Raw genomic sequence first — 57,671 nt, 5'->3', positions numbered from 1 at the left:
CCATGGAGCGCACGGCTGCGAAACTTGCTCTTCATGATCCGCAAGGCGCGTGCGATCTAATCTGCCAGAATACCCGGCCGCCTCTCGTCAACGACGACCGTGCGCTCGGCTGGTACTTGCAGCTTGCCGCCAGCTACCAGTTCTCAGCAAACGAAGCGAAGGCTCTGAAGTTGCAGGCTGGAGCTCACGCCAAGAACCACCGTGTGTTCGCACCGCCGAGAGGGACGGCCGTGCGCCCGGCCGATCCTGGCCGCGTCGAGGTGCCAGCCGCGATCCTCCGGTGGTACGCGGGTTTCGAGAATCCGAACGGGGCCGTTGCTGCGGTGCAGGCCCTACGGGCGCGGCTCTCCTTCGGAGCGTCGTACGTGACGTTTGAGCGAGCCGTCGCGGAACTTGCGGAGGTCGTGGGTGCCGCAGGGAGTCAGCCCGAGAGCGACTTCGGGGAAGGCCCTGACGATCTCTGGCTGTGGCCCGACGTCAGCCTCGTGATCGAGTGCAAGAACGAGGAGGCGGGCACGACCCTGCCGAAGAAGCATTCGGGTCAGCTCCACGACAGCCTCAAGTGGTTCAAGGACTCCTACCCAACACGAACGCCGACTCCGGTGATCGTCGCCCGAGCTTCGACGGGTCACGAGAAGGCCCACTTCCCGCACGGGACACGAGTGATCACGCCGAAGAAGCTCGAAGAGTTCGTCGACGCCGTGGAGAAATTCGTCGCGGCGCTCGCGAAGAGGCCCCCCGCGCAGTGGAAGCCGAACGAGGTGGCGCAACTCGCTGCCCAAACGGGCGTCGCATCCGAGAACTTCGTGGGCAAGTACACCGTCGCGCTGGAGTAGAGGCTGGGCAAGCTCAGAGCGTGTTCCGTCGTCGCGGGGCTGAGCGGGTACCGTCTGCCGGATGCGAATGCGAACCGCGCAAACGCCGGACGGTCATGTCTCACTTGGGCTGCCGGACATGCAGCGCACCTGGTCCTATTTCCTGCCGGCTTTCTTCGAGCGCGCTCCTCGTCCATCGTCGACGTGGCACGAGCGGCCGAGCCGCTCGTACGGGAGGCACGCCGACTCGACATGGCGGTGGTGGCGGGCGTCGATGCCTGCGGGCCGAGCTGGGAGCGAAAGACCGAGCTTGGCGTCGTCATCCGTCGCGGAGCCTTGCCTTTCTTCATCGTGGCCTGGTCGCCGGAGCAGAGAGCCCCGATCGTCTGGCAGCAACGTTCGACGACAAGCCGGAACTGGAGCCTCGCTCCATCCGACGCAAACGCTGAAGCTCGCGAGCTTCGCCTGCGTAGGCACCGCATCGGCCTTGCTCTCTGCGGCGAAGCCTTCAGCGATGCCGTGAGGGACGGTCTCGTGACCTCAAGGCCGGACCTCGCCGTTCTTCCAGCCCACACGGCTGCCGGTCTCCGCCACTGGCGAGCACTCACGTATCTGCGCGACGCTGGCGTGCCCGCCCTGAGGGCAGCACACGCCAAAAACGGCGCGCAGAACGTGCTCTGGTCGGGCCGGGGGACGGTGGCCCCTAGGGCCGTGCAGACCGTGCAATGCGATGACCTCTGGTTGGAGGCCCGCATCTTCGATGTGTAGACGCTGCTTGTTACGCCGCGCTGCCCGCGCCCTCATGTTCGGGCTGCTCGCGCTTAGCCCGATCGCCTGAGCGAGGCGGACAGCTCGCGGGGGTCGATATTGTCGCCGCCGGCATCGTGTCTCGGTAGGCTCGAGGCCGGCGATGGGGCGCAAGTTCTACTTCTGGACGATCGTAGTACCGCTCATCGTTCTCGGGTGGATCGGCTGGGGCGCGTACCGCGACATCACCGAGGAGAGCAACAAGGAGGCTCGTACACGCCAGCATCGCGACCGCGCTGTACTGGACGAACTGGCGAGACTCGACGCCGCGGTTAAGGCCCACCCTCCCAAGACGCTCGCCGAGGCCACCCAGATTGTCGGCAGCAACGGCTGGTGCGGTCGGTTCAAAGCGTTCAATGAGCTCCCCACGGCCACCTGGAGCTTCCGCTCCGACATCCCGGAGGGCGACACGCGCGTGTGGCCAAGGGGGAGCGAGCAAGTGTGGGGCGAGGCTGTCCGGGCAAGCGTCGAATCGTGCGACAGCACCGCGAAGATCCGATCGTTGAGCGTAGCGCCGCCGGAGAGCGTCCGACTCCCAGGGGCTCCGTGAGAGCGGCTTGCATGGCGCGCGGTTAGCAGCAGGGGCACGCCCGTCTGGACTGCATGCGTGACACGTCGGAGGGCGGCCACGAGGTCATGCGGGCTGTGGACGGCGGAGAACACGTTCGTCGTACAAGCCCCTGAGCGGTCCGTTATGCTGCTAGTGCGGCCCAAAGTCGGCCGCGGAGGGGAGCCCGTGGAGATTCTTCTCGTTGTCCTCCTGCTCGGCGCGCTCGCGGCCGTAGCGTTCTTCGCGTCGAAGGCGAAGAAGGCTGACGACGCTCTTCGACAAGCGAACCAGGCGAAGGCCGGTCTCGACAAGCAGATCGCAAGCCTGCAGAAGCACGTGAAGCGCCTGAGCCGCTACGAGACGGTAATCGAAGCGGAAGAAGCGGCGGCTTCCATTCGCGCGAAGGCAGAGACGTGGGCAGTGGAGGCACGAGCGCAAGCCGAAGTGGCGGCGACGCAGATGAAGACCGAAGCTCGGCGCGAGGCGGATCGTCTCGTCGCAGAAGCAAAGACGACCAACGCGCAGGCACGTGCGTCAGCCCAAGCAGCCGCGTCTCAGGCGTCGGCCGATGCTGCCCGTACCATCGCTGAGGCGAACCGGCGCGCAGAGGAGATCGCTGCTGGCGCCCTCGAAGCCATGCGCGACTCGAAGCGCCTCGAGCAGACCGTGCAGGCGATGAAGAACGTCATCGAGGGGTACGGCGACCGCTACGTGATGCCCACTGCTGGACTACTCGATGATCTCGCCGAGGAGTTCGGGTTCGCGGAGGCCGGGCAGCGTCTCAAGGCGGCCCGCGAGAAGGTCCGCAACATGATCAAGCAGGGCACGGCCGCGACCTGCGACTACGTGGAGGCGAACCGGCGCACGACCGCCATCGAGTTCGTGCTCGACGCCTTCAACGGCAAGACCGACGCGATCCTCGCCGACGTGAGGCACGACAACCACGGCACCCTGCAGCAGAAAATCCGCGACGTGTTCACGCTCGTGAACCACAACGGCCGCGCGTTCCGCGACGCCCGGATCCTGCCCGAGTACTTGGAGGCGCGGCTCGAGGAGCTGCGCTGGGCCGTCGTCGCGCAGGAGCTGAAGCTCAAGGAGCGTGAAGAGCAGAGGCTCATCAAGGAGCGAATCCGCGAGGAGGAGCGAGCGCAGCGCGAGTTCGAGAAGGCGTTGAAGGAGGCCGAGAAGGAGCAAGAGACGATCCGGAAGGCGATGGATAAGGCGCGGCGTGACGTCGACAAGGCGAGCGCGGAAGAACGCGCGAAGTACGAGGAGAAGCTGCGCGAGCTGTCCGAGAAACTTCGCCTCGCCGAGGAGAAGAACAAGCGGGCGCTGTCGATGGCGCAGCAGACGAAGAGCGGGTACGTCTACGTGATCTCGAACATCGGCTCGTTCGGGGAAAACGTCTACAAGATCGGCATGACCCGACGTCTCGAGCCGCTCGATCGTGTCCGTGAGCTCGGCGATGCGAGCGTGCCGTTCGAGTTCGACGTGCATGCGTTGATCCCGAGCGAGGATGCACCTGCCCTCGAGCACGCGCTCCACGAGCGGTTTGTCCGGAGCCAGGTGAACAAGGTGAACCCGCGGAAGGAGTTCTTCCGCGTGGCGTTACACGACATCCGCCAGGAGCTCGAGCAGATGAAGGTGGACGGGACGTGGACGATCGCGGCGGAGGCGCGGGAGTTCCGCGAGACGCAGGCGATCGAGCGGGCGATGGCGGAGAAGCGGTTCGATGAGAAGGCGTGGCTCGAGATGCAGGCGAAGGCGGAAGCAGCCTCGGTAGGCGAACGGGAGCTCGTCGAGGCCACGGCGTAGCTGCTGCCGCCCCGACCGCGTGGACATAGGGGAGTTCGCCGAAGGCGTCGCGCTCCGCCCGCCGCGAGGAGGAGCCGGGCTCGGGGCGTTGCGAGGCCGCGCCCGAAGGCCGAAGCGCGGGAGAGATTCGTGCGTGGACGCACCACGAAGAGCCACGCGCCTTCAGGCTTTGACCATTTCCTGCGCCCACCCGGCTGCTTTCTGCCGCTTCGCCGCACCGGATAGCTCCATCTCCTGCCCGAGCAGCTCCGCCTTGTGCACGATTCTCACGAGCGCTACGAGCTGCGGTGACAACACCGCCTCCAGCCCCTTTTCTAGTACCGCCAGGGTGCGGTTCCCCCAGCGCTTGCCGAACTTCCCGTTTAGTGCATCGACCACTCTATCGAGCTGCACCTCGAGCGGGTCGGGGATGAGGGCAGCGTTCTTTTCCGAGCCTGCTCCGCTCTTGAGGTAGTAGTAGGCCCCAGCCGCGAGCCCGGTGGCCACCAGACCCAGTCCCACCTTCGCCTCGGTGCTCAGATCCTTCTTTCGAGCCATATCCACCTCTTGAGAATGCGTGCTGCTATTCGATCGCTTGGGACGCTGCGTTGATGCCTGTCGTCCCGTTGTCCCACGAGCTTTCGTTTGCTGGCCTTTGCTCATATTTGTTTTCCTCTTCAACAACTTGGCAATAATTACGGACCTGCATTGGCTCGGCGGTAGCAAGGACGGTCAGTGATACCGCGGGGTACCTTCTCCCGCCGAGCGGCCGTCCCGAACTCCCGGTTCAGCCCCATGCGCAGCTCGTGCTAAGATGCCGCGCGGCGTCGTACGCCGGGATGCGCCTGTTCGCCACCGCGCCTCCCCGTCTGAAGTGGCTGAGCGCACACGCACGGTCTGACGCTTCCAACAGGCATGCACAAGATGGCATGACGCTCGAATTCTGAACCTCGTGGGGCTTGAGCTACATGCGTACAACGCTACGCAGGCGTATGCGAATAGGACATTGTTTGACACAACCCTCCATGGCCCCAGGCAGAAAGTTTTACCAGCAGGAGCGTGAGGTGGTACGACCGAGCTGAGAGCGAGGAGGCGTATGCTGAAAACCGAATGGATGATGTACCAGCCGCTCGCCGACTTCTTCGGCAACCGCGGCATGGTCGTTCTCCGAGAGGTGACTACCCACGAAGGCAGGGTCGACCTCGTGGCCGCCCATGTCGACTGGGTGGCTGCTCGCCGCCGACAAAAGATGGGACTTGTCCGCGGATTGACGAGCATGACACTCCTTCGCGCCTGGGAGGTCTTACCGCTGGGCGAACCAATAACGATTGACGACTGGGCGGACAAACTGGCGATCTCGACGCGGACGGTTCGCGAACTCGCCCGCGAACTCGACGCGCTCGGCTTTGTCGTCAAGGACTCGAATACATACATACGAAGCGCCGTCCTCCAATCGCTCATAACAGAATTGGCCTGTTGCGAAGCAAAACTTCAAGACTGGAAACGCGGCCTTCGTCAAGCGTACGGCCACAGATTCTACGCAGACCGGACCTACCTAGCGCTGGCTAATCGCATACCCCAGACCGTAGATCGAGTGCTTCTTGAGAGCCGGCAGATTGGTCTCATCTCTGTCGTGGACGACGACGTGAGGATCGAACTGGCTGCGCAGCCGCGCCAACCCAACACGACCCTCACGCGCCGCTTCCTTGAGGAGCGCTTCTGGGAACACGGCATAGAACCTTTACTTCGAGCGCGTGGCGCATGCGCTAACCCTCAAGCCCTTCGCGCCACAGCGTAGGTGTTGGATTACCCAAGACGCGGATCTCCTTTTCCTCCGCGCTACTAAGCAGTGCCTCGGTCTGATCCGCCCACTGCGTTAGCAAAGCAATCCTATCCTTTGCAGCGGCAAGCTCGCGACACTCCTGCGAACGCACGTGGATGTAGTGCTCTCGAATCTCGTTCACGTTCTCCGGAACGCCACCGTGGCAGGCAGGACATCTGCAGGGGTCAAAAAGACCGGATCGGATCGCTTCCTGCGCCTGCGCGTGAGTCATACGGCAGAACCTTTTCGGGATGTAGTAATTGTGCGGGATGCCCCCGATGTCCTTCTCGCGTTCGAGGTATTCCTTCTTCAGTGTGGACAAGTAGTTCGCGCCTGAAACAAAGTCTGTCACCCCGTAAGGTTCCAGGAAGTACACCCACGATGGTGCGTGGCTATATATGATGCGACGCACGCCGTTGCTTCGCAGGAACCGCAAGAATCGAAATACAGCTTTGTCGAGCTCTGGGTTCGCGCCCAGCTCGAAGTCAAAGAGCATCAGGTAGATCGCTGCAGGGCGCCGTTCCCTCACGGACGCTTCAATCGCCTGTAATGCCCGCGGAGTGCGGAGACACTCGACGGCGAGACAGAGCGACTGCACTACCGGGCGATCGAGCTTGAGCTCGAAGAACTCTGACAACCAATACTCTCCAACCGAGAACGACGTGACCGTTTCCTCGTCGCCGACATCGCCTTCGCCAACGAAGAGCGACGGCGTCAGAAAGGAAGTCACGTTGAACTGGCGCTGGAGCGCTGCGACCAAGTCAACAATTGTTTTCCCGTTTGCGAGTAACTGCTTATACGGAACACGATTTGTACCAAGCTCCCTGGTCAAGAAGTGCGGCACGCGCTGGTACGATTTAGACATTTCGCGAAAGTTTTTTCGCTCTATCTTGTGGGTCATCGGATCAAGGAACACCTCACAGTCGTGAGGCACAGTACGACGCAGCTCCTCATAGCTTTTTCGAGCCAATGGCCACACGTGAGCGTCAACCATGATCCCATCCAGTCGGGCTCCATGTCGGAGTGCTGACGAGACTAAGGTACAGTCGGCGTTGTAGGGCCTGATGAGCATCCGCATTGTACGCACCTTACGACGAGCATTAGTGAACTCGTTACGCGCATCCGCAGATTAGCGGACGCGTAAGCCAAAAAAAAGCTGTCACCAGAGTGTAAGCTGACGTTTGGCCTTCAAGTCTCCCAGAATTCCCAAGTGACTAAGGCGCCATCGTGCGGCCTCAGTGGACACGTTGAAGAACTGCGCGACATGCGCGATGACGCTGCTTATCTCGGGGACGTTGTCGCCAGACGCACGTTGAGCCTCTATAAGCACATAACTTCTAGGCATTAGAATGGAGCAACTCGCGTAACCCGCCTGGAATTCAGTCCAGTTGTCCTCGGGCGCACCGATAATGGTGTCTTCGTGGCACGATCCGCCACTTTCCTCCTGCCCAGTCCGTACACGGGCGCGAGCCCAGCGAAGTTCCCATGCATAACGGTGGTAGACGGCGTGGAACCACTCGTGAGCAATGGTCGTTCTCATGCGATTGCGTCTCTGCTCGTTGGAACTAAGCGACTCACTTATCTTTACCAGTGGGCGCTGGCCAGGGCGGAACTCCGTTTCGCCTTCTACCGAGCGTGGCAACGTAGCGTAGAGGTCGACGTCTGCATATTCTTCGACCAGAACTTGCAGTGAGTCATCGTCGAGCGGCGGCGTGAACTCCTTACCGAATTTACGGTAGTAAACGTCGGCGAGAAGCCGCTCGCACTCTCGGTCCAGCTCAGAGAGATTCTCGAAGTACAACCGCTTCGGAAACGCCCCTGTGTGGCACGAGATCCACCTCATCGCGTACGCCTCTCGATCTCGAGCAGAAGTGAATCCCAATCTTTGAAGCCGCTCTCCCGCGCTTTACGAAAAAGTTTCCCTATCGTTTGACCCTGCTCAGGCATCTCGACCAGGTATTCTGTTACCTCCGGCGGTTCTCTTCCTGCCATGGCCAGGAGCACCTGCACATCCAAGCCCAATACCTCTGCCATCTGTTTGAGGATGCAGTCATCCGGCGGATTCCTACGTCCGTGCTCAATGTCGTTGAGATATTGTGGGGATAGCGACGACCCATCCTCTTTCTGTAAGCGTTCGCCGAACTGCCGCAGGCTCATGCCCCGCTTCTGCCGGGACTCGCGGAGAAGGGCGCCGAGCTTGGGGGTTGCGTCTGTCTTACTCACTGTCCGCAGATTAGCAGACGCGCTCGACGGTCGTCAAGGTCGAACTTGTTGTGCTCTGCCGTACACGTCACGCTCGCGCACGGTACCTTCTAGCAGTGTTCGTCCAGAGCCACCGCCAGAGTGGGACTGGCTTTCGTGCTCCCAGGTCGTGGTGCTGCTGGGACGCGCGAGGAGGGCAAACGCTTGGCAGGGGTAAGGCTAGACCGCGCCCCGTTGAACGAACGGTGCCCTCGACAATGGCTACGCTCTCGGCGAACCTGACACCATGGGGCGTCGCAGAACCGGCAACTGGTCTGGGGCCAGGAACGGCAAAGGACGCAACGCGAGCGGGGCCGGGGCCCTCGGATGCCTGCTCGTCGCTGCTCTCGGGTTCGGGGGCTGTTTGCGTTGTCTCGGGCTCGGCAAGAGCGATGAGCGGGCTCGGCAGGAGTCATTCGCTACCGCCGAGAACACGCGGCGTGAGGCCGAGCGCCGCCGCGAAGGAGATCGGGCCGAGCGCGAACGGAACGCGAAAGCGGCCGAGGAGAAGGGCCTCGCCGAGCAACGGGCCTCCTACGCTGCCATGACGCCGGTCCTGCGCGAAAAGACGCTGCGCGATGCGTGCGCAGGGACCGCGTGTGACGCGCAGACCACGAAGCTCGTCGTGGAGGCCGCGGCGAACCCGCAGGAGCGCACGAAGCTCGAGCACGAGCTCAAGACCCTCGAGGCTGCCGCGGTAGCACGAGAACGCGCCAGGGAGGCGCAGGCACGGGCGAAGGCGGCACAACAACAGGCTCAGAAGCGGGCAAAGGCGGTGCAGGTGCCCAGGGAGGAACCCCCGGGCCGGGTTTGCTGCTGCGATGGCACCGTCTCGCCGACCTGTACCACCGTGCATCGTGGGTGCTGCTCCCATCACGGCGGCGTTTGCGCCTGCAACTGACGAGCGGCTGGTGGACTCTACCGGTCTGGCTCGGGCTCGGCCTCCATGGAGACGAGCTTCGGCAGGTGATGGATGAAGAGCCGGAGCAGCTCCCGCCGGAGGACGACTCGCACTGGGAGGCCGAGCTCCTTCTGGAGCTCCGTGCGCGCTGTCTCGAAGCCCGGCGTGACGCGCTCCGACGTCGAAAGGATCACCCCTGACGTGATCCCCTCGTACGACTGGCACGCCTTCTTGATCTGCTGGAGCGGTCGCGTCCAGTCGGTGTCCCACGACCACATCTTGATTTGCACAGCGACCCGGTGGGGCACCCCGAGAGGATCGCGATACGTGCAGATCGCGTCGGCGCCGTTCTCGTTCTTGCCCCCCGTGTGCTCGACGTTTCCCTCGCCGTAGAGCGTTTCGAGGAGCCGCACGCAGGGGGCCTCGAACTCAGCCCCCTGGAAGTGGAACTTGAACCGCTCCCAGCCGGCGACCTCGAGCTCCCCAAGGAGCGCTACAAGCCGGTCCCCTTCATCGTCGCCACCCCGACCGGTGGGCTCCTCAAGACCTTTCAGGATCTGCTCGACGTGCTCCCCGAGGTGGTCGATGTTCCAGAGGCGCGACAAGTTGCGCATCGTCTGCCGCAGCCCGGCCGCGACCCCCTTCGCCTGGAAGCCGACGGGGCGCTCCTCCGAGAGCAGCTCGACGGGCAGGATGTGCCCGTAGTCCTTCGGCGCCTTGGGGATCTGGAAGCGGTACGGACCCACCACGCGCACGATTGACCAGTGCCGGTCATTGGGGAGGTGCGCGACGAGGATAACGTCGCCCTTCTGGATGCTGTCGGGCTCGGCTCCGAGCATCCGGCGGTTCCCACGCCAAGCGGCCTGCTGCTCGTCGGTGATGCCCGCGTCCTTCCTCTTGCGGGCGGCGATCGTTTCGAGGTTCTGGTCCTCGCGGTAGCCCCAGCCCTGGCGGAGGCGGCCCGCCTTCAGCTCGTTCCAGAGGAAGTCCTTTGCTCCCCGGTGATCGACCCGCATGACCCAGTAGCGCGGCATCTCGCCAACGTACTGCGCCTGCCGCCCTGCCAGGAAGGGCCGCGCGCCAGAGCTTCCGCCTCTGCCGCCTGTGATTCATGTGCCCGCTGTTCTGCCGGAGCGTCGGGTTGTAACCTGCGGTCTTCCGCACTTTTTGGGTCGCGACATCGTGGCTGGGTGGGGGGATCCTCATGACTGCGCTCGTCATCCTTCTCGTCGTTGTTCTCGCAGCACTCGCTGTTCTCCTGCAGCGCTTCGGCAAGCTTCAGGCCGATCACAAGGGCCTGTCTCGCGAGCACGAAGCCATCAAGGCGCGCTTCCAAGGCGTCGTCGACGCTGACGCCGAGCGGCAGCGCGTCCTCAACGAGGGCGGGCACATCCGCGCCCAGCACGAGCAGGCACTACAGCAAACCCAGCGCCAGCACGCCACGGCCGCCACGGACTTGCAGGGCCTCCAGATGCAGGTCAACCGGGTGCGTGCCGAGCTCTCCGCGCTCGACGAAGAGGCGCACCTCCAGTCCTTCGGCTTCTACAAGCCGCGGTACAACTTCTCCTCCTCCGAGCGCTACCAGACGAAGCTCGAGGAGATCCGCGAGCGCCAGAAGCAGATGATCAAGGACAAGAAGGCTGCCACCTGCGCGATCGAGTGGACCGTCAACGGCAGCGTCGCCGAGGGGAAGAAGCAGATCAACCAGACGCTGAAGCTCATGCTCCGCGCCTTCAACGGCGAGTGCGACGCGGCCATCGCGAAGGTCAAGTACAACAACATCCATGTGATGGAGGCGCGCATTCAGAAGGCTCGCGAAGCGATCAACGGCCTCGCCGAGATCCAGCAGTGCACCATCTCGGCCTCGTACCTGAAGCTGAAGCTCGACGAGCTCTACCTCGCGCACGAGTACGAGGAGAAGGTGCAGGAGGAGAAGGAAGAGCAGCGCCGGATTCGCGAGCAGATGCGCGAGGAGGAGCAGGCGCTGCGGGAGATCGAGAAGGCCCGCCTGGACGCCGAGAAGGAGGAGAAGCGCTACGCGGATGCGCTTCGCAAGGCCCAGGAAGATGCGCAACGAGCCGATGGCAGCAAGCAGCAGAAGCTGCTGACCCAGATCGCGGAGCTCGAGAAGAAGCTCGCGGAGGCGCACGCGAACAAGGAGCGTGCGCTCTCAAGGGCGCAGCAGACGCGCTCGGGGCACGTGTACATCATCTCGAACATCGGGTCGTTCGGCGAGCAGGTGTACAAGATCGGCATGACCCGCCGGCTCGACCCCATTGACCGGGTGAAGGAGCTCGGCGACGCATCGGTGCCGTTCGAGTTCGACGTGCACGCGATCATCTACACGGAGGACGCGCCAGCGCTCGAGAACACCCTGCACCGGGCGTTCAACCACCGGCGCGTGAACCGCGTGAACGAGAAGAAGGAGTTCTTTAAGGTGAAAATCGAGGAAATCGTCGAGGTGGTGAAGAAGCACCATCGGGTCGACGTCGAGCTCGTCATCGCCGCGGAAGCGGAGGAGTACAGGAAGACAATCGCGATAGTGGAACAAGAGCGAACGGCGTACGCCGTGGCGTGACCTAAGACGCTTGATCGGAGCGAACGTCGCTCACCCCAGGGCCCCGCGCTCGCGTTGGCCAGGACGTTCCCCCCGCCCCCCACATGCCTGCGGGTCCGTCCCCGGCATCACCTATCATGGGTACGCAACTCGTCATCAACCCCCATCAGCCTGTCTTTTTCCATTGCATCAATCATATCTAGACAGCGGGATTGGATCGCCGCATCCGTGGCTTGCGCGTAGAGACGCACAACAATCTTCGGAAGATGTGACGCTACGCGCCGGCCAACCCTGGAACCATCCTCTGCCATCGCATCCAATTGGCTTAGGCACGTTTCGGCAATCTGACATACGAGATCCGGAAGCTTCACAGGCGAGTCCTCAAGCGCCCACATGACCGCCTCCATCATTTCCACACCCGGCTTAGCATGCACGAATTCAGTAAGAAGTTTGGCTTGATCGGCGGTATCGAGCGAACTCAGCTGGCTGAGCGCCTTGGCAGCCGCCGACCTAACAGGCGCGGATAGATCTGAGAAGAATGGCACGAGGAGGTCGCGACAGACAGGACCCACATCACTGTGAGCCACGTTCGTCGCGTAGACGTTGGCCGCCGCCTTGCGCATCGTCTCGTTCCCCCCGCGCACGCGCTCGACATCCTCTGCGGGGAGACCACGACTCAGATCCAAAACGCAAATTTGCGTGGCTGCAACCTCCACGACCTCAGGATCGGTCGCATCTAGCATCCCAAGGATAACGTCCCGCAGCCCAGGATAGTCGTGGTAACCACCATAGTGAATAAACTTCTGAACGGGCGGGGTGGCAAGAATAGCGGGATCGGTCTCGATGACCTGTCCAAACCACTTGATAGCATCTGGGACGCTCGCGCGAAGCACCGCAAGCAGAACATCAACTGCGCACGTGCGGACCGCTGCCGATCGATCATGGACGAGACTCTCGATTGCTGGACGGAGCATCTCCAGGCGCTCAGGCTGCTGAAAGAGCACATGCGCGATGGCTCCTGCAGCTGCTCCGCGCGTCGAGTTTATACCAGCAGTGTATGGATCGCTGCGATAGTAGCCCTCGGGACCTTTCCAGAGTTCCCGTTCCGGATCCGGATCGTGCATCGCGTACCAGGACATGGCTTCAAGTACGCCATCCGGCCAATCGACAGCGATCACCTTTTTAATCAACCAACTGATCCAGCGTCCGCACCGCCGTCCGGGCAGACTGTGCACCCGGAAAATCAGGCGTGCTGCATCCTCTTCGCGAAGCAGTTCAGAAGCATCCTTTGAGTCAGTCCTGCAATCAGCTGCGCCTCTGAGAATGGCATCGAAATAGCTCGCTGGAAAATCATCCGGCATCTGCTCGGCCAGCATGATGAACCGCAATGGCATCCGCTTCGCCTGCAGTTCGATCGCGGTCGCCAGTTCTCGTTCTCCCCCCGAAAGATCGGAAGTATTTCGATAGTCGATCCCACTGTATTTTCGCATGGCCTTGAGCCAATGCTCATCCGTCATCTTTTCGCGGGCGTCATCTTTCAAGGGCGAACCTATCGTCACGACACGCATGGGCTGCGGTTCCGCATGTCGGTAGTCCGGAAATTTGGCCAACAGCATGCCGTGCGCCGCCTGCCCATCCGGTGTAAGCCGCTTCGGATCCATGCATAAAAGCAGCTCGAGTTGTGTCCAGCCCCGTGCTTGCGGCCGCTTCGATTCCCATACTGTTTTCACGCCCAGTATCGCCTTCTCCAAGGCAGCGAAGCGTGCAACAGAGCAACGGGGTGACGCTGCCTCCACTGCGCGGCACGAAATGTGATTGCGCCCGGATCCTCCAGATGATCCACAAATCGAATACCCCACGTGAAGCCGTCGTTGATCCGCCGCAAGATAATCCGCGAGATCGTCTGCATACACATCGGGAGCCGCTGTCCACGCACGGAGCACCAGATAAGCGATTGTATCGTGCGGCTGTCCGAGATAAGGCGCCACATACCGGCGCAAGATATCCGGAGTATTTCTGGCCATGTGCTCCATGGCTTGAGCGAGACCAACGAGAACCGCGCCAGCAGCATCGTGTGGATCATCGCCGTATGCCCGAAAGGACCAGATAGAGTCCACGTTTAGAATTTCTTCGTGTGGCTCGGCAAGCTCCTCAACAAGCGCCGCAACCCGTGGCAGCATCAGTTCGACGAAGCGTCCGCATGCGCTTCCTGCGATCTCCAGGATATCCGCTGCACTAATGGTTCTCTCCTCAAACGGACGATCAGACGAGACGCCCTTACCACCAACGTGTCGCCATAGTGCAACGGATCGATCGAACCAATGGGCAATTACCTCGCACGCGTACTCCGGCCTCTTCCTCGGGAGTTCATGCAGCATGCTCGACCAGTTGACACTTGATGTGGGCGACGGATCCAGCACCCCTTCGTCGATCATGTCCAGAAACAGTTCAAACAAGGCACGATCATGATAGAAACGTCCGAACCTGCACACCTCGCGAAGGTAGTCGTTCCAGCGGTCAGTCCGCTTCCTGCAATGCCGAAGAATTTGGGCAACGCGTGGCGAGCGTGCGATCAAAATCGCCTCGATGCCCAGCAACTGAACAGCCTCGCACTCCCGTTCCTCATCCCCGCTGCTCAGGGCTGCCGAGAACCAGCCCTGTTCGTTACGCAAATCGAACCAGGCCACATTTCCAGCGCCCATCCAGACAATATCGAGCCGAAGCTCTGGCCTGGATTGTGCAATCTTCTGAAGAATTAGCCACTCCGCAACGGTAGGATCTGGCAGCGAGGCGAGCCATGGTAGCGCAACGCGCTTGACATGGAACCGAACTTCGTTGGCAAGTAGGAGCGCCTCCAGTTCCGACAGGTAGCGCGGATTCCCCTTCATGCGGAGGTACGTCAGTATCTGTCGTACTTGCGCACGGCGAAACAGGTGCTGCTCCGTCCGAACGAGAAGGGCGAAGAGGCTCTTACCGCGCCTGACGAAGCTACGGGCGAACGCATAGTCGAAGAATGACTCGTGGAAGAATCGGTACCGCCCTCCTGACTGCGTCAGGACGTGCTCTGATATCATTACCTCGGCATCGGTAGCATGGTCGTCCAGCACTTCGGGCGGGGCAGAGAGTTGCTGATTGTTGCTCAACCATTCCGACAACGTATCAATGACCGCGGTCCACTCAACCTTACGTCCCACCCTTTGCGTGACCCTGCGTTCCTTCTCCTTCCAAAAACGATCAAACAGCTCATCCTTGCCGCTAATCAAGGTGCGTGATTCCGGAGACAATGTCAGGTACATCCACAAGTGCAGCGGGAGCGCCAGGAGCTCCTTCATCTTCGTAGCCAGCCGGGCAGTCTCCATGCCCGCTGCGTGCAGCGCATCGTCGATCTGCGTCGAGGTCAGGAGCTTCAGGCTAACTTTCTTGAAGCCGCCTCTCTCGCTCAGGAGGCTGCGAATGCGATGATCATGCTCCAGGTCGAAGGCTCTGCAGGCGACAAGTATCGACATGCGCGGAAATCGCTCTGCCTCTCGCCTAAGCGCGTCGAAGACGGACCAGAGCTCCGTCCTTCGTCCAGATGCCATGCTTATCGCGTCAAGTTGATCCACAACCAACCAGCATGAGCCTCCGTGCGCCACCCCTGCGAGTACGACGGCTGGGGACTCTGGGAACCCCAGCCTCCGACCCAGTTCCGTCGTTGAGAGGATTCCATCGGGAAGCTGGTCGAAGCGGACAGCCAGAACAGGAATGTTCTTGCGACGAAGCTGCTGGACCGCGGCAGCCAATGCGCAGCTCTTGCCGCCGCCTGCGTCCGCGACAACCAGCACCTTACGAGCAAGAGCCGAGCTTGAGTCAGATAAAATGGCGTCGTTTTGCAGGTCGAGAAACACCCCATTGATGAATCCTGCCTGCACTTGCCCAGTGTAACTATCACAGGAATCGGCGATCCGGCCGGTAACAGCATTATCGACGGCCCATTCGCGTCTGCGTATCTCGTGCTGCTCCAGCTCCGAGAGGAGTTGTGGTTGTTCAATCCATTGGTGGATCCTACTGCGTAGGAATTTCCCAAGGTGACCGCGAATCGCAACAGGGCTCGTAGGCTGGCCACCAACGTGATAGAATAGCGTTCTGACGGCAAAGTCCACCCGGTCTTCGAGTGTACTTTCATCGATCGTGCGTATGCGGATGCTCCGTAAAAATTGCAGGGCTCGCCCCTCGTCGCCGTTGCATAGCGTTCCAAGAACGTAACGCCTGAAGTCCCCGTCGAGCTCCGCGGACTGCCTCAGGCGTGCTTTGAACACAGTCTCGTCATGCGAAAATGAGCACAGCTCGCTTAATTTCGGTGCCGCGAGTGCAGACACAAACACGCCACGGTTTTCGGGTGCTCTCTCGATGTGTTGCTGCAAATCGCCGAGGATGCTCCTGCCATTCGTCTCCAGCTTGGTGAGCTTATCGAGGGTCCAACCTGCGGCATCCGCCCGTTGCCGCTTGCTTGACCAGTGCTCCACGGTTCCATCATGCCGCTTAACCTGGAACTCGATGCCCTGGGATTCCCATCGGTCCAGTGGCTCTACCCGGAGAGCAGACGCCTCACCCGTCACGAGCAGGAGCAGTTGATCAATGGTCCAGAGGTTTTCATATTCATTGCCCAGCTTATCAGCCCCTCCGCCTACCGTTGCCATGACTGTTCCTCCGTCAGTATGCTTGCGGGCCACCTGCGCGATTGCTGGGAGGATGAGAGGACTCATCGTTCCCGCAACCCATCCGGAGCAAGCAGGTCGAATTGCCGCTCGGCAGTGTCGTCCGTCGGCGGGTCATCGGTGGTGATGTAAGCGCAGGGTAGCAGGGCGTTGTGAGACACGGAAGAGGACTCAGCACCCGGAACCGGCAGGCACGCAGATCATCTTCCGTGCTTCGCCGTCTCCGCTGCTTCGGTCACGCCGGGCTGCGTCCTCGCGAGCTTCCGCTGCACGCGGGGCTTCGCCTTCGCCACACCCGGGAGCGGCAGAGTCGCCTCAGGAGCCTTCTCAGGCGCACGACGCGTTACCGGCGGGGCCTCGAACCCTCGCAACGGCAGCGTCTCGCCTCTCGGGCGTGCCGCGGGCGGGGCTCGCTTGATCGTGACGTTGCTCGACAGCGGCGCCGGATAGTCGATGCCCCGTCCCGCGAGTAGCTGTTCGACCGTCAGAATCTGAATCCGCGGATGTCGCCCCATGGCGAGTCGTAGAATCCAGCGGTCGCAGCTTCCTTCTCCATCTCGCGCGTTGGCGGATACATCGTGAGCAGCGCGCCGATCTCTACCTGCTCACGCTCCAGCACTCCGCGCAGCTCGTGCACGTGCACGGGCATGACCTTACCGGCTTTCACCGAGATGACGATCTGCTTCGTCCGGCCTCCGCGCCCCGGTTCGTCATGAAAGAAGAGCCGTCCGTCGATCCCGTTATCGGGCCCGAGCTTCTTCTCGGCCGGGCGCGCGCCGACACGCCCGAGGATCCACCACTCGAACTGGTGCGGGTTGTCGCCCACGAGCTGCCGCGCGTCTTCGACCGTATTAGGCTCGCCGACCACGTCGAACTCCGCACCGGCTCCGAACGCCGCCAGCAGCCGGTGCTTCACGAGGCCGATCGCGAGGTGCGTGATGTCGATCCCGATCCAGCGGCGGCCAAGCCTGTGGGCGACAGCCGCGGCCGTACCGCATCCGCAGAACGGGTCGAGCACGACGTCCCCCTCGTCGCTGCTCGCGCGGATTACACGCTCGAGGAGCGCCTCGGGCTTTTGGGTCGGGTAACCAAGCCGCTCCTTGCCGATCGGCGCGATGACGCCGACCTCCCAGACGTCCGACAGCAGCGGCCCTACCGTTTCCTCCTCGACGACACTCGGCGTGCGGTGCCCCGAGGAGAAGTCCGCCCGTTGCTTCTTCGTGCCGAACGTCTTCAGGGTCGAAGCGGCCAGAAGCTCGTAGCCGTACAGCGTGTTGAACTTCTGCTCGCCCTCGGCGCCCTTGCTGTAGAAGAGGAGCACATCGTGCATCTTCTGGAACTGGCGGGCGACGGTCGGCCATCGCCGGTATCGCCAGATGACCTCGTTCCGGAAGCACGCGGGGCCGAAGAGCGCGTCGAGCAGCACCTTGAGGTAGTGGCTCGCCGTCGGGTCGCAGTGGAGGTGCAGGGATCCGGTCGGCTTGAGCACCCGGCGCAGCTCGACGAGCCGGAGCGCCATCATGCACAATTAGGCCTTGATGTCGCTCTCGCCGAGAAATTGCCGGAGTGACCGCATGGTGAGAGCGACCTGGCCGCCCCGCTCGACGATCTCGCGGTATGCGGTCTCGGACCCAGCCCCCACTTCCACGTGTCCTCGAAGGCTTGGATCTGGGCTGCCGCCTTCGCGCCCTCCCTCGACTCGACGATGATGTTGTAGTTCTTGCCGCTCTGGAACGGGGGGTCGAGGTAGACGAGGTCGACGGACTCGTCGGGTACGTACTGCCGGAGGACGTCGAGGTTGTCCCCGTAGTAGAGAGTCCCGTGCCGCGCCCGGTCCTGCCCCCCAGGGACGCGCTTGCTTGCCATGGCGCGAACGTTGATCGAGGTGGACGCACTGGCCCAACAAGTTGCGGGCGGGTCGCCGCTCCCGCGGGTATCCTCCCCCGAATCATGCCGGCCAAGCAGACCCTGCCCATCCACTTTGAAGACTATAGCGCTGCCGCTTTCGAGCGACTCGTGCTTGCCTTTCATCTACGCACGGAGCGCTATCGCTCAATCGAATGGTACGGGCAAGTGGGCAGCGACCTCGGTCGCGATATCCTTGTGGTGCTCGATGATGACTCGGTCGAGAACGGCGTGAGTATGTGTATCCAGTGTGCCAATCACCGCTCCTTGCCCGCAAGGAAGGCGATCCGCGACATGGACAAGGTTCAGGCATCGCCGACACGACCGGCACGAATGCGCTTCGTATGCGGAGGCAGCGTGAGCGCAACAACACGGGACAAGATTCGTGCGCACGCCACGAAGACGCACCTCGCTTGCGAAGTATGGTCGGGGGCGGAGTTTGAGGAACGGCTTAGACGCGGAGCGGAATCGCTCCTCCGGCGCTTTGCAGAAGGCGTAGACTTCCCAGATGTGCCATCGGCCCTAGCAGGTGTGGTCGCAGGACTCGACGCCTCGAGTGACGAAGAAGTTGTCCGCCTCCTAGCCAGTCTTTTCGATCGACCGGCATTTTATACTCCGTTTCGCAACGAAAGCAGCATTCCTGCATTCCGTCAGGCGCTTGACGACACGATCAGGGGCCTCGCGACCGGCATACGCCAGACCCGGGAAGGCAAAGATCTCCCTCGCATCCCATCTCGCCACGAGCTGAGGAACCAGAGCGCGCGCCTCGCCTTTGCAGAGATCGAGCGCGGTGTAGCCGGCTTGCGTGCGCGCTTTGAGCGTCTCGTCCATTCGGGCGACATCCGGCCATGCCGTGACCATTGCGGCAACTCTGATTGTCCGGTGTACATGCTATCGGCTCAAGCGATCGACCACATGGACGAGATTCGATCTCGCATCCTCGACGAAGTGCGGCGCGTTTACCCAACCTTCGGCGTGCGCGTGGCCTGGTAGGCAGACCCTCCGAACGATGGCAGGAGATAACCGATGCACGCATGGCTCGCGAGCAGTTCAACCCCGATCAAGGTCCTCGCCTGCTCTCGCGGGCACGGTAGGGGTAAAGTCGCGAGCCCATCGTTCGACACTGCAGTTCGCACTTCGGGGTCGACGGACGCAAAGACGGTTGGCGGATCTATCCACGCGGAGCATGCCGGGTAGGAACTCCGCCGAGCGCTGGTTGCATCGTCGCATCGTCTCATCGCCGCCCTCGTGCGTAGCTGCGGCGATGGTCAAGATGACGAAACGGAGGGGGATAGCGGCATCTTCGATTCGGAATGTGAGGCGCGGCTCGGCTGCACAGACGGGTGTTGACCGAGGTGGGGGGCTCGGGATGCACGCCAGTGTTCACGGAGGGCTCTCAACGAAGATGTGTCGGCGATGGTAATCTAACGAGCGACGAGATGGGCGCATTTCCCCAGATCGAAATGCCTCAAGCTGGTAGCCATTCAAGAAGTCGTAGTGGGCTCCCTTTAGGCGCTTGCTGACAAGAACGGTCCAAGTGCTCGTGTCTACGGCAAATAGTCCAAGATCGAAGAGTGTGTGTAAATCTGCACGCAGCAGGAGACCGTTCTCTTCTGAGTCTGACTCATCGTTGCGATATGGGATAATGTGGGCTGCCTCCAAAGCATCCTCGACATCGCACCCGCTGAATATGCAGCGACCACGATACCTGCGTACTACACGCGCACGAAATTCGGGCTGCCCCCGACGAATGGCTACCAGCCGCTCCTTCCGCTCACGCTCGTCCATCAGTGCAACGGGCGAATTGTCCGTGTGTTCTCCGACAATCGCAACGGCCCAGGGAGGCCATGGGGACGACGAGTGGTCATATACGTCTGCCAGCGCTGGCAGAGAAAAGCTACATATATATCGCTGTTTGACGTAGCCAAGCGAATCGAAGGGGCCATCCCCAGGCAATGTGGGCTTCAGCCTGCGGTTGACATCGCGGGACAGTGATATCGGGGGGCTGAATATCCAAGGCTCGCAAACAAGTGTATCTGGTGGAATGTCGCCGTAAACACGGCTTGGATCATGTCCGATGACCTGGCATAGTGCGACGATCTCCCGAGGTCCGGATCGGTGCACCTGCTCGTTAGCAAAGTGGTATGCGTGCTGCTCAGCGCTGAGTCCCCGATCCATGTAATACAGCAGGAGGTCCCCAGGCTTGACTTGGCCCAGCAGTTCTCGGTCGTTCTTTCCTAGAGCCAAGTGGCGTTGTAGGAATGTCAGACCGCGAAATTCGTAGAGAACGCAAAAGCTTATGTTGCACCACCAGATGTTCAGCATTTACAAAACCCCAGGATCTGGCCTTGCAGCGCCCGCAATCGTGGTCGATCGGTACGCTCTCCACCCCTTGCACACACATGCACCCCGGCTACCGCAGCGTGCCCGCAATCGCATGGACAACCCGCAGCCTGCGTGCCCACCGGCTTTCGGGACGCGCGTCGTTGCCCCGACTTGCCCACCGTGGATCTCCCAGTCGATGCGCGGTAACCACGCTCCCCGTCGGCGGATTGCCGGTATCGTCGGACTCCAGGACTTCCGCGCTCTGCATGTCCCGGTCTTGTCCACTGCTACCTGCGCCTATCCGGCGGGGGGACGGCCAGGTCAACAAAGTCGCGACGTCGCGACTTTCTCCCTCGCCTACGCGGTCCTCGCCTGCTCGGGCGCGGCCGCCTCTTCTTCAGCCTCGTCCTCCTGGGCCTGCTCCCCGTCGGCCTGGGCCCCCTCGTGAGCCTCTGCGTCCTCGCTGGCCCCCCCCTCGTCGTCGTCCTCCTCCTCCTCGAACTCGTCCTCGTCGACCTGCTCGTCCTCGAGCGTCGGTCGCTCCGCCGAGGCGGGCGGTGCGCCGAGCCAGGAGTCGAGCCTCTCGTTGACGTTCCGGAGCCGCTTCACGAGCTCACGTTGCTGCTCGAGCATCTCCTCGAACTTCGCACGGACATCCGGCGAAGGCGGGGCCTCGTCCAGCGCGGGGAGGAGGCGCGCCTCCCAGTCGCGAACGCGCCCGAGCCAGTTCTTGGACGCGGAGCGCATGCCACTCAGGGTCTTCGCCGTGTTGAGCTCCGGCTCTTCGCCGTCCGGCGCGAACTCAGCCGCGATGCGGCTCTTGAGCTCTCGCACCGACAGCCCCTCCTTGAGCACCTGGTTGATGTACTTCTTGCTCTTCCGTTTGTCTTCGAGGAGTGCGATCTCGAGCAGGTGCGAGAAGCTGATCGGCATGTCCGTCACCGAGGACCGCTTCAGCAGTTCGTTGAGCTCGTCGAGGGACCAAGCCTTGGCGACCTGTGCGTATCGGTACAGCGTCTTCTCATCGTAGCCGAGGGAGGCCGCGATCTGGGCCACAGCCTTCTTGCCGTACTTCCCTGCGTCCGCCTTCGCGTCCTTGACCAGCTCCCCGAGCTTGTAGCGGGCGCGGGTGTCGCGCGGACCTAACTCGGCAAGGGCCTTCCGGACCTTGTCGCATCGCTCGCGCAGCTCGGGGACCATCTCCTCGGCGTGTGCTTGTTCGTCGACGGTGCTCTTCACCTCGGCGGCAGCGGTGTTCCTCGGCATCACCTTCTCCTCTTGGCTTGATCGTCGGCAGCTTAGCCACGCGCCTTCTCGTGCCAAGTGGTACTCCCTACGTGCTTGTACCGGTTCTTCTGACGGTCGACTGAACACGCGCTCGGGGCCGCGCGAAGGAGATCCGTGTTCTTAGTTCTTCAGGCCCGGCGAACCTCGGCTCCCCGGGCACGAGCAGCATCTCTGCCTTCGAGCGCGAGAAACGCCGTGAGCCTTTCGTCCCGTGTCCTGACGCATCCGTTCTGGGAAAACTCTTAAACATTCGGAGATAAGAGCCACGGCATCGGAAAGGAGGCCCTGCATCCGTGACAGGCTCGCCTGACGCTCCTCTCACCGCTTCCATCATCAACATCGAGCAGTCCACCGCCGAGAACCTGATCGACCTCGTGCTCGGACGCCCCGGTGTCGCAGCACATCTCCTCGAATCCCTCGGCAACCTCGCCTCTCTCGCCCGCCTCTCCCCCGAAGCGCTGATCGAACGCTTCGCCCTCACCCCCGACGAAGCCACCCGCATCCTCGCCGCCTTCGAGCTCGGCCATCGCCGGCTCATCGAAGGCACAGACGCACCCCGCATTCTCTCCTGTCAGGAGGTCGTCGCTTGGGCCCACCCGCGGCTTGGCCACCTCGTGCACGAGGAGATGCACCTCCTCGCGATTAGCGGTCAGGGCGCCCTTCGCGGAGCTCGCCTCATCGCACGAGGCGGCCTCCACGCGCTCGCCGTTCGGCCTTCTGACATCCTCCGGGCCGGCCTCGAGCTCGCCGCGTCCGGGTTCGTGCTGATCCACAACCATCCGAGCGGAAATCCGGACCCCTCACCCGAGGACATCGCTCTCACCCGGCGCGTGCAGGAGTCCGCAGACCAGCTCGGGATGCCGCTCGTCGATCACGTCATCGTAGTCGCGTCAGGCCGCTTCAGCTCGTTCGTTGCGAACCAGTGGGCGAGCCAGCCGGCCTCGCAATAATCACGCGATTGCAGAGATAAGAATCATGAGGAACCCCTCAACCCTGGAGGTCACCGTGATGTCTCGTCTCTCCCGCTTCCTTCGCGACCCCAAGGCGGTCAGCAAGGCGCTTCGCATCGCAGCGGCCGTCATCACCCTGGTCGCGCAGATCATCACCATCTGCCTGGGCTGAGGAGCCACCTCGTCCCAATTCAATCCGAAAGATATACAGGAGAACCCATGCCCATCACGCCCAACGCCGCCCCGACGAACCCCGAGAACCCCGGCGCCTCGTTCATCAAGCGCGTGCTCGACAACGACAGCACGAAGAAGGGCGCCGCCGCCCTCGTGGCCGGCGTCGTGCTCGCCGTCGTCACCGAGGCCATCTGGCCCTCCAACTCGTAGCCGACATCCTCGGCGAGGCGCTGTTCGACGAGTTGCGGCGCCGCCTCAAGGACATCGCCCCCGTCGCCGATGAGACGCTCGAATGGCTCCGGGAGGCGGCACGTCCGCCTCCCGGCGTCGAGCTCGTCAGCGAGGACGGGGCCATGTTCACCGGTGTCGTGTTCGTCGAGCGAAACCGGCCCGTGGCCATGCTGGCGTTCCGGCATGCGCCGACGCGGCCGGCGACTCGATACGGTCCGCCCCAATACCCCAACCAGTACCCGCCTCCGCATCAGCGGCACCTCTTCGACGAAGACGAGGAGGAACCGCCGCCGGCCTGGAGGCCCAGCAGGTTGTGGGATCGCTGAAAGCGTTCATCGTCCGTCGACCAGGGCGTCCCGCTGGCACGCAGTGATGTGCTCCGGGGCGCCCTTCTGTTTCCGGAAAGGAGATTCCCATGCGCGTCAATGGCCGCACGCTTCGCTACTCCACCCTCGCCGAGCGGCGCATGTTCCTCTCGCTCGGTATCACGGAGCTGCGTGTGCCGCGTTCCATGAACCCCTACACCGTCGCCCGGCGAATCGCTCGGGCGGCCAAAAACAACTCGTCCGACATGGAGCTCTTCAAGACCCTCGCGACGCAGTCGAAGCGTGCCCCCGACCAGGCGCCGGGGCCGTCGCCGGATTTCGATCGGCCCGGGCCCGTGCTGCCGGAGCCGCACGAGCCGCTCCATGCCGCGGCGTAGCAGCCTCGAAGAGCTGCGGTGCGCGCTTCGGATCGCGGAGCCCAATACGAAGAGCCTCAGCCGATACCTCGAGGAGACGTCCGAGCACGTGGCCGTTCTCGTCGGGGTCGAGCGCGAAGCTCTCGAGCAGCTCGTCGGCAAACCCGACCGTGAAGTGGGGCCGAAGCTCGAGGCCCTGCTTCACCGGCGAGCAGAAGCGCAGGAAGCCAGGCGCGCGGAGCGGGCGGCCCAGATCGCCGGCTCCGCCGCCGAGCATCTCGCTCGCACCGCCGTGTGGCACGAGGGGCGGGCGCACCTCGACCCGAGCATTCTATTTGGTGCCATCCTCGCGGATGTCGGGCACAGGTTCATCGCGTTCCACGGCGGACGTGCCTTCGAGGTCCGCATGCTGCGCCATACGCTTTGGAGCGCGGGCGAGGCGCTTTCCGGGCACGATGACCTTGCCGCCTGGGTCGATGCCGAGGGGCTCCACTTCCGCTGGAAGAACGGGCGAGGCGGCCTGAACTTCCTTTCGCAGCACGTCCCCACACGCGACATCTCGTACGGGCTGCACGTGTATCTCACACCGCCCGTGCATCGGCCGAGCGCGCACCGGGCGCAGCGGCCACCGCGGCGTCCGATCTCGCTGGGCGATGAAGTCGTGAACATGACGCTCTTCGCGTAGCGCCTGGCGACAACGTATCACCGCGACGAACTACGTCTGCGGTGCCCTCTCTTCGGACGGCATGCTTGCAATGCATTGCGTCCTCTCTCCGGACAACCCCATGACCAGCAGCGCTGCTTCGACCCTCTCCCGGTCCCAGCGCCGTGTCGCCGCCGCCGGAGGTCGCCATATCGGCGACATCGTCGGATGGAACACGGAGCGCATCAATGTTTCCCGCGAGGACGCTCGCAAGCTCCTCGAGCCCGAGAAGTTCGAGCATCTCATCGTGGACATGGATCCCGCCACGGCGCTTTCCCGCGCCGCCGGCGAGGTCAAGCGGCCGGCGAACATCCTCGTCCGGCCGTTCTCCCGACCGAACGTCGACACGCCCGCGTCGTTCGGGGTCTATCTCCAGAACAAGAACGACGGCGAGAAGGGCGACAGCGTCGTCTGTGGCGCGCGGTGCCGCGTCGATTCGGGTGGCAATCGGGTCGTCTCCCTGCCGCCCGAGGGAGGCGCCGGGCTCGAGGCCGCCCTCGCGCACGCCGAGAACATCGCTGCGCACGCGAACCACCTCATCACGCATTGCGAGACGCGGGACATCTCGAATGTCCTCGTCGCCATCGTGAAGGCCCTCTCGGGGGTGCCCATCCGCAACCGCGGCGGCCTCTACCTGTTTCCGCCGCCGTCCTGCGGCACGTGGAAGCGCCTCAAACCCGCGCTCGAAGAACTGCGCGTCGAGCCGCTCACCATTGAGATGCACGACGCGCCGGATAACCTCGCCGTCGCGAAGTCTGCGGCGCAGAGCGCGCTCGAGTCCGACATCGCCGAGCTCCTCACGGACCTCGAGAAGGCCAAGACCGACGGCATGCGGCAGGACGCGCTCTCGCGGCGAGTCCAGTTCTGCAACGAGCTCGTCGCGAAAGCCGAGCTATACCGCGGCGTGCTCGCGGGGGTCTCCGACAAGATCACCACCAAGGTGAAGGAGCTCCAGGACAGCTTCCAGCGCCAGCTCTCGGGCGGCGGAAGCAGCGGGCCGTCGTTCTCCGTCGCCGTGAACGACTGATTGCACGACAAACTGGCCCCGTCTCGGATGGCACCGGGACGGGGCGCTGCCGCGGCTCCAACCAGTCGCGGGATTCCAAACATGAAAAAGAACGGTTCCATCGACATGAGCTCCGTCCGCGCACGGTTTCGCGCCGTGCGTGATGGGCTCAATGCGGTCTTTCGGGAGCGTGAGGATGCGATCGAGTGCATCATCCTCGCCGCGCTCGCGCAGAGCCACGCGCTGCTCGTCGGGCCTCCGGGCACGGCGAAGAGCGCGCTCTTCTTCGGGTTCCTCGCGTCGTTCACGGACGCGCGGAAGTTCCAGACGCTCGTCACGAAGTTCGGGACCGAGGACGAGTATTTCGGGCCCGTGAAGCTCTCCGCGCTCAAGAACGACCTCTGGGAGAGGAACTTGGATGGCCGTCTCGCGGCCGTCGAGTGCGCCTTCCTCGACGAGGTGTTCAAGGGCTCGGACAGCGTGCTCAATGCGTTCCTGTCCGCCATGAACGAGCGGCTGTACAAGGGGCAGTCGATTCCCCTGCGGCTCCTCGTCGGCGCGTCGAACGAGCTGCCCGAGGAGGAGATTCTCGCCGCGATCTACGATCGTTTCCTCCTGCGCGACGTGGTCGAGTACGTGCAGGCCGATGCGACGTGGGTGCAGCTCGTCGCCGCGCCGCCGGAGTACAAGCCGGCGGCGCAGATCGGGCTCGCGGAGTGGGATGCCGCGTGCAAGGACGTGCAACGCCTCGAGCTGCCCCAGCGTGTCGTCGAGGAGCTGCTCCGGCTTCGTACGGCGCTGAAGGCGGATGGCCTCGTCCTTTCGGATCGGCGCTGGATCGCGCTCACGCGTGTCCTCAAGGCCGCGGCGTGGCTCGACGACGTGCCCACGGTCGAGCTCGATCACCTCTCCGTCCTGAAGTACGGGCTCTGGAACAAGCCGGAGGATCGGGCGCGTGTCGTCGCCGTGCTGCAGACGGTCGATCGCTCCGTCGTCGCGCAGGCGATCGATATCGTGGACGAAGCGCTTCGGGGATACGCGAATCGACCGACGGAGCCGGCCGCGTATCAGTCCGCATTGCCCCAGCTCGCGGACAAGGTCACCGAGGCGGGCAAGCGCGTGCAGGACATGCTGAAGAACGGCGTGTCGCGCCGCGCTCACGCGCGCATTCAGCCGAAGCTCGACGAGCTCAAGAAGGCCCACGACGCGCTCACGGCCGACCTCTCGAAGCGCTACGCGCTGGCGTAGGCCATGGGCACGTTCCTGCAGGCAAGGCGCCGGCATCTCTGCGTCAAGGAGGCTTCCTTCGAGGACGCGGAGAAGGCCGGCGACCTGTGGAATGCGATCGTGGGGCTCGGGCGGGATCCGCCGACGCGGTCATTCGCGGAGGCCGTGAGGGATACAGTTCCCGCCGAGTACATGGCCTTTCTCGCCCTCGACGAGGTCGGCGCGGCCTACGCGTTCGGGCTCTTGTGGAAGGCGGGAAAGCACGTCCCCGAGGGGGCCTCGGCCTTCGAGATGCGGAGTGCCGCCCGCGAAGAGTGGGCGACATTCGACAAGAAGGCCAAGCAGGTCAAGCACCTCTCCGATGGGTTCGGCTGGGATCTCTCGGCGGCCTGGGCGCAAGTCCGGCAAGTGGATGCTGCGGGAGAGGACATGGATCGGGTCGAGCGTATTGCTCGGCTGGCAGGTCGCATGTTCGCTTCGCTCCGCGGCGCGCACGCGAACAAGGTCCACGGGGTCTCGGGCGAGGTGTACTCGGTCGAGCAGGGCAATGACGTCGCGCGGCTTCTGCCGGCAGAGACGGTGCTCCTGACCGACCCGCAGATCGAGATCGTGGCCCTCGAACGAATCGCCTCTCGCCGGGCCGCGCAGTACGCGGTTCGGGGAACGACGAAGAAGTCGAAGGGCCCGCTCGTGCTCGCGCTCGACGAATCGGGCAGCATGTCCGGAATCCGGAACGAGTGGGCGAAGGCCGCTGCGGTGGCGCTCGCTCGTGTCGCCTCGGAGGAGAACCGGCCCGTGGCGGTGGTCCATTACGCCACTTCCACCGTGGTGCAGGTCGTGAAGCCCGGAGACAGCGCTGGGATCGTGAAGATGATCCTTCACTTCCTCAGCGGTGGAACGGCGATCGGCCTGGCCCTCGGTGTGGCCGTGGATCAGGTGAAGGCGCTCGCGCAGGCGGGCCAGCACGGCGCCGACATCATTCTCGTCACGGACGGCATCGACCGGAACGAGGAGGAGCAGAAGAAGTCGGTCGACGCGGCGTCGAGCATCGGCGCGCGGCTCTGGACGGTGGCGATCGAGTGCTCCATCGCGGAGGACTCGCCGCTTCGGAAGAAGTCCGCGCAATATACCGAGCTCAACGACAAGGCGATGACCGAGGGCTCGAGTATCACGTTGCTCGCGGGGGCAACGTGAGCGACGAAGATGATGATGTCGGTGGTGAGGTTGTCCTGATTGCGGCATACAGTCGCAGGCAGGCGCTCGAAGACGGCACGCTCGTCGACGTCACCGAGCTCGCGAAGCAGGCCGGAATCAAGGCGCCGGTGGCGCTGACGCGCTCCGTCTGGGAGAAGTACGTCGAGCTGTCGCCGGCCGCGGAGAAGGCGGGGAACGACAAGACGGGCAGGCTCTGGGACATCCTCTGGATGTTCCGCTGCGCCGCCCTGCAACGGCCGGATGAAGCTGAAATTCGGTACGAGTTGCATGTCGTCACCGACGCGATCGAACCGTCCCTCGTCGAGCTGAAGGCCATCATCGGGCCTGGCGACGACGGCGAGGCGGTCATCACGATCCTCTTGCCCGAAGAGGACTGAGCGACAAACCAACAATGAGAATGCGGCGTGCGGTGCCTTCCGTGCGCCGCATTCGCTTTTTCAGGGAGACACATGTCGTCCAAGCAGTCGCCCACGAAGGGCGCGGAGAATAAGGAGCAGGATCGCGTGGAGGAGTGCATGGCGTCGTTCGCGCTCGCCAGCGACGGGCACGTCTACATCCACGAGGATGAGCTGCCCGCGGACAAACGGCGCGGGCGGAAGGAATGGCGCGGCGTGCGCCTCACGCGCGCCGAGACGGAGTTCTTCGCCGAGGAGGTCGAGCTCGTCATGCCGAACGTGGCCGTGGCGCTGCGGAGCGCCATCGAGAAGGGCAAGCTCGGCGGGCAGGAGCCGCCCGAGGGCGCCGAGCCGGTGAACCCGGGGACGGGGCCGGAGTCGGGCGTCTTCTGATCGGAATGGGCCCGGGGGCACGTGCCTCCGGGCCCGCTTCTTCCTTTGCACAATCAATCATCCGAAGGGAGTCGATATGGGGAAGCATCCCCAGTCGGAGAAGTGTCTCCGGAGTGAGGTCCTTTCCATCTCGCTCACGGGTCTCGTCGCGTCGCTCGTGAGCATCGTCGTCACGATCGAGACGGGCGCGAGCATGTTTCAGCTCGTCGGTCTCGCGGAGATCAGTCTGCGCGAGACGAAGGTGCGCGTCCGCTCCGCACTCGCGCAGGTCGGCGTGCGTCTCGACGGCTACAACATCACGGCCAAGATCTCCCCCGCAGATCTTCGTAATGATGGGTTCTTCGACCTGGCCATCGCGACAGCCGTGATTCTCGCCTTCGAGAAGAAGACGCTGCCGGGCACCGTCGTGCTCGGCGAGCTGTCCCTCTCGGGGGGAGTGCGGCCCGTTCGTGGGGTGCTGCCGGCGCTGCGGGGAGCGGCAAGCAAGGGGAGCCGGCATGCGATCGTGCCCCGAGCCAACCTCGCGGAGGCGGCGAGCGCGCCGGATCTCGATGTACGCGTGGCGGGGAAACTGGATGCCGTGCAGGACTACCTGCGAGGAGCCTGCGAGCTCGAGTGCGCGAGCGTGCCCTTCCGACCGAAGCAGCCTGCGGCGCTCGATCTCGCGGACATGCGCGGGATGGCCTCCACGCGGCGAGCGATTGAGATCGCGGCGGCGGGCCAGCACTCGATTCTCTTCATCGGTCCGCCCGGTGCTGGGATCACCATGGCCTCCCGCCGCATTCCCACGATCCTGCCCCCGATGTTCGTGGACGAGGCGCTTGAAGTCACGAGCATCCACTCCGTCGCGGGATTGCTCAATTCGGAGCAGGGGCTCGCTACGAATCGACCGTTTCGCGCGCCCCATCATTCGGTGGCTCCGGCAGGACTTGTCGGCGGGGGAGAGCCCGTGCGTCCCGGGGAGGTGTCCCTCGCCCACGGCGGCGTCTTGTTCCTCGACGAGCTGCCGGAGTTTCGTCGGAGTTCGCTCGCCCTGCTGGAGACCACGCTCGCCCAAGGGGAAGCGGTCATCATCCGGGGGCAGAACCGCACGGTCTTTCCTGCGTGTCCTCTCCTGGTTCTGGCGACGCACGCGTGCCCTTGCGGGTTCTACGGGGACGCAAAACGGCGATGCACATGCTCTGTCGAGCAAATCCGGCGTCATCGGGAGCGAGTGCACGGGCCGCTTTTCGAGCGAGTCGACATGCAGATCGTGGTGCCCCCTGTCGACGTCGCGCAGCTCGGTGGCAAGGCGAAGGGCGAAAACAGCGAGACGGTGCGGAACCGGGTCGTTGCAGCACGAACGATCCAGCATGCACGGGCGGCGCGGCAGAAGGTCGCCTCGTCGCTCAATACCGCGTTGAACGACCGCAACCTCGAGCGCATCGCGGCGCCTGATGCACAGGGGAAGCGGACCCTGGAGCAGGCCGTCGAGCGGCTCGGGTTGTCTGCGACTCTGCGGGCCAAGGTGCTCCGTGTGGCTCGAACGATTGCTGACCTCGACGGGAGCGATATCGTCCGCGCGCCCCACGTGGCCGAAGCCGTTCTCCTCGCTCCTGTCTTCGGGCGTGGCTGATGACCGATACCGAAGGACTGGAGGAGGCCGACAACGAGCCTCCGACCGAACCGGGCATGAAGGCGAGGCCGACCATCCCCCCGAACGATCGCTGGCACATCGCCTCGTGTTCGGAAGGCAGGGCCATCATCAGTGACGAGAACGGACTATTCGTCGCGGAGGTCATCGAGGCGGATGCCGAGCTCATCGCGGCGGCTCCCGAGCTTCTCGACCTCGTGAACGACCTCCTGGACGACCTGCGTCGCGATCATCGCATTGCCGAGGCCCTGGCGCTCTGCGAGCGCCTGGCCATGCACGCGAGCGGCGGGCAAAAGCAGGGATAACAACCACGGCGCTGCTCCTGGGCATCGCACGAACAAGCACCCGAGCCCGGATGTGCCGCGAATGGCGGCTCCTGGGAGCTTTGACCCGCGCACCTTCCCGGGGAGGTGCGCTTTTCTTTTGTGGACCAACGACCATGCAGCAGAACAACGGCGCCCTCCGCGGCGCCCTGCAGGCCATCGAGAAACAGTACGGCAAGGGGGCCATCATGAGCCTCGGGGACGACAATCCCGATCGCGGCGTGCGGGTTTTGCCCACGGGCTCGCTCGCGCTCGATGCCGCGCTCGGGATCGGAGGATATCCGCGCGGCAGGATCGTGGAGATCTACGGGCCCGAGTCCTCGGGCAAGACCACGCTCACCCTGCACGCGCTCTACGAGGCTCAGAAGGCGAAGGGCATCGCGGCATTCATCGATGCCGAGCACGCGTTCGATCCGAACTACGCGCGCAACATCGGCGTCGACGTCAACCGCTTGCTCATCTCGCAGCCGGACAACGGCGAGCAGGCCCTCGAGATCGTCGAGACGCTGACCCGCTCCGGCGCGGTCGACGTCATCGTCATCGACTCGGTCGCGGCCCTGACGCCGAAGGCCGAGATCGAGGGCGACATGGGTGACGCGCATATGGGCCTCCAGGCGCGGCTGATGAGCCAGGCCCTGCGCAAGCTCACGGCCATCGCGTACCGGACCGAGACGCTGCTCATCTTCATCAACCAGCTCCGGCACAAGATCGGTGTCGTCTTCGGCAGCCCCGAGACGACCACGGGCGGTAATGCCCTCAAGTTCTACGCCAGCGTGCGGCTCGACGTGCGTCGCATCGGGGCGCTCAAGGTCGGCGAGGAGGTGCTGGGCTCGAAGACCCGCGTGAAGGTCGTAAAGAACAAATGCGCGCCGCCTTTCCGGGAGGCGGAATTCGATATCCGCTGGGGAACGGGAATCGATGCGGCCGGGGACCTGCTCGACTTCGCCGTCGCCCACGGCATCGTCGAGAAGACCGGCGCGTACTTGTCTTTCCGGGGGGAGACGCTCGGTCAGGGCCGGGAGAAGGCGCGCGAGGCGATCAAGGGGCCGCTGGGCGTGGCGATCCGGAGCGCCATCGAGCACTCCCTCGCGCAGCGGTCGGCCGCGGAGTAGTTGAGGGGCCTGTGCGGACGCCAGTGCGTCATCACGCGGGCAAGAAGAAGTAGAGATCAGCGCGTCGTCGGAGTCGCCGAGGCAACTCGCAGGACTTCTGACGCGCGCACAGCCCTCTCGGAGGGGTCATGTTCACGGAGAAGCAGCCGGGGGCCAAGCGGGTCGCTCTCGTGGGCTGTTCGGCTCTGAAGAGCAAGAAATCGGCTCCCGCGAAGGACTTCTATACGTCTGCGCTCTTTCGCGCCGCCTACGCGTACGCCGAGAAGACGTGCGACGTGGTGGTCATCGTCTCCGCCTTCTACGGTGCGGTCGCCCCGAAGACCGTCCTTCAACCGTATGACCGGAGCCTCCGCAAGGTCCGGAAGAACGATCGGGAGGACTGGGGAGCGCGAACGATCGGCGAGCTTTGGCCGATGCTCAATCCTCCTCCACAGCTCGTGATTCTGGCCGGAAAAGTTTATGCCGACGCGCTCGTACACGGGGCGCATTGGCACAACCTCCCTCGGCCGGAAGAACCGCTGCGGAAGATTCGTGGATGTGGCGCGCGGGTCGCGTGGATGAAGGCGAATACGCCAGTTGCGAAATCGAGCTCCTGTCAGTGGAGTAATCAATGACGAAGAAGAAACTCGACCAGAAGAAGAGCGGCACCCAGACCGGTCCGACGAAGGAGAGGAGCCACGAGACCGAGGCGAAGAACAACGCGCCCGAGTGGGCCTTTCCGGCCATCCGGGGTGTCCAGGCCGGCGGCGAGTACTACTCGGTCATGGTGCACCTCCGGGACGTGGCGAAGCTCTTTGCCCCCGTGGATGGCAAGTTGCCGCCCGAACTCCGGGCGCAGCGGGTGCTGAGTAAGGTCCGTGTCCCGAAGATCGCGGACTACATCACGAACAACCCGACGAACTACACGTTGCCGGCCCTCGTCGGCGCGATCGACGGCCTGCCCCGCTTCGAGCCGGCGCACGAGAAGAGCCACATGGGCACGCTCTACATCCCGCGGGACATGACGGTCGCGGTCCTCGACGGGCAGCACCGGCGAGCGGCCGTCGCGATGGCGCTCTCGCAGGAGTACGTGAGGAAGCGGCGGGGATCGCTCGGGGACGAGAGCATCTGCGTGACGTTGTTCGTCGACGCGGGGCTCGAGAAGGCGCAGCAGCGGTTCGCGGACTTGAACCGCTTCGCGGTGCGGCCGAACAACTCGCTCGGGCTCTTGTACGACCACCGCGACGAGCTGGCGAAGCTCACGCGTGCCGTCGTTCGCGACGTCTTCCTCTTCCACCAGCTCACGGACGGGGAAAAGACGTCTGTGTCTGGCGGCTCGAACAAGCTCTTCGCGCTGGCCAGCATCCATGCGGCAACAAAGGCGCTGCTCGCCGGGTTCAGTGGGAGCTTCGAGACCGCGAGGCAGATCGCCGTCGAGTTCTGGACCGAGGTCACGCGAGTGATGCCGGACTGGCACGAGGTCGGCCTCGGTAAGATCCGCGCGTCTGCGCTGCGAGATCGGTGCATGCACGCGCATGCGGTCGTGCTCGAGGCGCTCGGCCGCGTCGGCAACGCCCTGCTGCGGGAGCGGCGGGAGGACTGGAAGAGCGTGCTGGCGGGGCTCGGGACGCTCGACTGGTCGCGGGCCAACCCGCAGTGGGAGGGACGGGCGGTGGTGAACGGCAGGGTCTTGAAGAACTCGGCGAGCGTGATCCTGACGGCGAACCTGATCAAGCATCACCTCGGCCTGGAGCTCTCCATCGAGGACCGGCGCCATGAGCCTGTACACGCTGATCACGCTGATGAGGACAAGCCAGAGGACGAAGACGCGGCGGCTGTCTAAAGCAAGCCAACCACGCAGTGGTTGGTGGGGGCGGCATCGCCCTCTTTTTAGCCACGCACCTCCTATCAGGGCGCCACGTCGAGCATGCGCGGCTAGCTTCACCAGGGAGCAAACGGTTTGGACCAGGTCCCTTGCCTTGTTTTCCGCCCATCGTCTTCTCCCGCCATCAGTAGCTCCGCCGCGCGGGTGTAATCGGCCAGGGCACCCTCAACGTCGCCGATCGCCTCCCGCACCATGCCGCGCTCTTTGTAATACCTGGCGTCCAGTGGCGAGTGAAGGATCAGTACATCGTAATCGGCGATCGCCTCTTCGGGCTTCGCGACGAGGGAGAAGTACATCACGCTGCAGGATCGGATCTCGTCGTCGTAGTGCGCGAGCTCGACTGCGCGCTGAAGATCGGCCCTTGCCAGAGGAGTGTCTCCCTCAAGGTGGGCCCGGTATAGGGCGCGCCAAGCAGGGTACTTCGCCTGGTGGGGCGCGAGCTTGATAGCTGTCGATACGTCCTCTACGGCGCGATCGAAGCGGCCGGCTCTCGCGTGCATTCGCCCTCGCTCGAACAATGCCTCATCCCATTGCGGGCTCTCCTCGAGCGCACGGTCGAAGTCGGCTATTGCCTTCTCGAGGTTGCCCAACCGGGCCCAGAGGAACGCGCTTTCGATTCGTAGCCAGCCGTCTGGCTCGACCAGGAGGAGAACGTCGAGATCGGCGCGCAGCGCTTCAGGTTTGTCGAGCGTTTCGTTTATCCGAATCTGGAGGCGCAGGTCCTCGAGCAGCTCCGGATCATGGTAAAACGCCTGGCGATAATAGGCGGCGGCGCGCTCCTCGTCGCCGAGCGCGAGGTGCGCGGCGCCCAGGCTGCGCAACGCCCCACCGTCTCTCCACCCGCAGAGCTCGAGTCGCTGGCGGAAATCGAGGATCGCCTCTGCGTAGGCTCCCATCGCCAGATGCGCATTGCCCCGGCCCATGAAGAACGCCGCCTCGCTAGGATTCAGCGCGATCGCGCGCGTGAAGTCGGCGATCGCGCTAGGGAGGTCTCCGCGCCTCTCGTGGCAGAATGCACGAAGTTGGAAGGCTGAAGCATTCGTAACGCCGAGCTGGATGCTTCTGTCGAGATCCGCGAGCGCCTCCGCGATTGAGCCCTTTGACCACCAGCGACGCCCGCGCTCGTAGAATAGGTCGGCGCGCCACGGATCGCGATGGAGGGCGCGCCCGAGGGCTCGGATCGCTCCATCCTCATCGCCAAGGGACCCGAGGACGAATGCCATCGTTTGGTAAGGCTCCGCGTCCTTTGGGAGGAGCCGGGCAGCGCGCTCCAGATCGGCGAGCGCACGTTCGTTATCATTGAGCTTGAAGTAGGCGAAGGTGCCGCGCTTCAGATAGATAGAGCCGTCCTTCGGCGCGCGTTCGGCCGCACTGTTGTAGTCCGCGTGGGCGCCGGCGAGCTCACCGTCGTCTGCGCGGTACTGTGCCCGCGTCATGAGGGCCTTGCAGGAGCCCTGCTCGATCAACTCGGCCCACTCGGCACGGGCAGCCTCCCGATCACCTCGTAGGTGGCTCCGGACCGCGCGCCAGTCGCGAGCATTCTCCAGGAGGGGTCGGAGATCGTCGCGCCCCTCCCCGATCCTGATACTCATGTCCGCTATATACGCGTCGAGATCCCAGGCGTTGAGCTTGTCGAGGAGGCTGTTGTTCGACTTCGTCTCGTCATCCTCCTCGGTCTCGAGGGGCATTTTCGCCACGCTCGCGAGCTTCGTCCCCCCGCGCTTCACGGCGCCGCGCGGATGCCTGCCCGCTATGGGGATCACGTTCCCTCCAGCGTTGCCGGTCTCCTGCGGGTTCAAAGGCTCTTTGTCGTCTTGGTCGCTCATACGATTGAATCACACGCGGGCGCTCCAGGCCTCCGGGTAGAATATCACAGGGGATGCCGGCGATCCTGCCAGGATCATCAAGGTAATCCTTGCGCGCGTCGTGCCGACTCCACAACCAGCGACCCCAGCACCTGCCGCCAAGGGACCATGTGGTTGCAGCGCAGCCGATCTCGTGTGCGAGATGAAGTCTCGGAAAGGGAAGTCGGACACGCCGTGACTGGCGACCCGCTCATCCTCGGGGTGTTGATCCCCGGCCGCCCTCGCGACGAAGAAGCCGCGGGAAGCGCCTTCCGCTCGATCTCCCTCCTCCAGCAGGACCGCGTCCGCGTTGAACGGGTTGGGCTTCGAGCCCTCGTAAGGGTATCTCGGGTTGACCATTGCGGCCCTTCGGCAAGGAGATCGTCTGAGAGCGACGGCTCGCTCGCGAGGAAGCATGAGCCAGCTATCCAGGAGGCCGAGCTAGGACATTCGCCCTCGCAAGGCCTCCACGAGCCGCGCATGCTCCCAAGTATCCAGGGGCTCGCTGGGACGAGCCTCGGCCAGCGCGCGCTCTGAGAACGGGAGCGCCTTCTCCAGCGTCTCGCGCCCGAACACGGCGCAGGCCTCGAGCCAGGTGGTCATGTACCGGATTCCGCGTGGAGGTGCGGCAAGGAGCGCGGCGCGTGCTTCGTTTCGGTACGGCGTCCCCGCAAGCGCCTGCGCGGCCTGCCAGCGGTGCACGTAGACCGGATCGACGAGCATACGGCGGAGCGCTGCGACCACGACCGGCTCGGTCCCGATGCGGAGGATGCCGTAGAGGGCGATCCTGCGGAGAGACCGCGCTTCGTCGTCCAGCGCTTCGAGCAGGACGCGCCTTGCCGTCTCGTGCTGCGAAGCCCACCCGAGCGCGCGGAGCGCGGCGAGCCTGACTTGCAGGCGTTCTTCGCGCGTGTATCGGGCCACGACCTCGATATCACGCTCGCTGGGGATGACCTGGTGGAGGTGGCGGCTGGGCCGGAAGCACGAGTGCGGCTCCGGGGGCGACCAGAGCTTTGCAAGCCGCTCGAGGGCGTGCTGTGTTTTCCTGCATCCCCGCGCGAGCTGCGCCACGAGCCGCGCAGCCCAGGCCGCTTCGAGCGCGTAGGTGGGGACGCGCGTCTGGCTCCGTGGCATCGTCATCGCGACGGAGCCCTCGCCGAGGGCGCGGACGCAAAGCGATCGGTGGCCTCGAGGAGGAGACGGTTCATCTCCGCGTCGCCAGTATGCCCGCCAGCGACGAAGTGGAGCTCGGCGCCCGGCCAGGCCTGGGCGAGCTGCCAGGCCACGTCCGCCGGCCCGGCCAGGTCGAGCCGGCCGTGGATCAGGACGCCCGGAGTCCCCGTCAGCCGCGACGCATTGCGGAGCAGCCCGTCCTCCTCGAGCCACGCGGCGTGCGAGAAGTAGTGCGTCACGAGGTGGGCGAAGGCGACCATGTACCGCTCATCGGCCCAGCACGGATTGGGCGTGACGTAGCCCTCCTCGAGCGACAGCAGCGCGTCCTCCCAGGCAACCCAGTCGCGGGCTGCCTGGAGCCGGATCGCCGGATCAGGGTGGTGGTTCAGGAGCCGGTCGTAGACCACGACGAGGTCTCCGTCGCGGTCGGCCTCTGGAACGCCGGCTCGGAAGCGAGCCCATTCCTCCGGGAAATACCGCCCTACATCGCGGCCGAACCACTGAACGTCGGCCCGGCGGGTCAGCGTGATCGAGAGGAAAATCATCTCGGACACCCGCTGCGGGTATCGCTCGGCATAGGCGAGCCCGAGCGTGACGCCCCACGACGCGCCCCAGACGAGCCAGCGCTCGATCGCGAGATGCTCGCGGAGCCGCTCGATGTCCGCGATCAGGTGGTGGGTCGTGTTCGTCGACAAGTCGGTCGAGAAGTCGCCAGCGTGCGGCGTGCTCCGGCCGCAGCCACGCTGGTCAAACTGGACGAGCCGATAGCGCTCCGGATCGAACCAGCGACGCCTGCCCGGCCTGCTGCCTGCACCCGGCCCGCCGTGGAGCGCCACTGCTGCCTTGCCGTCCGGGTTGCCGGAGACCTCCCAGTAGATCGACTGGCCACCGCCGACGTCGAGCATGCCGGCTTCGTAGGGCTCGAGGGGCGGGTAAGGGTCGGGCATGTCGCGCCTCCGCGGCAGACTCGGATCGTGGTGCGTCTGCCGGACGTCCGGTGGTCGTACATCGACGTTAGCAGCAGAGCGCTTGTCAACGCCGACGCGGCCGGTGACCGGAACGGCAGTGCCACTTCTGGACACTTTGCCCAGAAGTCGGAGGGCGGACGTCGCGCGAGGGTTGGGAGACGAAGAAAATCATCGCGCGCCCCGAGCCGCATCCACGTCCTGAGCGGCGGGGGAGTCCGCAGCAACCGTGGTGATGGTCCCCATGGTTGCCAGACGGGCTCCCCTCTAGGCCCCGCCCAGGCCCGGCTCACCCGCTCCGCCGCCGTCCCCGCGTCACAGCACGTAGGAGGCGGAGAACGGCATCCTGGACGTCCTCGGACGCGCCCTGGAAGAGCCGTGCTGCCTCGATGGCAGCCGGCTCGAGATCGTGGACGCCTCCCACGAGCTCTCCCGGAGGCACCCCCAGGCCCTTCGCAAGCGCGAGGATGCTCGACAGCGAGGGGTCACGCCGGCCGGTCTCGATGCCCCCGATGTAGTTCGGCGTGAGCCCGGCGCGCTCCGCGAGCTGCTCCAGGGTCAGGCCCAGCGCCTCTCGCCGCCGCCGCACTTCCTTGCCGAAGTCCACGGCGGGAGAGTTGCCGGGGTGACGTTCTCAGGTGAACACACGATGGTGTTGACAATCAACACGATCGTGTACTGTTGCATCACGATGCGTTGGTTTCCAACTCCACCCACCGTGCAATCCGCGGCGTCAACAGCGCTGTCACTCGCGTTCGTAGTGGCGAGCTGCGTGCTCGTCACTGGATGTTCCCGCGACGCGTCGACCATCGTGCGGGACTACTTGAACCAGGAAAGCTGCCTCGACCGCGCGAAGCTCATCCTCGACCCCGGGGCGAACCGCGCCGTGCTCGCCGAGCACTACAAGGACCAGAAGACCTGCAAGAAGCCGTTCGAGTCGATCGAGGCCGACGACTGCGCGAAGGTGAAGGAGGGCGACTACTGCAGCGTCGAGGTCGTTCTCGGCAAGAACGATCGGGTATACTACCACATCAAAAAAACGGCTGAGGGGTTGAAGATCGACTGGCGATCCTCAGTCGGATACAACCCGGTCTCGCTGCCGTACTTCCGGACGCAGCGGTTGCACGGGACTCACCTCTTCCGTGGGTGGGCGAAGCTCACCGACTACTACAACTTCGACTACGACGACGCGGAGAAGACCCACCAGTCCATCGAGCTCCGTGACGCCGACGGAGCCAGGATCACCGGCTACATTCGCCGTGACGCTCCCACCGCGGCGGCGTTGTTGGAGACGCTCAAGGACGGCAAAGAGCACGCGGTGATGATCGAGCTCCGATATCCGCCAGAGTCAAAAGACAGCAGCGTCGTGGGGATTGAGCGGTTCGTCGCCGAACGCTGGCGGCAAAGGCCCGAGGAGCTTGAGGCGCGTCCCGCACCAGCGCTGCCCTGATCGCTGCGCTGCAGTCTCCTCCGGCCGAATGACGGACACGCGTTAGGTTAGGTTTTCAAGCCCCCGTCGCCGTCGCCCTTGCAGGGGGCAATGGCAGCGCTGGTCGCCCCCATGGGATCGGCAACGGCGCCGCCGTACGGCACACGAGGTGCAGCTTCATCCCCTCGTGATCGACCGCGGACACCTGCATGGCTGGGGTCTCCACACCATCCTTCGCTTCGCAAGCGCGCAGCTTGAGCGAGCCTGCACGATGCGCCGCGCGAAGGCGCGCCTTGAACGCCCGAAGGCCGAGTCCCGTCGCTTCACCGCGGTCATCGAACTCCCGGAACAGCTCCACGACGAGCGCGTCGTGCGAGCCTTCATTGACGACTACCTGCACGCGGGCGGCAAAAGCGTCGAGCGGCAGCGTGATCAAGCGGGGGCGCCCTTCGCGGCGTTTCTCATCCTCGTGGACCTTGCGCGTGAAGTCTTTGGTTGCGACGTATGCCTTGGGAGAGAGCGTCTCGATGAGGTCGTCGAGCGCGGCGAACATGTTCCGACGCGACCATCGCTGCACGAGATGAAACGTGGTTCGTCGGGAACGAACCGCAGATGCGGCGACCACCAAGGGGTTCTCGCCCTCGGCGCGCTCGCAGGTGGCGAGCTCGAGGAGCCCGCGGTTGTAGGCTTGGAGCAGCCGCGCCTTGAATGCCGACAGCGTCGGGCAGGACGGGACCTCATCACGCTCGCGGAGCAGGCGGAAGAGCGGTGCGATGAACACGCCATCGTCATGTACCCCTTCGGTCACGCTGCGAGCCGCTGACTCCACGCCCGAGGCGAAGGCGCGAAGAGATCCGTTCACGAGCCCAGGTGTACGCTGACGCTCAGCTTCGAGCTTGGCTCGGGCGAAGAGCAGGACCGCGGCCGCGCCGTCCCGCGAGAGGACGTCGAACGCGTCGGGCCCCGTTCTGAGCCGCCTTCGCGAGGGCGGAGGCGGGGGCTCGAAAGACGCGGAAGGCGGACGAGCGGAGGACATCGCTGCCCTGGATCGCATGTTCCGGGGCAAACCGCAAGCGAGGACAAACCCTGCCTGGTCATCCTGGTGGAGCCCGTCGGCAGGAGATCATAGGATGAGTAGCTCGCGCTCCGTGCCGTCGGTGCTGCGCAGGAGCACCCTCTCCCGGCCGTTTCGGATCGCTGAGGGCAGCACGTCGTACAGGGCGACGGCTCTCTTCACTACCTCGGTGATCGTGCCGGCCTCGCTCATCGCGCGTAGTTGATCGAGCCTGCCACGGAGGCGCTCGGGAAGTTCCAAGTTGAGCCGGACCTTGGGTTCCTCGCTCGCTGGCCTTGGCACTTGATCATCCCCATTCGCCGTCGAGGCTCATCCGGTGGCCTGCCAAGCCCGACTACTTGCTGTTCTACGTACTCTACGTACGACGAGTTCCACGCGGAGGGCGGGGCTTCCCTGCCCATGGGCTCCGCGACGCGGACACCTGTTCGCGGAGCTGCGCGAGCTCCTCCGCGCTCATGCTGCCCATATGCTCGACGACTGCTTCGAGCTCACTCTCCTCCGGGAACAGCACCAGGAACATCGGCGTCAAGCCGAGGGCGCGTGCGATGCGATCGAGGGTGCCAATGTTGATCGTCACGTACCCTCGCTCGATGAGCGAGAGGTGACTCGCGACGATGCCAGTCTTCCTTCTGAGGTGCTCGAGCGACATCCCCTGTGCGAGGCGCAGATCCCTGATCCGATGACCTAGTTTGAGGGCAAACGGATCCGGCTCGTGTCGGCGGCCCATGTCAGGGCTCCCGTCGCCCGTGTGCCCCCGGGGCGGTGCAGAAGTAGAGCAGTCCTCGCTTCGGATCTTGGATGCCTGCCTGCCGTTCGACAAAGGGAGCGAGAGGTGCGACTGGCACCAGCTTCACGAGCCCCTGCACTTCCGCCTCTAGCATCGCGCGCTCGAAGGCCGCGCGCGGCACCTGAAGAAGCGCGCCTCGCAGGATGGGCAGCGGCACACCGGACGTGTTCTTGTACGGCGGATGCAGCTGGTTCATCGCAGCGAGGATGCCGCTTACGACCTCGGGATCGGCGGCAGCATCGCGGGCGGCGAGAACACGCTGGGCGAAGGTGAGGACGTCGACGAGCTCGGGGAGGCGGAGCTGCCGAAGAACATCGTTCACTTCCTCGATCGGCGCGCGGATGCGACGGTGAGATGTTGCGGCTTGCTCCGTTGGTCGCAGCGTCGAGCACGGAGTTGCCGAGCTCGGTCCCCCTGGTGACTCGCGAAGCGTGCGGGAGGCTTGATCCGAGCTCATGAGGCAGTCCTCGTAGCTCGCGGATCCACGCTCGTCGGCAGCGCGCATCGGTCCAGAAGTCCGCGCGTTGGATGCTCGATTGCCGCTACTGCCTGCCGTGTTCGTGCTGTCGGAGGTTCAGGCAGAAGCAGAACGCGTCCCTGCTCCTCGAGCCGGAGTAGCGCTTCATCCACGACGCTGCGAGCGAGGCCGGCGACCTTGCCGCGCAGGTACACGAGGGGAACAGTCCCATCCTCCTCGACGCGGAGATGCAGCAGGGCGTGGAGGATCTGCGCGTCGACTCGTGCTTCGGGACCTGCTCTGCGAACCGTGAGGATGTGCCCTATGAGCACGACGGTGTCCTCGAGTTCGTGTTGCTCGAAGCCCCAGAGCAGGCCGTGCAACTCGTCGACGACCGCTCGACGGCCCGGAGACGGCGGCGAAACCAAAGTGGGAGTAGTGCGTCGACCAGCCCTCCTGGTGATCGTGGTGTCCGACGTCGAAGAGGTCGTCGACCGCGCCGGATCAGGCGACGGAGAGGAAGACGACGAAGCCGTTGTTGGGAGCAGAACGGGGGCAGATGAAGAGGACCCGGACGGCTTGCGCCAGAAGCAGAGGCCCTTCAAGAACCTGCGCCACCATGGATGTTCCGCGACCATCGCCTTGGACAGCGGAACCGGCGGACGAGGAGTAAGTCCCGGAGGACGGTGAAGGACAATCGTGGGAGCGTCCTCGCGATCGTCTTCCTCGTTCTCGGTCTGCGCCACGACTTCTTCGTCTTCGGCCATGGAACCTCAGCGCACGAATTGATGCAGCCCGTAGTCCACTGCGGCGCACGGGTTGCCGATTGCCAGTACGAGGAACCCCCGTGACCCGCAGCCGACTGCGAGCGATAAACCATCGAGCGGCCCCCAGTCGATCGTGTTGCACCGCGGTGTGGGCCAGACCGGCGCATCACGACCGACTGCGAGCCGTTCGCCACTACAGAAAACAATGAATCACCGCCCGAAGACGGGCGCGGAACCTGGGCTGGCCCAGAAACGAGATAGGCGAGCAGTATCCCGCGGCCGACTACGGGCGGTCATTTGTTGCGAAGACAAACGGGGCCAGTCCACCGACTGGATGAGCCGGTTCTATTTCCTCTGCCCATGAACACGCCGGACGACGACCAGCCCGTCCAAAGTTACTGAGCGGTCGTACCCGATGGCTGTTCGGCTGGGGACTGCGTAGGCACAGCGTGCTCGACGAGCTCGTCATGGGCCTCCACAATCTCGTCACCCGGATGCTCGCTTCGCAGAGCTTCAGCCCGCCTCTGCGCCTCTTCCACGCGGCCAAGCCCAATGAGCGCCTGGACGATGTACCCCTCGCGGAGAGCAGCGTATGGGCTTTTCGGGTACTTCTTCGTGTGGTCGTTCATCGCGGCCAAGACTTCCGCGAAGCGGCGCCCCCGTAGTCCCTCCCGGGCCTGGGCCAGCACCTTCCTTTCCAGATCGATGTCCGGGTTCGGGGCTTGGTTCCCCCTGATGGGACGTGCCTTCGCCTCGTGTACTGATGACGCAGGCACCGGCATGTTGGTTACCCCGCCCTGCGTGTCCTTGGCCTCGATCACGATGGGGAGCACGATCGGCGCCATCTGCATGTTGGAGAGCGGTTCGCGCGGCAGAGGCGTTCTTCCCAGCAGGTAGGCCCCCACCATCCCGGGGATGCTCCAGAAGAGAGGGTCGGTGAGGATACGCTTCAACAGCGGTTTGACCGCATCTCGCAGCCGTTTCGAACTCGGGGGAGACGGTTCTGCTCCGGCCCCGGTGATCCGCTTGCCGGACGACGGCGGCTCCGAGGGCGGATCGGGAGGGAGCAGCGGCCCGGGTGGCAGTTTCTCTGGCAGACCGAGTTCGCACGAAAGCCGCTGCCACACGTCCCGTTGTACTTCCTGGGCGAACTCGGGGGACAGCGGCTTGTCCAGGCGGAACACGGTGTCGAGGCCGAACGGCAGCAGCAGGAGCAGCCGGCGTTTCGGCGGCGTGATCGGCCGGAGTAGCTGCTCCATCTTCAGCTTGAGCGATTTCTTCGCCTCAGCGAGCCGAGCCTGCGCCGTGTTCCTCGAAATACCGAGTTCCTGGGCGATCTCCGGCAGCGGCTTCTCGTCGATCTCGTGGAGGATGAGGACCTGCACGAGTCTCGGCTCCATCTGCTCGAGCGCTTGGCTCATAAACTGGGCGAGCTCGAGGCGGTCGAACGGGTTGTCTTCTTCAACCATCGAGAAGTCCGCGTTCGGTTCAGGACGCTCGAGGCGTTCACGAAGGGGGCGATAGTGGCTCGCAGCCTGTTGTTCGCAGATCTTGAAGAGCCACGGGTCAACCCCTTCGGGTGGGATCTGCTCGAAGTACTGATGTACTTTCAGAAAAACCTTCTGGGCGACGTCCTTGATGTCGGCATCCCGGACGCCAATCCTCTTCAGGCGAGCCGTGACGATCGGGAAATACTTCACGCAGAACGCAGTGAAGCGGTCGGCAGACGGCGGTTGTACTTGGCCCACACGGGAGACACGCCGGACCCAGGGCAGACGGTCCAAAAATTCGTAGCGGCTCTTCATCGAAATCGAAAGTGCGTCAAAACACGTCGAACAATCCGTCCAGTCCGACACGGACAGCGAAGGAGACGTCGGGGAGGCGCCAGACCTCGGCGCCATCGAGGCGCAGGACGACATCCGACAGGTAGTAAGTAGCGTCGAGTTCGATATGGGCGCCGAGGGGGCCGAAGAAGAACCTCTCGAGGCCTACTCGTGCGCCTACGCCGACGAGCACGTCGGTGTAATCTGGGAGCTGCTTGCCATCGACGCCGACGGCGACCTGCCCGATCTGCATGAAGAGGCAGCCGGGGAAGACGAGGTCATACACCGGCAGGGGCTGATGTATGCATGGCACAACCGCAGCCCCCAGATGGGACGCGCGCCGTCCCCCATCGCTACCCGCGAGATCGTAACGTCCCTCCGCAGCAAGGGACAAACGAGGCCAGCGAAGTCCTGCTCCCAGCGTGAAGCTCGGCGCTGGTCCTGGAGCACTCAGAAAGGAGGCTCCTCCGTCGATGGACACGGCCAATCCGGGCTTCCGCGACGCACCCGCTTTCCGGGGAGAAGGCGTCGGCGGAGCTGTACGAGGCGCGATCGGCGCAGGTGGTGAAACCCGAGGGGGCGTTGCTGCTGGAGGCGTCGGCGAAGCTGCTGGCGTTTTACGATCCGGCGACGCAGAGGTAGGTAGCTCGATGACGATCGGCCTGTAGATGGCGCTGATCATGAAGGCCACGCTGTCGATGAGCTGCTCACACCGTGACGGCGGAGCCGTCAGCTTCTTCGGTGTGTTTACGAGCCCGCCGTTCTCGTCGCGCTTCTCGATGACGGCAACGAACTCGCTTGGCGTGCGCGTCATGGTGACGATCATCGAACCCGCCGCGCTGTCGTCAAACGGTTCGTAGCCGAGCTCCGCCTTCACGGAGGCTCGAAGGTAGCGTTCGTCGGGACAGTGCTCAGCGCCTGGCGCGCGCACGTACTTCAAGCGTCGCGGCGGCTCGTCGGCTCGGGCAGGGGACGACGCTGCTCCACTCGAGACGATCACGACAAACAGGATGCATCCGGGCACGCGTTGCAGACGTGCGACGTTCATAGGCGAGCTCCCGGGCAAACACGGACAGGGTGCATGGCGGGCGCCGGGGGAGCAAGTTTCCAAATTACATACGCTGAAACGGAGGTTTGTCTGCGCGACGTGTATACGTTGACGTCGGGATGTTCGGCTGCGTAGCATCCAGTCGCCATGCGAGCGATTGCAGTCTCCTCAACCATCGGATTGGTTCTCAGCGCGCTGGTCTGGTTTGGCGCCGCGGGTTGCGGGACGATCTACTTCGACGCGTACACCATCTGCTACGACGATGCCGGAAGTCAGGTCCCGTGCTGCGGGCCGCCGGGGAACAAGTACACGTGCCCACCTGACGCGGGGGACGAAGACGCCGAGGTCGACGCCGGTGAAGATGGCGAAGCTGATGCCGGCGAAGAGGATGGCGGCCCAGGATCGGCGTGTCTCGAGCCTGCGCAGTGCATCACGCCTGGTGGCGGTGGATTCGACCTGTATCCATCGTACGTGTGGATGGGGAACGAGGCCGATCCACCTCCTCCTCCACTACCCGCCGAGCCGTATGTGAACTGGGTGGATGTCGTCTTCGCCGAACCGACATGCCCGACGTGTTCGTGCTCGGCACCGGCGGGCGGGTGCATCGCGCCGATCTCGTGGAGCGCCAGATCTACCGCTTGTCAAGATATTTCTCCCCCAATCGTAACCTCGTTCGACCCTCCCGCCGGCTGGGATGGGAGCTGTTCATCGTCGAGCCAAATCCCGGCGGGGGCCACGTGCGACGGGACACCATGCGTACGATCGTTGGTCGTCGAGCCGCCGACCGTCGCGCCATGCGTCGCAGAACCTGGGATGCCACCTGAGGGGCAACCGCTGCCGGCTCCGAAGAAGACCAAGGTCATCGACTACGTATCCGCCAGCATGGGAACGTGTGACCTTGCCAATCTCTGCGTCGCCCCGCCACCGCCCGGCTACCGGCTATGTCGTGTCGCATACGGGCTGGAGGCCACGGCGGCGTGCCCGGCGGGTTGGTCCGATCGGCACACAGGGTGGAGGAAGGTCGAGGACCAAAGGGTCTGCTCGACCTGCACATGTGGCGCGCCGGAAGGTGCAACGTGCTCGGTGCGGGTGAAGGCGTACACCAACGAAACCTGCACGAACGAGCAGGGGACCCTCGTGCTGCCTTCAACCGAGGGGCCCAAGTGTGTCGACCTGCCGATCGGAATGGGGCTCGCGGGTGCGACCGCGGAGGTCCTGTCATACGAGGCGGGGACCTGCGAGCCCAGCGGGGGAGAATTCGTGGGTGAAACGCAGACGATCAATCCCGTTACATATTGCTGTATCCCGGAGCTCGCCCCGGCGCCGTGACTGGTTAATTCATCAAGAACAAATTCCGTCGATGCAGGAGAGAAACTCGCAGTCGTCGTTCTCCATGCAAGCATGGCCCCTCGGCCAAGCACAACCGCCACCGAGGCCGCAAACCTGCCCCGGAAGGCAACCGGCCCACGGTGCAGGGCCGTATTTCGGGAAGCATTCCCCGTCGGCGCCGCACTGTTGGCATCCATCGCAGACGACCTTGCAGCAGGTCCCGATCGCCGAGCAGATGCCTGTGGCGCATTGCTCGTCTGTTTCGCACTGGTAGCCCGTGCAGACAGGACAATGACCGAAGAGCGATCCGCAATCAATGCCTGACTCGTCCCCGTTCTGAATCCCATCGTCGCATCGGAAACATTGGCCCTCCCAGCAGTACCCGCCGAAACAATCCGCGTCGACCTTGCACGTCCCGGGGCAGAGGGGACACGACCCGCCGCAGTCGATGCCTGTCTCGTCGCCGCTCTGCACCCCGTCGTCGCAGTTTGAGCAGACGTTCCCGGGCTCGCAGGTGTGCCCAGGACCGCAGTCCGCGTCCTGCAAGCACCCGAGGCAGTGTCCTGCGCCATCGCAGACCCCGGTGGCGCACCGGAAGCCCACGCGCTCGTTGTAAGAGTGGCAGGTGCCGTCGCAGACCCAGCCCGTGCAGGAGGGGGGCCTGCCGCACTCGACGGCCTTCTCGCATGGGCAGCCTTCGCCACCGTCAGCGCAGGATGGATCGGTGCACGAGGGCAGGATCGCGAAAGCCGGGAGAAGAAGCGTGAGGGAGAGCGCGGCAACGAAGCGACGAAGGATCATCGGAGCCTCCTTGGCCAACGGCATTGTACCAGGCGTCGGAGCGGGGCCAGCTAGCAGCCACCAGTACAGGCGCGCCGCGGCAACCTCAACCTCGGTCGCAAACTCCTCGGCCGCCTTCCGGCTGCGCTTCCAGTGCGCCACGATCTCGCACACTCTCGTCTTCGTACCGTCCGGATATCCAGTGCATCAAGGCAAGGATGGTCGGCGCGAAAGAGATCGCGAGATGCACCACCGACCGGGATGGTTACCACCGGGCTCGGCTCCGAAGTCTCGGGCCACAGGGAACTTGACATCTAGCGTCCAGCTTGCAGTCTCTACGTCCCTGCGCGTACCTATGCCTGCAGTCTCCCTCAATTCATCCTGAACACATGTATCACTGTAAACACCCGTGGACGGGGCTGCTATCGATGCTCTCAATGGCCGGTGATGTCACTCGTCCCCGAAAGGCATGCTCCCTGCCTTTCGCCCCGCCCTCACATCCCCGCATGGCTAGCCTATTCAACCGGCGGGGCTTTGGACTCGCCCTAGCTTCGCTTGCCCTCGCAGGTTGTCGAGGCGCATCTTGTAAGGCCCCACCGGAAGTGCAAACGGTTACCATCGCGCCAGAAGCGCCCCAGCCCATCGAGAATCCGTCCCTTACCCTTAGCATCGAGGGAGCGAAGATTACAAGCCTTGTTGCAACAGGTAGGAATGATATCCTTATCGGAGGGTACTTTTTCCGCAAAGCGCGCATCGGCAATCATACCGTGATCGCCGATCCAACCGAAGACCCCCCGCAAGTCCACGTCTTTCTCGCGCGCGCGGTCGAGGGGCAGGTCCAATGGGCGCGAGAATTCCCTGCGATGGACGTCGCGCTGGCACGGTCTTCAGATGGAATACCCTGGGCGGTGCTTACCTATGAGCGTCCCGTTGCGCTCGGCTCCAAGCAGTACGTTCCCCAGGGCAAAGCGACCGAAGACTACGATTGGAAAGGGCCACAGGATTTGCTCCTTTGGCGCGTAAATCCGACGGGCGACCCGGTCACCGCGGTAGCGCTCGCCTCCCAAACTATACTGCGGAACCCTCTCGCCGGTCTCGCCGTTGCGTCCGACGGATCCCCCATTGTGCTCGCCTCATTCAAGGTTCCCGTGCCTCCCATCCGAACAGGAAAGCACCCGGTCGTCATCGCCTCGTTCGACAAGGACAGCGCGAGGCACCTTGTATCCATGGAGATTCCCGAGGTGGCCGATCCCAAGAAGCTTGTGCTCGGCGGATCGGGACACCTCTTGATTGCGGGCGACGATGATGAGGTATTTGGTGGCGAGACAGTTCTCCTGCGGATCTCCACCGACGGCAAACGCATCGCGCGTACCGCACTCGGCGAAAATGCCGTCCTGGCCCTCGCGTGCCGACCCAATGGCAATGCAGTCGCCGTGGTCGGCCCGTCACGGCATTTGACCAACCACCAGCCCTTGAAAATTGGTGAAACGCGGCTCCTAGAGGTCGGGGGCGACGGACAGATCGCTGCATCGCATCCCCTCGATTCCGCATTCGACATCATCGATTTGGCCATTCTGCCCAGCGGGGACGTCGTCCTCTTCGGCACGAAGCTTGAGAACGAGAGAAATTGGCGGGCTTGGGTCGAGGTACGCGGCGCCAACGGCGAATCGCGCCAGTCGCGGAGTATTCGCAGCGGATGGTCGGAAGCGTATGCACTTGCGACGGAGTCTGGAGGCGCGATTTGGGTTGCTGCGCGCGAGGATCCTCAGGGCGCACAGACTCCTTTAGCCCTCGCGAAGGTGACCGTGCGGCGACTGGCCGCCGAGTGAGTTAGCGGCTCCCATTCTCGTACCCTGACGCACACTGAGCCTGTGCCGCAGTGACGTCCCCTGAACACGCACGAAATCACATGGGGAACGACATCATCATTGGCATTGACCGTAGGATGATCTGCCACACTGAATCTGTGGTCCCTTGGGGAGCGGGCAGCGCCGGTTGCGGAGCAGGAGTCTGGACGGGCTGCTGCGTGGGCGGTGGTGTGGGAGGCGCAGGCGGCGTAGTTGGCGCCTCGAGGGGCAGCACGCTATTCGACGCAGGATCGTCCGGCGCTAGTAAATCAATCGGCTTGATCACTTTCTCCTTTTCCGTAGGCGTGACGTCGTCGCCGGTCTTCTCGATACTATACCATCTTATGATGGACCCTTCGCGGTTGTAATCGTTGACGAGACTCTGGTCAGAGCCCCCAACGGACGCTATCGTGGTGATCCCAGTCTCCCGGGTAAACCGCGCCGCGATCGATGTTTTGTCGAACTCGCTATGGCCGGCGGCTTTGCATCCGGCAAAGATCACGACGGCTCCCTCGGCGAATTTTATTTTACCGCTCTTCATCAGTGCCTTGAGTTGATCAAAATCGCGCGAACTGTCGACGCCATCCTGTTCTGCCATCTTTGCACGGTCAGCGGCATATTGGCCCGCGTTGCGAAAGAATCCGCGATCCTCGCGCATGTATAGCCCCTCAGGCCCGGAGTGTCCCCAGATGACGAGGTTCTTAATCGGTCCTGCCTTCGACGCTTCGACGAGAGCCTCGAGAAAATCTTTGCCAGTCTCTGCATTTCGTACAAAAATAGGGGCTTTGAACTTATCCTTGTTTTCCTCTTTGGCCATTCGTTTCTTCAGATTGTCCGCCCTGTTTGAAAAGTTTTGGTCCTCCCGTTTCCGCGCAGCTCGAACTCCTTGCACGGTCGTCGGCAAGTCATTGTTGCCTTTTGTCTTGTTGATGGCCGCATTTTCATTGGCGGTGCGTTGGTCGCGGGTGCGGGGCGCGTCCGTCTTGTGACCGGCGATCAGGACGGACGTTTGCCCGTCTAGGTCGACGCGAGTCATTGGATTGTTCCGAGAATAAGCATACAGATCGACGCCATCGACAAGGCCCGCCGGGTCTGCGCTCGTCCATCTCCCGAGCCACGGCGCGTAGTACCTCGCCCCGTGGTAATACAGTCCCGTCTCCTCGTCCCGCTCCTTGCCTGTGTACCTGTACCGCTTCGCGCTCACCTCGACGGTATCGTCCACGGCGCGGTAAGCGCTCGTCCCATAGGGGTGGTACTCCTCATAGCTGATGACGGCCCCCTCGTCATCCAGCTCCAGCGCCGCCGAGCCGAGGTGATTCCCAAGCTGATACCGCACCCGTGACGTCACCACGAGGTTCGGATCCGACGCGTCGACCGTCTTAGTCTCCACCATCGCGATCCGCCGCGCATCATCCATCACATGGAGCGTCTCCCGCTCCAGCACGACATTCCCGATCTCGTGCCTCCGGTAAACCTCGAACGCCCCGAGGTAAACCCTCTCCTCGACGATCCCGCTATGCTCCCAGACCTTCCTCACCCGCTGCCCGCCGGCATCGTACGTGAAGTAAACCGTCCCCCCGCCGCCCTTGTCGACCTCGCGCTTCTGATCCTTGAAATCCCACTCGATGCCATCCAGATGCGACATCGACGTCATGCTCCCGTGCGCGTCGTGCGTATACGTCGCTGAATACTGCCCCAGCGCATCCCCCGGCAAGCTCGTCCCGAGCAGCCGATTGCTCGTCGTCGCGATGTCGTACCGCCGCGTCCAGCTTCCCGTGCTGCCCTGCGCAGCGTGGATCATCTGCACGATGTTGCCGACCGCATCGTACTCGAAGCTCTCCGCATAGTTCCGCATCGCCTGCGGATCATTCGGGTTCGCCGCATTCACCAGCGGAAACCCATTTGCATCCTGCTGGATATCCGCATTCTGCCCCGAATGCTCCCGCCCCGTCGCCTCGACCAGCCGGTAGATCGCATCGTACTCGTACTTCCAGACCGGCTCGACCAGCTCGCTATTGTGGTAGAGCTCCTCCTGCGCCAGGTCGGCAATCTCGACGATGTTGCCTACCGGATCGTACGTGTATCGCAGGTCCTGCAGCAGCTCACTATCCGAGGTCCGCGTCGTCTTGAGCCGCGTCATCCGGTAGGTCAGCGGGTCGTAGCCATACTCCGTAACAACCCCATTTCCGTAAACGATCTTCTCCCGCTGCCCCTTCGCATCGTAATCGATATCATCGACGAACGTCGTCCAGCTACTCGCGCCCCGAATCCGCGCCTCCACCTTCTCGAGCAGACTCGCCTCGTTGTACACGGGCTTGATCTCGCTCTGATCCGGCGTGGTCAGACTCGTCGGCCGATTCAGCGCATCGTACGCCGTCGTCTGCGTGAACACCTCCGTCTCGAGCGCCACGGAACCCGACCAATCGAGCTGCGTCGAGTAATTCTGCGCGAGCTGCCGCTGGCTCTCCAGCAAATTCCCCTTGAAGTCGTACTCGACCGAGGTGACCACCCCGGCCCCATCCTTCACCTGATACACCTTCCCGCGCAGATTCGCGTCCTCCGGATCCGTCTGCCCCTCGCCATACACCGTCACCTCGGCGAGCACCTCCGGATCCGACCCCTTCTGCACCCACAGCCCCGTCCGCCGATTCAGCACATCGTACACCGAGCGCACCACATGCCCCCGGCCATCCCAGCCCCGAATCGGGTTTCCGAGCACATTCGCCAGCGTCCACCGCTCTCCAGAATCGCAGCTCTTCTGGTACAGCGTCCGCCCGAGCATGTCGAAGACATACTCCATCGCCGCATTCTCACGGGCATCCACGATCTTCCGCGGATTCCCCTCGATATCGAGCTCCGCAATGGTCGTGTACGACCCCGCGGCCCCGTTATTCTCGACCCCGCGCACTGGCCTGCCCAGCACGTCGAAATGCACCAGAGCCGGCGTACCCTCATGCTTCTTGGTCAGCTCCGCCGCCCGCTGCTCCTGCGTCGAAGGCGTCGGCGTCGCGCTTGGCTGCCTCGCGGCATACCAGGGGTTGCCCGTTTCGAGCACCGTATCGTTCCCGTCCCAGCTCGCCTGCTGCCAGGGCGTGAACTCAACCCGCGAATGCGTCCCGTTCGGCAGGTCCGTTCGGATGAGCCGGCCGAGTGGGTCGTAACGCAGGATGGGCGTCACGCCCCACTCGACGAGCTCCTGTTCGTCCTCGTATTCGTGGGTGGCCGTGAAGAACGGCTCGTACTGCTTGACGGGATTGCCCTTGTTGTCAATGACCACGCGCCCCGTGCCCACCCATCGCGGCGAGGCGGTGGCCAACACTACCGCGCCGTTCTCGTCCCTGACAAGCCCCCCGTTCTCGTCGCGCACCGGCGCCGGACCGGGCTCGGCCTGCACCTTCTTCAGGATCTCACGCCCGAGCCCGTCGAGGTACGTGTAGCTGTGCTGCCACGGCGTCAGCGCATCCCCGTGCCGCTCGCGCGCGGCCGCGTGCACGACGTTGGGTTTACCCGTCGTGCGCCATGCATCGAGGTCGTACGCGAACGTCGTGGTTGGATCCTCCAGCGTGTCCCCGTCATTCGAGCCGACCTTGCCCATCACGGCCGTCGCCACGACCATCCCGAGTTCGTCGATCTTCACGGCGCTGCGATTGCCGTTCGGGTCGGTGACGAGCGTGGGCCCGAGGACGCGGTAGTCGTTTGTCGCGGTGACAGTATTACCGAGCGGATCCTCGGCGGACGTCATGAGCAAGTCGTGGACGTCGTACGTGATGGTCGTAGGATTGCCGAGCGGATCTAGGATCTCGACCGGCAAGTAGAACTTGTCCGGATCGAACACCTGGCGGCCGGTTCGCACCCAGTATTCGCCGTTTTCCTCGATGTACCCGCCCTGGGTGAGCATGGTCGAGGTCACGCGCGAGCCATAAGCCGTGGTCAAGAGCCCGGGGGTGAAGACTAGCGCATACGTCTCGTACGGCAGCGCGAGCGCGTCGAGCGTGCCGAGAGGCAGGGCTGCGGGGGAGGACCCGGACAGCGTCGTGCTGTCGTAATAAACCTGCCGCACCCGCTCGACCAGGCGCTTTTGCATTGCGGTGCCGTTGGGCATCGCCTCGTAGGGGATCGCGTCGGCGACGTTCACATCGCCAAGCACCTCGTCGAACAAAAACAATGTGCTCTGTGTCGGGGAGAGCCCCGTGAGCTCGTACGTTCGCGTCTCCTTGGGCACTCCGAGGCGGTACCAACTCGTCTCCCCATCCTCGTTGACCACGTCGCTCTCGGTCAGGGTGGCCAAGAGCCCCTGTCCGGGCGTGTTTTCCGGAATGTTCCGCCGCGCGTACGCGATGCTTACCGAGCGCTTTACGTGGCCAAACGAATCGACCTCGAGCGCCAGCGTATGCACCACGCGCGGCTCGTCCGGGTCACGCTCGTAATGAATCTCGACGGACTCACGCGCATACGCGAAGAACGACGCATACGCCTTCGCCGTCGAAGGCTGCACCCGCACGATGGCAGGGCAAACATCCGTCACGACATACGGGTGCGATTCCGCCTCCGAACCATCGAACGCATAGACCTCCGTGCGGAGGATTTGCCCCTTGAGCGCCCGGCACGCCTCGCGGAAATCCCTCGGCGACAACCCCGCCTCCAACTCGGCGTCGGGCAGTTCCGGTCTATGCTCGTCACCCGCGTGATATTCCTTCTCGAACTGCTTCGCGATCCGGCTCCTGTCGAAGAACGCGCCCGTATGAAACCACGTCTTTGTGAGCACCGGCGGCAGGTGGAATTCCTCCTCCGTCGGCGGAGCCTCCGCGAAGAGCCCCTTCCCACGCTCGGCCGAGAACGACTCCGCGTCGTATTGCTCGACGAGGCCAAACCCCCGGAACTCTCGCTCCGCGCCGTCGTAATACCCGTGATGATACTTGTACGTACTGACGAACCGCGCCTTGCTGATTGCGTCGAACGTCTCCACACGCGTGAGCACGTGCACGGGGAACGACAGCCGCGTCACCCACGGCTTTCCAGCCTTCAGGTCCTCCAGGTAAAACTTCGTCGAGGGCGCATACTCGAGCTTCGTCTCGGCCCCGAGGTTGTTCTTGACCGACGTGAGCAGGTACGGCTTTTTGCTGCCCAGAAGATCGATATACCGCATCGGCGGTTTTGCCACGCCCCGCCACGGCGACGACCACACGAGACACGCCGTCCCGGATCCGAGCAGATCGACCACGCCCACAGTGGACATGGAATCTGCCGTCGGGAACCCCGGCATTCGCACCGGCTGACTCCAAGCGTTGCCCGCCTGGTTGAACACGATGATCGCCCCTTCACCCGCCACGTACACGATGTCCGTGGTGCCGGTCCCGTCGATATCGCCGAGGCGGATGCGGCGTGGATCGAACTTGTGCGAATCATCGAACAGCGGCGCCTTGCTCATCTGCACCTTGGCGCCGAACCGCCCGCGTCCCAGGTTTGGCCAGTAGCAGATGCTGCCATTGCGGACGCGCACGATATCGGGCAAACCGTCCCCGCTCATGTCCGCCACGAAGATCGCTTGCGTCATGTCTGCGAACACGAGCGTCGGGCTCTTGTCCTCGTCGTAAGTTTTCGGCAGAACCCGCGGCGGGCCCCACCCGCCCTTGCCGAGCGACGGGTACCAGAGCTGCACGTGATCGGTCGTGACCAGAATGTCGTCGAGTCCATCGCCGGAAAGGTCGATGAAACGGACCCGCGGGTCATTCCAGTTGACGTTCGGCTGTGAAGGAAACGGCACGAAGGGCCCCCAGCCGCCCTCGGGCGTGCGCTCGTGATAGCCCGACGTACCTTCCGGCGTGAGCTCCACGAGGCACTGTCGCCCCTCGCTCCCGACGTCGAGGAGCTGCGCCCCGCCGCCCGACGCCAGGGCCGGCTGGCTCAAGAGCCGCCGTGCCGGGGCGAGGTGCCCATCACCGAGGTTTTGCTTGTAGTAAAATGCCCCCTGTTGCTCGCAGAGCACGCCGGGAATGCCCTCGCCATCGAGGTCGACCCATCGTGCGGTTTGTCCGTCCACACCGCCAGGTAGATCTTCGAGGCTTCGTGGATCGAGCAGTTTGACGGCGGTCTGGAGCTCGGGCAACGAATACCCGAGATCGAGCGGCGGCAGGGACTTCTTCGAGTAGCCGCTCCCCGTCTTGATGTACCCCGACTGCGTGACCGAAACGAGCCGGGTGAGCGCCGGCCCTTCGGCATACGTGAAGTCGGTGGAGCGCACGAGCACGGGCTCCTCGCCGAGCTCGGGGAAGTGGTGAAACATCAGCACGCGCCGGCAGAGGCGGTACGTGCGGATCTCGAACGTCGAGCGGTAGCTCGAGAACGGATCCTGCCGGCAGGGCCAGGTGTTCTCCTCCGCCGGCGTCGGTGCTGCTGCGCCGTGCTCGCCGTAATCGAAGACGACCTCGAACAGGAAGCCCTGCGCCTGGAAGGGCACCGTATTCCCATACCGGATCCGCTTCAGGTAGCGGTTGACGACCGGCGCGTCGCCCGAAAGCCGCTGCCTCTCGTAGACGGCATTCGGCACATTCGCGAAGTCTTCAGCCTTGTAATCGTAGACGATGACGTTCCCGAGCGCGTCCTCGGTGCGCTCGAGCAGCCAGGAAAAGACCTTGGTCGAGGCCGCAGGGCTCACGATCCGTGTCCCTTCGCTCTGGCCATAGATGCTTGTGACGTTGTCCTTGGTCGTGAGACGCCAGTAAACGTTCCCGTTCGCCTCCTTGACGCGCTCGATGCGCGCAAAAAGCCCCTCCACACGGGGACGGTACCGCTCGATCTTCTCGCCACTCGCGCCGACCGGGACCTCGTCGCGCCCCCAGTTGCCTTCCTCATCCTCATCGAGCTTCGGCACGAGGTCTTCCGCGCCCGACATGATGAACACATCGGACTCGCGGAAGTCCTCGTACTCGGGCAAACCACGCTCGGTCTTCCGTGAGATCGAGGGCACGGAGAGCCGAAAGCCCACACCGAAGAGCCCATTGCCACCGCCGGAATCGTACGCGACGGCGAGGTCGGGCCCGAACCCGCCGCGGCCTGGCGACACCGCGATCGGGACCGTCAGGGATCCCGTGCCGCTCACCAGGCTTGCGGCGAACTTCTCGCCGAGCCCACGAACCGCGCCGCCTCCCTTCGGAAGCGACGGGCTCGGGGCCTTGACCGCCTCGGGCGCGGTCGTCTTGGGCTTCGGTGCAAAACCTTTCTGCTCCATAACGTGCCCTCTCTCCTGTTTCAGCGTCTCTTCGAGCCTATTGCTTCTGGTACTCGCAGACGAGCCAGAGGTCCTCGAGCTTCGTGTTATCCGACGTTGCGACCCTCAGCTTCCAGGGAGCGACCGGAGCGTCGTTTTCCTCGTGGGTCAGCACATCTGACGGTATATTTCGGTAGAACAGGAGGTCGCCGTATTCGTTCACGGAAATCGCCAGCGAATGGGTCGTCGCGAATTCGCTCTCGAACTCGACCCCCGGCGCTCGTAGCTCGACCGGGAGCTGGTCGGTGCTGCCACCCACTCGCTTGGCAAAGAGGTGCACCTTGGTGATCTTGAGCTTGTGCACCCCGAGCAGGGGCTGGAAGAGGCGCGTGGTGAGCGGCAACGAGAGGACGTGCTCTCCACTCGTCGTGAAAACGTGCCACGCGTCGGGGAAATCCGTCTTCGCGCTGAAGAGGCGGAAGCCGCTTGTGACCGCCCCCGGTAGCGGATCGGGCGGAGCGCCCAGCGCGCTGAGCGCGCTATTCTTGAGCGCATCCCCGCCGTCTCGCGCCGTGTAACGTACGTGCAGGACCACATCGTGCACGGCCGTCGGGTCGAACCGGTTGGTCTTCCCGTCGAGCTCGATTTTCCACGTGCTGTATGCGCCTACGCCTTCGAAGGGCAGATACCGTTCGTCACGGAAGACGAGTTCGAAGAGCCCTGCATCGCTCTGGCCGCTGCTCGTGACGATCGACTGGACGGCCCCATAATGGTCGAGGAAGCGAGGATCCGGCTGTCCGGGCTGGTCGTTACGCGCGTAGGCTCCGGTGGTCTTCATCCGCACGCTGCTCTTCAGCAACGTGAGCTTGCAGTTGACGCTGGCGTACGGCCCATTCACGACCGGGACCGTGACGCTCACCGACTTGATCCGGCGTACATAATGACCCGGCCAGTCCTGATCGAAGAGCGCCTCGGGAAGCTCGACCTCGCAAGACGCTTTCTCCCGCAGCTTCATGAGCGCGAGAGGAGCGATCTCGGCGAGCGAGACATGCTTCGTGATCTCGTACTCCCGCTTGTTCTGCTCCAGGTACGCGGCCTCCATGCGCCGGAGCGCGAGCTGGAGCCTCTCACCCGCGAGTAGTCCCTTCTTCGCGCTGTCCCAGTAGCCGAATGTGATATAACTCGCGCTCGGCTGGGCGAGTTCGAACTGGAACGCCCTCTCGGCCCGCTTCGCGAGCTCGTACGCGAGTTTGTAGGCCTGGAAGTACACGCCCTCGACCTGCAAGGCCATCCAGTTGTAGAGCTCCTTGTTCGTGTACTTGGTCTTCAGGTAATCCTCGACCTCCTTGGCGTTCTTCACGGACAGCTCGTGATTGGCGAACTCCTTTTTGGCGATGTCCAGCCGAACTTCCGCGGCGAGGATCTGGCGGTCGATCTGCTCGAGCTCTCTCTCGGCCAACCGCTCTTGCAGCTTCCAGTCTTCCCAGCGGCGCTCCTGGCCAGCCCCGATGGCGGCCAACGACGCATCCGT

General features: G+C 63.9%; 51 protein-coding genes (2 of these 51 only partly in view). 28 read left to right on the top strand and 23 right to left on the bottom strand.

Annotated elements, in window-relative coordinates; genetic code table 11:
- The 4 genes from POL67_RS52295 to POL67_RS54045 form a co-directional block, all read left to right on the top strand.
- Positions 1–836 carry the 3' portion of a helicase C-terminal domain-containing protein gene (locus POL67_RS52295; RefSeq protein WP_271930631.1) on the top strand. 1,207 nt of this gene lie to the left of the window's left edge, so 836 of the gene's 2,043 nt are visible here — the last part of the coding sequence; the start codon falls outside the window, past its left edge; it ends in the stop codon at positions 834–836.
- A gap of 231 nt (positions 837–1,067) precedes the next feature.
- Positions 1,068–1,583 carry a hypothetical protein gene (locus POL67_RS52290; RefSeq protein ID WP_271930629.1) on the top strand — a complete coding sequence of 172 codons (516 nt, stop codon included), beginning with the start codon at positions 1,068–1,070 and terminating at the stop codon, positions 1,581–1,583.
- A gap of 142 nt (positions 1,584–1,725) precedes the next feature.
- Positions 1,726–2,172: a hypothetical protein gene (locus POL67_RS52285; protein ID WP_271930626.1), complete on the top strand. Its 447-nt coding sequence runs from the start codon at positions 1,726–1,728 to the stop codon at positions 2,170–2,172.
- A gap of 186 nt (positions 2,173–2,358) precedes the next feature.
- Positions 2,359–3,987 carry an SNIPE associated domain-containing protein gene (locus POL67_RS54045; protein WP_271930624.1) on the top strand — a complete coding sequence of 543 codons (1,629 nt, stop codon included), beginning with the start codon at positions 2,359–2,361 and terminating at the stop codon, positions 3,985–3,987.
- Between the two features lie 162 nt (positions 3,988–4,149).
- Here the strand turns inward: POL67_RS54045 and POL67_RS52275 are convergent, their stop codons facing one another.
- On the bottom strand, positions 4,150–4,524 hold the full coding sequence (locus POL67_RS52275; protein ID WP_271930622.1) for a hypothetical protein: 375 nt from the start codon (positions 4,522–4,524) through the stop codon (positions 4,150–4,152).
- Positions 4,525–5,062: 538 nt separating this feature from the next.
- Here POL67_RS52275 and POL67_RS52270 point away from each other — a divergent pair.
- On the top strand, positions 5,063–5,764 hold the full coding sequence (locus POL67_RS52270; RefSeq protein ID WP_271930620.1) for a hypothetical protein: 702 nt from the start codon (positions 5,063–5,065) through the stop codon (positions 5,762–5,764).
- Here the strand turns inward: POL67_RS52270 and POL67_RS52265 are convergent.
- The 3 genes from POL67_RS52265 to POL67_RS52255 form a co-directional block, all read right to left on the bottom strand.
- Positions 5,733–6,689, bottom strand: coding sequence for a hypothetical protein (locus tag POL67_RS52265; RefSeq protein ID WP_271930617.1), 957 nt, complete (start codon positions 6,687–6,689; stop codon positions 5,733–5,735). The genes POL67_RS52270 and POL67_RS52265 overlap by 32 nt on opposite strands.
- A 258-nt stretch (positions 6,690–6,947) precedes the next feature.
- Positions 6,948–7,631: an ImmA/IrrE family metallo-endopeptidase gene (locus POL67_RS52260; RefSeq protein ID WP_271930615.1), complete on the bottom strand. Its 684-nt coding sequence runs from the start codon at positions 7,629–7,631 to the stop codon at positions 6,948–6,950.
- Positions 7,628–8,011, bottom strand: a complete 384-nt coding sequence (locus POL67_RS52255; protein WP_271930613.1) for a helix-turn-helix domain-containing protein — start codon at positions 8,009–8,011, stop codon at positions 7,628–7,630. Before POL67_RS52255 ends, POL67_RS52260 begins: the two co-directional genes overlap by 4 nt.
- 265 nt (positions 8,012–8,276) lie before the next feature.
- On the opposite strand from POL67_RS52255, the gene POL67_RS52250 reads away from it, so the two are divergent.
- Entirely contained in the window at positions 8,277–8,930 is a 654-nt protein-coding gene (locus tag POL67_RS52250) for a hypothetical protein (protein WP_271930611.1), read from the top strand.
- Between the two features lie 17 nt (positions 8,931–8,947).
- Here the strand turns inward: POL67_RS52250 and POL67_RS52245 are convergent, their stop codons facing one another.
- Positions 8,948–9,964, bottom strand: a complete 1,017-nt coding sequence (locus tag POL67_RS52245; RefSeq protein ID WP_271930608.1) for a restriction endonuclease — start codon at positions 9,962–9,964, stop codon at positions 8,948–8,950.
- A gap of 170 nt (positions 9,965–10,134) precedes the next feature.
- Here POL67_RS52245 and POL67_RS52240 point away from each other — a divergent pair, with 170 nt between their 5' ends.
- Positions 10,135–11,508, top strand: coding sequence for an SNIPE associated domain-containing protein (locus POL67_RS52240; protein WP_271930606.1), 1,374 nt, complete (start codon positions 10,135–10,137; stop codon positions 11,506–11,508).
- A 107-nt stretch (positions 11,509–11,615) separates the two neighbouring features.
- Here POL67_RS52240 and POL67_RS52235 read toward each other — a convergent pair whose 3' ends face one another.
- The 3 genes from POL67_RS52235 to POL67_RS52225 all read right to left on the bottom strand — a co-directional run bounded on the left by POL67_RS52235 (position 11,616) and on the right by POL67_RS52225 (position 18,050).
- Positions 11,616–16,166: an NACHT domain-containing protein gene (locus tag POL67_RS52235; protein WP_271930604.1), complete on the bottom strand. Its 4,551-nt coding sequence runs from the start codon at positions 16,164–16,166 to the stop codon at positions 11,616–11,618.
- A gap of 502 nt (positions 16,167–16,668) precedes the next feature.
- Complete coding sequence (locus tag POL67_RS52230) at positions 16,669–17,706, bottom strand: DNA-methyltransferase (RefSeq protein WP_271930602.1); 1,038 nt, start codon at positions 17,704–17,706, stop codon at positions 16,669–16,671.
- The gene (locus tag POL67_RS52225; RefSeq protein ID WP_271930599.1) at positions 17,703–18,050 is read right to left on the bottom strand and encodes a class I SAM-dependent methyltransferase; all 348 of its coding nucleotides are present in this window, start codon (positions 18,048–18,050) and stop codon (positions 17,703–17,705) included. Before POL67_RS52225 ends, POL67_RS52230 begins: the two co-directional genes overlap by 4 nt.
- 84 nt (positions 18,051–18,134) lie before the next feature.
- Here POL67_RS52225 and POL67_RS52220 point away from each other — a divergent pair, with 84 nt between their 5' ends.
- Entirely contained in the window at positions 18,135–19,082 is a 948-nt protein-coding gene (locus POL67_RS52220; protein ID WP_271930597.1) for a hypothetical protein, read from the top strand.
- A gap of 390 nt (positions 19,083–19,472) precedes the next feature.
- Here the strand turns inward: POL67_RS52220 and POL67_RS54440 are convergent, their stop codons facing one another.
- A complete protein-coding gene (locus tag POL67_RS54440; protein ID WP_373372441.1) occupies positions 19,473–19,877 on the bottom strand; it encodes an HNH endonuclease in 405 nt (134 codons plus the stop codon).
- A gap of 894 nt (positions 19,878–20,771) precedes the next feature.
- The gene (locus tag POL67_RS52215; RefSeq protein ID WP_271930595.1) at positions 20,772–21,680 is read right to left on the bottom strand and encodes a hypothetical protein; all 909 of its coding nucleotides are present in this window, start codon (positions 21,678–21,680) and stop codon (positions 20,772–20,774) included.
- A 314-nt stretch (positions 21,681–21,994) separates the two neighbouring features.
- Between POL67_RS52215 and POL67_RS52210 the strand changes: the two genes are divergently transcribed.
- From POL67_RS52210 to dndB, 16 genes are all read left to right on the top strand, one after another.
- Positions 21,995–22,651 carry a JAB domain-containing protein gene (locus tag POL67_RS52210; RefSeq protein WP_271930593.1) on the top strand — a complete coding sequence of 219 codons (657 nt, stop codon included), beginning with the start codon at positions 21,995–21,997 and terminating at the stop codon, positions 22,649–22,651.
- Positions 22,652–22,676: 25 nt separating this feature from the next.
- Complete coding sequence (locus POL67_RS52205) at positions 22,677–22,823, top strand: hypothetical protein (protein ID WP_271930592.1); 147 nt, start codon at positions 22,677–22,679, stop codon at positions 22,821–22,823.
- 47 nt (positions 22,824–22,870) lie between these two features.
- Entirely contained in the window at positions 22,871–23,035 is a 165-nt protein-coding gene (locus POL67_RS52200; RefSeq protein ID WP_271930589.1) for a hypothetical protein, read from the top strand.
- A gap of 32 nt (positions 23,036–23,067) precedes the next feature.
- Positions 23,068–23,382 (top strand): hypothetical protein, encoded by a 315-nt coding sequence (locus POL67_RS52195; RefSeq protein WP_271930586.1) that lies wholly within the window; start codon positions 23,068–23,070, stop codon positions 23,380–23,382.
- An 89-nt stretch (positions 23,383–23,471) separates the two neighbouring features.
- Positions 23,472–23,759 carry a hypothetical protein gene (locus tag POL67_RS52190; protein WP_271930583.1) on the top strand — a complete coding sequence of 96 codons (288 nt, stop codon included), beginning with the start codon at positions 23,472–23,474 and terminating at the stop codon, positions 23,757–23,759.
- A complete protein-coding gene (locus POL67_RS52185; RefSeq protein WP_271930581.1) occupies positions 23,746–24,423 on the top strand; it encodes a hypothetical protein in 678 nt (225 codons plus the stop codon). Before POL67_RS52190 ends, POL67_RS52185 begins: the two co-directional genes overlap by 14 nt.
- 100 nt (positions 24,424–24,523) lie before the next feature.
- Positions 24,524–25,468: a DUF6744 family protein gene (locus POL67_RS52180; RefSeq protein WP_271930579.1), complete on the top strand. Its 945-nt coding sequence runs from the start codon at positions 24,524–24,526 to the stop codon at positions 25,466–25,468.
- A gap of 105 nt (positions 25,469–25,573) precedes the next feature.
- Complete coding sequence (locus POL67_RS52175) at positions 25,574–26,695, top strand: AAA family ATPase (RefSeq protein ID WP_271930577.1); 1,122 nt, start codon at positions 25,574–25,576, stop codon at positions 26,693–26,695.
- A 3-nt stretch (positions 26,696–26,698) separates the two neighbouring features.
- Entirely contained in the window at positions 26,699–27,868 is a 1,170-nt protein-coding gene (locus POL67_RS52170) for a vWA domain-containing protein (protein WP_271930574.1), read from the top strand.
- On the top strand, positions 27,865–28,266 hold the full coding sequence (locus POL67_RS52165; RefSeq protein WP_271930573.1) for a DUF6573 family protein: 402 nt from the start codon (positions 27,865–27,867) through the stop codon (positions 28,264–28,266). Before POL67_RS52170 ends, POL67_RS52165 begins: the two co-directional genes overlap by 4 nt.
- 72 nt (positions 28,267–28,338) lie before the next feature.
- Positions 28,339–28,677, top strand: coding sequence for a hypothetical protein (locus tag POL67_RS52160; RefSeq protein WP_271930572.1), 339 nt, complete (start codon positions 28,339–28,341; stop codon positions 28,675–28,677).
- Between the two features lie 76 nt (positions 28,678–28,753).
- Positions 28,754–30,292 (top strand): YifB family Mg chelatase-like AAA ATPase, encoded by a 1,539-nt coding sequence (locus POL67_RS52155; protein ID WP_271930569.1) that lies wholly within the window; start codon positions 28,754–28,756, stop codon positions 30,290–30,292.
- Positions 30,292–30,615, top strand: coding sequence for a hypothetical protein (locus tag POL67_RS52150; protein WP_271930566.1), 324 nt, complete (start codon positions 30,292–30,294; stop codon positions 30,613–30,615). Before POL67_RS52155 ends, POL67_RS52150 begins: the two co-directional genes overlap by 1 nt.
- Positions 30,616–30,749: 134 nt before the next feature.
- The gene (recA, locus tag POL67_RS52145; protein WP_271930564.1) at positions 30,750–31,745 is read left to right on the top strand and encodes a recombinase RecA; all 996 of its coding nucleotides are present in this window, start codon (positions 30,750–30,752) and stop codon (positions 31,743–31,745) included.
- 128 nt (positions 31,746–31,873) lie between these two features.
- Positions 31,874–32,359 (top strand): DUF6884 domain-containing protein, encoded by a 486-nt coding sequence (locus POL67_RS52140; protein ID WP_271930561.1) that lies wholly within the window; start codon positions 31,874–31,876, stop codon positions 32,357–32,359.
- Positions 32,356–33,567, top strand: a complete 1,212-nt coding sequence (gene dndB / locus POL67_RS52135; protein ID WP_271930558.1) for a DNA sulfur modification protein DndB — start codon at positions 32,356–32,358, stop codon at positions 33,565–33,567. The genes POL67_RS52140 and dndB overlap by 4 nt, the downstream gene beginning before the upstream one ends.
- Before the next feature lie 98 nt (positions 33,568–33,665).
- Here dndB and POL67_RS52130 read toward each other — a convergent pair whose 3' ends face one another.
- From POL67_RS52130 to POL67_RS52115, 4 genes are all read right to left on the bottom strand, one after another.
- The gene (locus tag POL67_RS52130) at positions 33,666–35,435 is read right to left on the bottom strand and encodes a tetratricopeptide repeat protein (protein ID WP_271930556.1); all 1,770 of its coding nucleotides are present in this window, start codon (positions 35,433–35,435) and stop codon (positions 33,666–33,668) included.
- A 459-nt stretch (positions 35,436–35,894) separates the two neighbouring features.
- Complete coding sequence (locus POL67_RS52125; RefSeq protein ID WP_271930554.1) at positions 35,895–36,593, bottom strand: HEAT repeat domain-containing protein; 699 nt, start codon at positions 36,591–36,593, stop codon at positions 35,895–35,897.
- Positions 36,590–37,573 (bottom strand): prolyl aminopeptidase, encoded by a 984-nt coding sequence (gene pip / locus POL67_RS52120; RefSeq protein ID WP_271930552.1) that lies wholly within the window; start codon positions 37,571–37,573, stop codon positions 36,590–36,592. Before pip ends, POL67_RS52125 begins: the two co-directional genes overlap by 4 nt.
- A 307-nt stretch (positions 37,574–37,880) precedes the next feature.
- Positions 37,881–38,198, bottom strand: coding sequence for a helix-turn-helix domain-containing protein (locus POL67_RS52115; RefSeq protein ID WP_271930550.1), 318 nt, complete (start codon positions 38,196–38,198; stop codon positions 37,881–37,883).
- A gap of 111 nt (positions 38,199–38,309) precedes the next feature.
- Here POL67_RS52115 and POL67_RS52110 point away from each other — a divergent pair, with 111 nt between their 5' ends.
- Complete coding sequence (locus POL67_RS52110) at positions 38,310–39,041, top strand: hypothetical protein (protein WP_271930548.1); 732 nt, start codon at positions 38,310–38,312, stop codon at positions 39,039–39,041.
- A gap of 55 nt (positions 39,042–39,096) precedes the next feature.
- Here POL67_RS52110 and POL67_RS52105 read toward each other — a convergent pair whose 3' ends face one another.
- From POL67_RS52105 to POL67_RS52075, 7 genes are all read right to left on the bottom strand, one after another.
- The gene (locus POL67_RS52105; protein WP_271930546.1) at positions 39,097–39,801 is read right to left on the bottom strand and encodes a hypothetical protein; all 705 of its coding nucleotides are present in this window, start codon (positions 39,799–39,801) and stop codon (positions 39,097–39,099) included.
- Positions 39,802–40,143: 342 nt separating this feature from the next.
- Positions 40,144–40,287 carry a hypothetical protein gene (locus POL67_RS52100; protein WP_271930544.1) on the bottom strand — a complete coding sequence of 48 codons (144 nt, stop codon included), beginning with the start codon at positions 40,285–40,287 and terminating at the stop codon, positions 40,144–40,146.
- 163 nt (positions 40,288–40,450) lie between these two features.
- The gene (locus tag POL67_RS52095; RefSeq protein ID WP_271930542.1) at positions 40,451–40,822 is read right to left on the bottom strand and encodes a helix-turn-helix domain-containing protein; all 372 of its coding nucleotides are present in this window, start codon (positions 40,820–40,822) and stop codon (positions 40,451–40,453) included.
- Position 40,823: 1 nt separating this feature from the next.
- Positions 40,824–41,204, bottom strand: a complete 381-nt coding sequence (locus tag POL67_RS52090; protein WP_271930540.1) for a hypothetical protein — start codon at positions 41,202–41,204, stop codon at positions 40,824–40,826.
- A gap of 131 nt (positions 41,205–41,335) precedes the next feature.
- Positions 41,336–42,106 carry a hypothetical protein gene (locus POL67_RS52085; RefSeq protein WP_271930539.1) on the bottom strand — a complete coding sequence of 257 codons (771 nt, stop codon included), beginning with the start codon at positions 42,104–42,106 and terminating at the stop codon, positions 41,336–41,338.
- A gap of 395 nt (positions 42,107–42,501) precedes the next feature.
- Positions 42,502–43,911: an RNA polymerase sigma factor gene (locus POL67_RS52080; protein WP_271930538.1), complete on the bottom strand. Its 1,410-nt coding sequence runs from the start codon at positions 43,909–43,911 to the stop codon at positions 42,502–42,504.
- 16 nt (positions 43,912–43,927) lie between these two features.
- The gene (locus tag POL67_RS52075; protein ID WP_271930536.1) at positions 43,928–44,215 is read right to left on the bottom strand and encodes a hypothetical protein; all 288 of its coding nucleotides are present in this window, start codon (positions 44,213–44,215) and stop codon (positions 43,928–43,930) included.
- Between the two features lie 382 nt (positions 44,216–44,597).
- Here POL67_RS52075 and POL67_RS52070 point away from each other — a divergent pair, with 382 nt between their 5' ends.
- The 3 genes from POL67_RS52070 (at position 44,598) to POL67_RS52060 (ending at position 48,915) form a co-directional block, all read left to right on the top strand.
- A complete protein-coding gene (locus POL67_RS52070; protein WP_271930532.1) occupies positions 44,598–44,789 on the top strand; it encodes a hypothetical protein in 192 nt (63 codons plus the stop codon).
- A 751-nt stretch (positions 44,790–45,540) separates the two neighbouring features.
- Positions 45,541–45,801: a hypothetical protein gene (locus POL67_RS52065; RefSeq protein ID WP_271930530.1), complete on the top strand. Its 261-nt coding sequence runs from the start codon at positions 45,541–45,543 to the stop codon at positions 45,799–45,801.
- A 1,887-nt stretch (positions 45,802–47,688) separates the two neighbouring features.
- Positions 47,689–48,915 carry a hypothetical protein gene (locus tag POL67_RS52060; RefSeq protein ID WP_271930528.1) on the top strand — a complete coding sequence of 409 codons (1,227 nt, stop codon included), beginning with the start codon at positions 47,689–47,691 and terminating at the stop codon, positions 48,913–48,915.
- Between the two features lie 76 nt (positions 48,916–48,991).
- Here POL67_RS52060 and POL67_RS52055 read toward each other — a convergent pair whose 3' ends face one another.
- The gene (locus POL67_RS52055; RefSeq protein ID WP_271930526.1) at positions 48,992–56,161 is read right to left on the bottom strand and encodes a SpvB/TcaC N-terminal domain-containing protein; all 7,170 of its coding nucleotides are present in this window, start codon (positions 56,159–56,161) and stop codon (positions 48,992–48,994) included.
- 37 nt (positions 56,162–56,198) lie between these two features.
- On the bottom strand, positions 56,199–57,671 hold the final stretch of the coding sequence (locus POL67_RS52050; protein ID WP_271930524.1) for a Tc toxin subunit A-related protein. It continues 7,863 nt past the right edge of the window; the window shows 1,473 of its 9,336 coding nt (coding positions 7,864–9,336); its start codon lies beyond the right edge, outside the window; its stop codon occupies positions 56,199–56,201.

The sequence above is a fragment of the Polyangium mundeleinium genome, assembly GCF_028369105.1.
Classification (GTDB): domain Bacteria; phylum Myxococcota_A; class Polyangia; order Polyangiales; family Polyangiaceae; genus Polyangium; species Polyangium mundeleinium.
Note: the sequence above shows the minus strand (reverse complement) of the source record. Positions and strands in the feature narration are given on the sequence as shown.

Bases quoted from the DNA above. Each gene is read 5' to 3' on its own strand.
- POL67_RS52125 (WP_271930554.1), bottom strand. From the start codon at position 36,593: ATGACGATGCCACGGAGCCAGACGCGCGTCCCCACCTACGCGCTCGAA.
- pip (WP_271930552.1), bottom strand. From the start codon at position 37,573: ATGCCCGACCCTTACCCGCCCCTCGAGCCCTACGAAGCCGGCATGCTC.
- POL67_RS52065 (WP_271930530.1), top strand. From the start codon at position 45,541: ATGCCCGACGTGTTCGTGCTCGGCACCGGCGGGCGGGTGCATCGCGCC.
- POL67_RS52085 (WP_271930539.1), bottom strand. From the start codon at position 42,106: ATGGCCGAAGACGAAGAAGTCGTGGCGCAGACCGAGAACGAGGAAGAC.
- POL67_RS52260 (WP_271930615.1), bottom strand. From the start codon at position 7,631: ATGAGGTGGATCTCGTGCCACACAGGGGCGTTTCCGAAGCGGTTGTAC.
- POL67_RS52215 (WP_271930595.1), bottom strand. From the start codon at position 21,680: ATGCCGAGGAACACCGCTGCCGCCGAGGTGAAGAGCACCGTCGACGAA.
- POL67_RS52240 (WP_271930606.1), top strand. From the start codon at position 10,135: ATGACTGCGCTCGTCATCCTTCTCGTCGTTGTTCTCGCAGCACTCGCT.
- POL67_RS52275 (WP_271930622.1), bottom strand. From the start codon at position 4,524: ATGGCTCGAAAGAAGGATCTGAGCACCGAGGCGAAGGTGGGACTGGGT.
- POL67_RS52130 (WP_271930556.1), bottom strand. From the start codon at position 35,435: ATGAGCGACCAAGACGACAAAGAGCCTTTGAACCCGCAGGAGACCGGC.
- POL67_RS52220 (WP_271930597.1), top strand. From the start codon at position 18,135: ATGCCGGCCAAGCAGACCCTGCCCATCCACTTTGAAGACTATAGCGCT.
- POL67_RS52235 (WP_271930604.1), bottom strand. From the start codon at position 16,166: ATGGCAACGGTAGGCGGAGGGGCTGATAAGCTGGGCAATGAATATGAA.
- POL67_RS52265 (WP_271930617.1), bottom strand. From the start codon at position 6,689: ATGACCCACAAGATAGAGCGAAAAAACTTTCGCGAAATGTCTAAATCG.
- POL67_RS52155 (WP_271930569.1), top strand. From the start codon at position 28,754: ATGGGGAAGCATCCCCAGTCGGAGAAGTGTCTCCGGAGTGAGGTCCTT.
- POL67_RS52150 (WP_271930566.1), top strand. From the start codon at position 30,292: ATGACCGATACCGAAGGACTGGAGGAGGCCGACAACGAGCCTCCGACC.
- POL67_RS52190 (WP_271930583.1), top strand. From the start codon at position 23,472: ATGCGCGTCAATGGCCGCACGCTTCGCTACTCCACCCTCGCCGAGCGG.
- POL67_RS52225 (WP_271930599.1), bottom strand. From the start codon at position 18,050: ATGGCAAGCAAGCGCGTCCCTGGGGGGCAGGACCGGGCGCGGCACGGG.
- POL67_RS52055 (WP_271930526.1), bottom strand. From the start codon at position 56,161: ATGGAGCAGAAAGGTTTTGCACCGAAGCCCAAGACGACCGCGCCCGAG.
- dndB (WP_271930558.1), top strand. From the start codon at position 32,356: ATGACGAAGAAGAAACTCGACCAGAAGAAGAGCGGCACCCAGACCGGT.
- POL67_RS52180 (WP_271930579.1), top strand. From the start codon at position 24,524: ATGACCAGCAGCGCTGCTTCGACCCTCTCCCGGTCCCAGCGCCGTGTC.
- POL67_RS52245 (WP_271930608.1), bottom strand. From the start codon at position 9,964: ATGCCGCGCTACTGGGTCATGCGGGTCGATCACCGGGGAGCAAAGGAC.
- POL67_RS52080 (WP_271930538.1), bottom strand. From the start codon at position 43,911: ATGAAGAGCCGCTACGAATTTTTGGACCGTCTGCCCTGGGTCCGGCGT.
- POL67_RS52290 (WP_271930629.1), top strand. From the start codon at position 1,068: ATGGCGGTGGTGGCGGGCGTCGATGCCTGCGGGCCGAGCTGGGAGCGA.
- POL67_RS52070 (WP_271930532.1), top strand. From the start codon at position 44,598: ATGGCGCTGATCATGAAGGCCACGCTGTCGATGAGCTGCTCACACCGT.
- POL67_RS52170 (WP_271930574.1), top strand. From the start codon at position 26,699: ATGGGCACGTTCCTGCAGGCAAGGCGCCGGCATCTCTGCGTCAAGGAG.
- POL67_RS52095 (WP_271930542.1), bottom strand. From the start codon at position 40,822: ATGGGCCGCCGACACGAGCCGGATCCGTTTGCCCTCAAACTAGGTCAT.
- POL67_RS52250 (WP_271930611.1), top strand. From the start codon at position 8,277: ATGGGGCGTCGCAGAACCGGCAACTGGTCTGGGGCCAGGAACGGCAAA.
- POL67_RS52270 (WP_271930620.1), top strand. From the start codon at position 5,063: ATGCTGAAAACCGAATGGATGATGTACCAGCCGCTCGCCGACTTCTTC.
- POL67_RS52140 (WP_271930561.1), top strand. From the start codon at position 31,874: ATGTTCACGGAGAAGCAGCCGGGGGCCAAGCGGGTCGCTCTCGTGGGC.
- POL67_RS54440 (WP_373372441.1), bottom strand. From the start codon at position 19,877: ATGGACGAGCGTGAGCGGAAGGAGCGGCTGGTAGCCATTCGTCGGGGG.
- recA (WP_271930564.1), top strand. From the start codon at position 30,750: ATGCAGCAGAACAACGGCGCCCTCCGCGGCGCCCTGCAGGCCATCGAG.
- POL67_RS52185 (WP_271930581.1), top strand. From the start codon at position 23,746: ATGCCGCGGCGTAGCAGCCTCGAAGAGCTGCGGTGCGCGCTTCGGATC.
- POL67_RS52160 (WP_271930572.1), top strand. From the start codon at position 28,339: ATGTCGTCCAAGCAGTCGCCCACGAAGGGCGCGGAGAATAAGGAGCAG.
- POL67_RS52285 (WP_271930626.1), top strand. From the start codon at position 1,726: ATGGGGCGCAAGTTCTACTTCTGGACGATCGTAGTACCGCTCATCGTT.
- POL67_RS52230 (WP_271930602.1), bottom strand. From the start codon at position 17,706: ATGATGGCGCTCCGGCTCGTCGAGCTGCGCCGGGTGCTCAAGCCGACC.
- POL67_RS52100 (WP_271930544.1), bottom strand. From the start codon at position 40,287: ATGAGCGAGGCCGGCACGATCACCGAGGTAGTGAAGAGAGCCGTCGCC.
- POL67_RS52205 (WP_271930592.1), top strand. From the start codon at position 22,677: ATGAGGAACCCCTCAACCCTGGAGGTCACCGTGATGTCTCGTCTCTCC.
- POL67_RS52200 (WP_271930589.1), top strand. From the start codon at position 22,871: ATGCCCATCACGCCCAACGCCGCCCCGACGAACCCCGAGAACCCCGGC.
- POL67_RS52175 (WP_271930577.1), top strand. From the start codon at position 25,574: ATGAGCTCCGTCCGCGCACGGTTTCGCGCCGTGCGTGATGGGCTCAAT.